Below are 57042 nucleotides of genomic sequence, written 5' to 3' on the forward strand. Positions count from 1 at the left end.
GGATCGAAGGTTTCCGATCCGGCGTCCCAGATGTCGCCAGCGTACTGAACGATCGAGGTAATCGCGAGCTGGCCGGCGGCGTTGAACAGCCGGTATTGCATCGGCGAATCATTGCCGATGAAGTGATCGTTGCTCGGCAAGACCATGGCGGCAAAGGTGAAAAAAGGGTTGCTCGTGGCGTCGACCATGAAAGTCGCACTGCTGCTCGCACCCGGCAGCAAGGCACCACCGATCGTGCCGCGGGTCGCATTCGGTTCGGCGGCAGCGAACGCCGCCTGCCATTCGCTGCCGCCACCGAGTTCGGCGACGGAAACAATCTCGGGGCCGGCCGCCTGGCCAATGTTGAAAGAATCGAAACTGCCGCTGCCGAAACCGACGTGCAAGGGTGCAAAACTGATGCCGGTCGCCGGAACGAGGTTTTCAATGGTCACCTGAATCTGTGCAGCGCCGGCGCTGGCGCAAAAAGCCAGCGCGGCAGCAGCGGCGGCAAGGCGGAAAGGTATGGCAAGACGTTCGTGCATCAGGGTTCTCCTCGAGGAAAGCGTCAGATGGGAAATCGAGCCGGAAAACCCGAGCCCGCACGAACGATGATAGGAAGCGACCCTCACCAAGTCCTCATGGAATGATCACGCAGCGGTGAACACTTGCTTTTCCTCCCTGCAGGCCGACGGAGGCATCGTCAGAGGGAAGTCAAGGAAAGCACAGAGCCCAGAGTATCCCCGCCACCGACAGCGGCAGTCAATCAGCGAATTCTGGCCGAGCACGCCGATGCCTTGCCGCTCCCGCTACCGGGCACAGGGCTCTTGGGGGCTACTTGCGCTACCTGACTGCGCTCCGCCCACGCGCCAGCAGTCGGCGCAGCAGCGGGCCTCCCGGGTGGGTCTTGCGTTCGCGCATGAACGCCAGGTAGAGCAGCGGCACGGCGAACAGCGTCAGCGCCGTCGAGAACAGCAGCCCCCAGACGATGCTCGAAGCGACCGGCCCCCACAACAAGCTCTTGCCGCCGATGCCGAAAGCCAGCGAGAACAGGCCACCGATGGTCGTCGTGGTGGTGATCAGGATCGGCACCACGCGCCGCCGACCGGCCTGCACCAGGGCGTGCATGCCGCCCATACGCCTTGTCCGCTCGTTGGCCGCATCGATCAGGACGATGGCCGAGTTGACGCCGATGCCGGTCAGCGCGATCACTCCGTAGAGCGTATACAGCGACAGCGGATTGCCCGACAGCGCCAGCCCGAAAGCAACGCCGGTGAAGGCCAGCGGCACGGTCACCAGGATCATCAGCGGTTGCCAGTAGCTGGCAAACTGTGCGGCGAGAATCAGGTAGATCAGGCCAATTCCGAGGAGGAAGAGCATCTTCATCGCATCGAGGCTCTCCTCGATGTCCTCCAGCTCGCCGGAAAAATCGAGGCTGACGCCGGGATGCGCGGCGCGGATCTGGTCCCACTCACTGGCGATGATGGCGTTGGCCGCGGCGGTATCGGTGAGCGTCTTGTCGAGGCTGGCTTCGACGGTGATCGTACGGCGCAGGTTGTAGTGGCGGATGAAGCCGCGACCCGGCGCGATTTCTTCTTCGACGAGCGCGCCGAGGCGGCTGATCTGGCCATCCGGCAGGGCGATCGGCTCGTTCAGGAAGGTCGCCGGGTCGAGGCGTTTGGTACGCTCGGAACGCACGCGCACCTCGATCTTGTCGCCCTCGTCACGCGTAAAAGCGACCACCTCGCCGTCGACGGCAATGCGTACCTGCCGGGCCAGTTGCGCGGCGTTCAGCCCGGCCTTGGGCAGGGCGTCGCGGTCGAGACGCAGGCTCAGCTGCGGGCGACCGGGGACATTGTCGTCCTGCACGTCGCGCGCGCCGGGGATTTTGGCGGTGATCTCCTTGAGCGCGTCGGCGGCGGCCTGCAGTTGCGCGAAATCATCGCCGCGCACCTTGACGCTGATCGCCTTGCCGGCGGGAGGACCGCCCGAGAGGACGGTAAAGCTCTTGCGCCCGAGACCCGATACCGCTTCGACGCTGGCGCGCATGGCCTCGACCGTCGCACCAACATCGCGCGCGCCCTTGCTCATTGGGTTGAGCGAAACGATCACCTGACCGTAGGGGTCACCATAGAGCGGCTCGGTGTCGGTGAACTTGACGCCGGCGTTGGCATAGACCGAGCGTGCCTCACCACCCGGCCCGACGCCATTGAGCTGGCTGCGTACCACCTGCTCGACGGCCCTGGTTTCGGCCAGCGTGTCTTCGAGCGTCGCCGTCGCCGGCATGTCGACGTTCACGTAAATGATCCGTATCGGATCAAAAGCGAAGAACTGCACGCGAATCACACCGCTGGCCACCAGCGCCGCGGCGGCCACCACCGCGGCCAGGGTCAGCGCCGCGAAGCGCTTCGGCCGGCGCAGGGTGTACGCCAGCGCCTGGCCGTAGCGCAGGCGAATGCGGCGATTGAAGCCGTTGCGCCAGACTTGCAGGCGTGACGGCCGGTCGAGATGCAGCCTGGTGACGACGATGTGCACCGGCATCATCCAGAAGGCTTCGAGCAGAGAGATCAGCAAGGCCAGGGTGACCACGAAGGGGATAATGAACATGAACTTGCCGACGATCCCCGGCAGCAGCATCAGCGGCAGGAAAGCGGCCATGGTCGTTGCCACCGACGCCAGCACCGGCGCCCAGACTTCGCCGATGGCGTCGAGGCTGGCTTGCAGCGCCTGCTGGCCGCGTTCGATGCGGTAGTAGGTCGCTTCGACGATGACCACGGCGTCATCGACCAGCAGGCCGAGCGCGATGACCACGCCGAGCAGCACCGAGACATTCACCGTGTGCCCCATCGCCGCCAGCAAGGCGAAAGTGCCGAGCAGCGAAAACGGAATGCCGAGCGAAACCAGCACGCCGATCTTGGCGCCGAGGAACAGCCAGCACACCGCGAGCACCATGATCACCCCGTACAAGGCGTTGGTCTGCATAACCTGGATCGCTTCGCGGGTGGGAATCGTCTGGTCGTCGGCGAGAGTCATTTTCAGGCCGCGGCCGGCAAGTACGGCGTTTTCCTCGGCAATGAAGCTGCGCAGACGGTCGACGAGTTCGAGGGTGTTGCTGCCGGCTTTCTTGTTGATGGCCAGCGAAATCGCGTCGCGGCCGTCAGTCGACGAGTACTGCGTCGCCGGCGCGCGCGCTCTTTCGATGCGCGCCACCTCGTCGAGCCGCGCCGAAACACCGGGTCGGGACGACGACATCACCGGCAGCGTCGCCAGCGACTCGGGGTCGGTGAGCACGCCCTTGATGCCAACCGACCAGGCGCTGCCCTGCCCTTTCAGCGTGCCGCCAGAAATATCGCGATACCAGTCGCGCACGCTGTCGGCGATGTCGGTGCTGGTCAGGCCGCGCGCCGCCAGGGCCTGTGGATTGGCACTGATCAGCAGCTCCGGGTCGCGCAGGCCGGAAGCGATGACCGAGTCGACGCCGCTCATGCGCTCGAGATCGCTCTTGATGCGCCGGGCGTTCAAACGCAGCGTCTCGTCGTCGGCCTGCCCGACAAGCAGAATCGATGCCGTCGGAAAACCGTTCGAGGTGGTGATCTCCATCACCAGCGGATCCTTGGCCTCGGGTGGCAGCTCGGACTTGGCCTTGTTCTGGATTTCGCGACGCAGGTCGTTCATCCGCTTGTCGAAATTGCGCTCGGAGATCTCCCGGAAGCGAACCAGAATCGTCGAAATGTTCTCGCGCGACGTCGACACCACGAAGCGCACGTCGGCAACACCTTTGATGCCATCTTCGAGGGGGTTGGTGACCAGCCGCTCGACTTCCTCGGCACTTGAACCGGGCAACGCGGTAACGATGCTCACCCAGTTGAAATTGATTTCCGGATCCTGCTCGCGCGGCATCGTCAGGTAGCTGAGCAGACCGAGCATCAGCACCACCACGAAGGCGACGTTGGCCAGGGGATGGTTCGAGATCAGCGCACGCAGCAGCTTCATGGTCAGCGGGACAGCCTACTCGATCGCCGTGCCGTCTTGCAGCGTCGCCTGGCCGCGCACGACGACGCGCGTCTGCGCCGGTAGCGCGACCGCCGTCGCACGCCCCTCCTGCGCGCCGGGCAAGGCGACGAAGCGGGCGACCTTGTCCTGCGCGACGAAGACGCCGATCGCCTCACCGCGGCGCACCAGCAGCGGCGCCGGCAGGTAGGGCTGCGGATCGGACCACAGCAAACGCCCGTCGCTGCCCACCGGAACGGGAGGCTTGGCCGCGGCGCCGGCCGCGAAACCGAGGCGGACTTCCTGCGTGCGCGCCGGCGCCGACACCGTACCACCAACGCGCAACAGGCGTAGCGGATAGCTCTGCCCGCGCGTCTCGAAAACCAGATCGCTCGCGCGGCGCAGTCCGGCGACATCGGCCGGCGCAATATTCGCGCTCACTTCGGCGGCACCGGTTTCGGCGATCACGTAAAGCACCGTTCCCGGCACCACTGCCTCACCGGTCTGCGCCAGCCGCTCCATGACGCTGCCGGCGAAAGGCGCGCGCAGCGTCGCCTTCGCCAGCTGACGTTGAGCGACCGCCAGCTGGGCCTGTTGCGATGCCCGTTCGCTGCGCATCAGCGCCACTTCGGTTTCGCGCTGATGCAGCGCTTCCTGCGAGAAAAACCCCTGCCTCACCAGCGCCTGCGAGCGCTTGAGCTGCTGTTCGGCCTGCTTGAGCCGCACCAGTGAAGCATCCACGGCCGCCTGCGCCTGCGCCACCGCCAGCCGGAAATCGACCGGGTCGATCACGACCAGCACTTCGCCCTTTTTTACGGTGCTGCCCGCTTCGGCCGTCCAGCGCAGCACGACTCCGCTGACTTCGGCCGACAGCTTCGACTCGTTGCGCGCCATCACGCTGGCCGCCAGTTCGCGCTGCGGGTGGATGACCACTTCACTGAGCGCTGCGGTCTCGATGATCACGGCAGCGGCTTTTGTGGTGGCGGGCGTGCTCTGCGCGTTCGCCCGCGGTGTGACGGCGAGAGGCAGGAGGAGGACAACCACCAGGGTGGCAATCAGCATCGCGGGCAACCGCGATGCTCCAGGGGGCCGCCCGCGCCGAACGAGCCAAGTAGTCTGTCGCTGCACGTCAATCAGTCTCATGTGCTGCCGCCATATCGGCTTCAATGAATGGCGGCATGAGCGCCAGCGCAAGGAGCGCTTGCCTGTCGCGAGTTGCCCCCGAACTGGCGCGTAGCCCTCCGCGCTACCCCGTGCCGGTGACCCTGATCGGCCGCCTGATACTGCCTGGTAGCGCCGACGCTCATGCAACATCGACCCGCCCTATGCCCAATAGATCAGCCGCCTCGCATAGCCGTCGGTCGATACTGGCCAGGCGGGCATTCAGGCGACGAGCAACGGCCAGGTGCAGCGCATCTCCGGCGCGCAAGGCGGCTGGCGTCGCGATAAGGACCGCCGCTGTGCGGAAATCGCCGGGTTCGATTTCCACCAGCCCGAGTTTGCCCGAGGCAAAACGCTGGAAATTGACCAGCGCCTGCTCCCCGGTCGCGACGTCGACGGCCCCGGTTCGCCGCTTGATGCCGCCGACGCTTGCCATCTCGGTCAAGGTCCAGGCGGAAATCATCAACTTCTGTTCGCGTACGCTCTCCATCCAGCCAACGAGCGCACCTGCATTGGCTTCGCGAAAGAAGATCGCCGTCAGCAGCGAAGAATCGAGATAGATCACAACAAATCCTGCTCGCGCATCTCGGCGACGCTCAAGCCCCCGCTCTCAGGAGCAGCAGCAACCCACTCGCGCAAGTCCGACCAGTCGAAAGGCATCGACCGCGGCTCGGCCACCAGGCGGGCCACAGGTTTGCCACGTCGAGTGATAAGGACCTCCCCGCCGGCCTCGACCTCGGCAATCAGTGCGGAAAGCTGCGATTTCGTATCGGCAATCGTCGCGGTCTTCATGGTTCAGTCGCTGTAAAGTGGTCAACTCGGTCCACATTTTTGCGCTTATTGGTCATCTTGTAAATGGCTGTCATGTGATGGTAGCGATTCAATACCGTGTTTGGCCCCGTAGCGCTCATGACGTCGCGTGACTACGATCCTGCCTGCCCGGCTCGACGCGCAACGCTCAAGCGCTGCCCAAGCTTGGCCGCAACGCGAACAATAGGGGTCTGACCCCTATTGTTCTCCGACAACACTCACGGGCTTCAATGGCTGGCGCCGATTGTTGGCGCCTCAGGGTTCGATACCCCTGCTGGCGTGAACTTTGAGTAGCCTGGCGGCAGCCAGCAGCCCTTCGTCCAAAGTGTAAAGCGTTGTTGCGCCATGGTTGCTGGCGATGGCCAAATGCAGCGCGTCGCCAGCTCTCAAGTTTGTCGCGAAGTGCTGGATGTACCCTTTGGCAAGCTCGTAGTCCGCCGCGCCGGGAACAAGCACCTGGCAGGAGCCAGCCACCATGTCATCAAACTGGCCGATTGCCTGCAACGCCTCCGCCTGCGCCATACCTCCCATCCTGAACTCCCGAGCGATGAGGCTCGCGAACTCGACGCGGGTCCACTGGCTGACCTGCAAGCTGCCAACCGGGAGCGTCACAAAGAACGCCTCGATCTTTTCACTGGTCGCTTCCTCGAGGATGAGCGGCGCCAGGAAGCTGGTGTCGAAATACAACATCAAAGACTCTCGTCGCGCATTTCCCGCAGAAGTTCTGCACTCGATTTTCGCCAGTGCGGCATGTGACTGCGAAACTCGGCGAGAGACTTGATCGGCTGTTTGGGCTTCTCGACGGAGGAGATACGAGCAACAGCCTGGCCCCGGCGGGTGATGATGACTTCCTCGCCAGCCTCGACCTGGTCGAGCAAGCGGCTCAAGTGGGTCTTTGCGTCAGCCAGTGTGACCGTAGTCATTGCATTGCTCCTGCTGGTCATGTAGTTGGTCACATAATAGCGCCAATCCACGTCGCGGCACGCAAACGTGGATCGCCGCGCCGCAGACCGTCGCAGTGGTTTCGTCCGCCTTCGTCCGCCGTCGTCAGCAAGCAGTCCTCACGCTGCACGGATCGTCGCCTGCAACGCGCGCGCACGTGCGCCAGACTGCCTATGTCGTCAAGACGCTGCGCAACCGGCCAGCGCTGCTGGATCGAGTGAGGGCGCTTGCCGCCGCTGTCCACTTGCCGATCAGTGCCGACCTGCAGGCGACGCCGGCGCTGCCGGCTGATCGGCTATAATCCCGCCCTTTCACTGCCTTGCCGTGAGCCGCCTGCGCAGTTCACCCCAATACAGAAATCAGAAATCGAGTCGCGAGTCGCATTCATTGTCCTTACCGCTTTCCCGCTCGCCGCTGCCCAAAGTCGGCGAAAAGCTTCAGTTTCCCTCCTTTGCCGGCTCGGCCGACGCACTGCTGATCGCCCAGGCGGCCACTGCCGCCGGCCCCGGGCAGCGCATGCTCGCGGTACTCACGGCCAGCGCCGCCGATGCGCAGCGCCTACTCGTGGAAATCCCGTGGTTCGCGCCTGATCTGCGCATCCGCTTGCTGCCGGACTGGGAAACGCTGCCTTACGACAGTTTCTCGCCGCATCACGATCTGGTTTCCGAGCGTCTGGCGACGCTCTATGCAGTCATGCGCGGCGAGTGCGACGTGCTGCTGGTTCCTGCCGGAACGGCGGTCTACCGCCTTACTCCGCCGGCCTATTTGGCCGCCTACACCTTCTTTTTCAAGCAGGGCGAGCAACTCGACGCCGAGCCATTCCGCGCGCAGCTGACGCTGGCCGGCTACGCGCACGTCACGCAGGTCGTGGCGCCGGGCGAATACTCGATCCGCGGCGGCATCGTCGATCTCTTCCCGATGGGCTCGCAACTGCCGTACCGGCTGGATCTCTTCGCCGACGAAATCGAAAGCATCAAGACTTTCGACGTCGACACGCAGCGCACGCTCTATCCGGTCCCCGAAATTCGCCTGCTGCCAGCGCGCGAGTTTCCCCTCGACGACAAGGGCCGCACGCGTTTCCGGCAGCGTTTCCGCGAGATGTTCGAAGGAGACCCCGGCAAGTCACGGATTTACAAGGATGTCTCGAACGGCGTTGCGGCGGCCGGCATCGAATACTGGCTGCCGCTGTTCTTTGAAGAAACGGCCAGCCTTTTCGACTACCTGCCCAGGGAGACGGTCCTCGTCCTGCACAAGGACGTGCCCGAGGCGATTCGTGCCTTCTGGCGCGAAGCGCAGTCACGCTACGACATGCTCTCCGGCGATCGCAGCCACCCGCTGCTCCGGCCGGCAGAGCTCTTCCTCGCCGAGGAACAATTCTTTGTCGCCGCCAAATCCTACGCCCGCGTGAACCTCGCCGCCGGCACGGACGGACCCGCACAACAACTGCCACCGCTGGCCGTCGACCGCCGCGCCGCGAACCCGCTGCACGTGCTGAAGAGCTTCATCGAGCACTTCCCGGGCCGCGTGCTGCTGCTCGCCGAAACCGCCGGACGCCGCGAAACGCTGAGCGAGCTGTTGGCAGACTACGCTCTGGCGCCGAGCGCGAGCAGCGACCTGGCCGCCTTCCTGGCCGCCGACAGCAAGCTCGCCCTGGCCGTGGCGCCACTGCACGACGGTTTCCAGCTCGCGCAGCTGGCGATCATCACCGAAGCCGAGCTCTACGCCGACAGTCCCTCGCGGCGCGCCCGCCACGCGGCACAGCGCAAGGCGACCGTCGATAACTGGCTGCGCGACCTCACCGAGCTGAAAGTCGGTTCGCCGGTGGTCCATGAGCAGCATGGCATCGCCCACTACCAGGGTCTGATTCACCTCGACCTCGGTGAAGGCGAGATGGAGTTCCTCGAACTCCACTACGCCGGCGACGCCAAGCTCTATGTGCCGGTGGCGCAACTGCACGTCATCTCGCGTTATTCGGGCGCCGACCCCGACGCGGCACCGCTGCACGCACTCGGCTCACCACAATGGGAAAAAGCGAAACGGCGCGCGGCGCTGCAGGCCCGCGACACGGCCGCCGAGTTGCTCGCGCTGTACGCCCTGCGCGCCGCACGCCAGGGGCACGCCTGCGAGTTCAAGACGCACGATCACGACGCTTTCGCCGACGGCTTCGGTTTTGAAGAGACCGCCGACCAGGCAACGGCGATCGCGGCGGTGATCGAAGACATGAAATCCGGCCGGCCGATGGATCGCCTGGTCTGCGGTGACGTCGGCTTCGGCAAGACCGAAGTCGCCCTGCGCGCCGTCTTCTGTGCCGTCGCCGGCGGTCGGCAGGCGGCCATTCTCTGCCCGACCACCCTGCTCTGCGAGCAGCACTTCCAGACTTTCAACGACCGCTTTGCCGACTGGCCGGTAAGAATCGCCGAGCTGTCCCGCTTCAAGACCAATGCCGAAGTGGCGCAGGCGCTGCGCGAACTGGCCGAGGGCAAGCTCGACATCGTCATCGGAACGCACCGCCTGTTGCAGAAGGACGTCAAGTTCAGCCGCCTCGGGCTGGTGGTCATCGACGAGGAGCACCGCTTCGGCGTCCGCCAGAAAGAGGCGCTGAAAGCGCTGCGCGCCGAAGTCGACGTGCTGACGCTGACCGCGACACCGATCCCGCGCACCCTGGCGATGTCGCTCGAAGGCCTGCGCGACTTCTCGGTCATCGCCACCGCACCACAGAAGCGCCTGGCGATCAAGACTTTCGTCACCCGCTTCTCGGACGGCATCATCCGCGAAGCGCTACTGCGCGAATTCAAACGCGGTGGGCAGGTGTATTTCCTGCACAACGAAGTGAACACCATCGAGAACATGCGCAGCAAGCTCGAAAAGCTGTTGCCCGAAGCACGCATCGTCGTTGGCCACGGCCAGATGAAAGAGCGCGAGCTGGAGCGCGTAATGCGCGACTTCACACAACAACGTGTCAACGTCCTGCTGTGCACGACGATTATCGAAACCGGCATCGACAACCCGCACGCCAACACCATCGTCATCAACCGCGCCGACAAGTTCGGCCTGGCGCAGTTGCATCAGCTGCGCGGTCGTGTCGGCCGCTCGCACCACCAGGCCTATGCCTACCTGCTGACGCACGACGATGCGGTGCTCAACAAGCAGGCCAGGCAGCGCCTGGAGGCGATCCAGATGATGGATGAACTGGGCGCCGGTTTCTACCTGGCGATGCACGACCTGGAAATCCGCGGCGCCGGAGAAGTTCTCGGCGACAACCAGTCGGGAGAAATGCAGGAAGTCGGCTTCAATATGTTCACCGAGATGCTCAACCGCGCCGTCGCGGCGCTCAAACAGGGCAAGGAGCCGGACCTCTTGCAGCCGCTGGCGATCGCTACCGAGATCAACCTGCACACCCCGGCGCTGCTGCCCAACGACTACGCGCCCGACGTCCAGCAGCGACTGGCGCTCTACAAGAGGCTGGCCAACTGCACGACCGGCGACGATATCGCCGATCTGCAGGAAGAACTGGTCGATCGTTTTGGCGAGCTACCAGCGCAGGCCCGTGCCCTGCTCGACAGCCACCGCCTACGCCTGCTCTGCAAGCCGCTCGGGGTGAGCAAGCTCGACGCCACTGGCGAACAGATCGTCGTGCAATTCGAAGCCGAACCGCCGATCGACCCGATGTGCATCATCAATCTGATTCAGAGGGACCGCAACTACCGTCTCGCCGGGCCCGACAAACTGCTTCTCAAGCGCCACTGCCCAACGCTCGCCGACCGCGTCGCCGCGGTCAAGGACATGATTCATCAACTTACCCGTCTGCCAAAACCATGACCCATTTCGACATTGACAACATCAACGTCAGCGCCTTTGACGCCATGCCTTCACCCGAGGAAATCCACGCCCGCCTGCCGCTTTCGCCGGCCGCCGCTGGCCTGGTGATGAACGGTCGCGAGGTCCTGCGCAATATCCTCGACCGCCGTGACCGCCGCCTGTTTGTCGTCCTCGGCCCCTGTTCCATCCATGACCCGATCGCCGGCCTCGACTATGCGCGCCGCCTTAAGGCCCTGGCCGACGAGGTCAGCGAGTCGCTGTACCTGGTGATGCGCGTCTACTTCGAAAAACCGCGCACCACGACCGGCTGGAAAGGCTATATCAATGACCCGGACATGGACGATTCCTTCCGCGTCGATCAGGGCATGCAGAAAGCCCGCGAGTTCCTGCTCGAGATCGCCGAAATCGGCCTGCCCGCCGGTACCGAGGCCCTCGACCCGATCTCGCCGCAGTACCTCGGCGATCTGATCGCCTGGACAGCCATCGGCGCGCGCACCACCGAGTCGCAGACGCACCGCGAGATCTCGTCCGGCCTGTCCACTCCGGTGGGCTTCAAGAACGGCACCAATGGCGACGTCGCCATTGCCATCAACGCCATCCTTTCCGCCTCGCGGCCGCACAGCTTCCTGGGTATCAACGGCCAGGGACGCACGTCGATCGTGCGCACGCGCGGCAATCGTTACGGGCACCTGGTCCTGCGCGGTGGCGACGGTCGCCCGAACTACGATACGGTCAGCGTGCAGATGGCCGAGCAGGCGCTGCTCAAGGCCGGCTTGCCGAGCAATATCGTCATCGACTGCTCACACGCCAACAGCTACAAGAAGCCCGAGTTGCAACCGCTGGTGATGGCCGATGTGGTCAACCAGGTGCGCCTGGGCAACCAGTCGCTGGTCGGCATGATGGTCGAGTCGAACCTCGTCGCCGGCAACCAGCAGATCCCCGAAAATCTGTCACAGCTGAAGTACGGCTGCTCGGTCACGGACGCCTGTGTCGACTGGGCAAGTACCGAAAAAATGATCCGCGACGCCGCCCGCTTGCTGCGCGAGGTTCTGCCGACGCGAGGCCACTGACCTCGCAGCCAACAAGCGGGCGTTCTCGTCTAAGCCGGCGGCACGATGCCGGATTCCTCGTTCGAGGCAGCCATCTGGCGCTCGAAGGCCTGGGTTGCCTGCTTGACGGAAACGTAGAAGTCGGCACCACCAATTTCATCGGCTAGACGGACCTTGACGAGTTCCTCCCGGAACGGCCGCGGCGCATCGGCGATCTTGACGTCAACGCCCCTGGCCACCAGTTCCCGATGCAATTCCACAAAGCGCTGCGCCGCCGTGACGTCCATGTCGTGGATCGCCTGCGCATCGATGACCAGCCACTTGACCGGCGGCTCCGCCTGGTCGACCAGCGTCCGCAGGCGGTTCACGACGTGCCTGGCGTTGGCAAAGATCAGCGGCGCGTAGAGGCGATAGACCAACAGGCCGGGAACGCTCTCCGCTTCCTCGTCATCGAGACAATCGTGGAACTTGCCGTCGCTGCGCAAGCGGCGAAGCACCGCGTCATCGGGACGCGACACCTCGACCAGCACCGTGGTCAGCGACAGCAGCAGACCGAGAATGATGCCCGGCACGACACCGGCCAGCAGTATCGCTGCAGTAACACCCACGGCGATGCCGCACTCGACACGATCGATCTTGTACAAACCCTTGAGCGACGCCACTTCCAGCATGCCGATGGCGGTGACGATCAGGATCGCACCCAGGGCCACTTTCGGCAGCAGCGCGATCAGACCGGTGAGGAAGAACAGGAACAGGAGCAGACCCCCGGCCAGAATCAGTTGCGCCAGCTGCGTCTTGCCGCCAGACGAATCGACGATCGAAGTCCGTGACTGACTGGCCGAAACGGGAAAGCCCTGCCACAGCCCGGCCAGTATGTTCGCCGAGCCGAGGGCAACCAGTTCGCGGTTCGGGCTCACTTCGTAGCCGTTTTTTTCGGCAAAGGTTTGCGCCAGAAGAATGCCGTCTGAAAATGCCAGGAAAGCAATCGCTACGGCAGCCGGGGCAAGTGCCGCGACATCGGACCAGTCCGGTACCGGAATCGCCAGATGCGGAAATCCCGAAGGCACCTCACCAACCAGGGCGATGCCGTGGCTGCCCAGATCAAGGACGAAGGTGGCAAGGATCGCCACCGCACAGACCGCCAGCGCGCCCGGCACGCGTGGCAGCCAGCGCGCCAGGGCCACCAGCATGGCAACCAGCAGCACCCCGAAAAAGAAAGTCGCCAGATGCGTCTGAGGCAATTTCTGGAACACCGTATACACAATCTGGAAGAATTCTTCACCCTCGGTCTTGATGCCGAACATCTTGCCGAGCTGCGTGGCGATGAGCACCAGCGAAGCACCGTTCAAGTAACCGATCAGTACTGGGCGGGACAGCAGATCGGCAATCACGCCCAGCTTCAGGCGCGCGGCGAGCAACAACACGATACCCGACAGGATGCTGAGCACCGCCGCCAGAACGACCAGGCGTGCCGGATCACCGCCCGACAGCGGCAGGATCGCCGACCCGGCGAGCAGGCCGATCGCCGCATCCGGTCCGGCGATGACGTGCCGTGAACTGGAAAAGAGCGCGTAGCCTATCGCCGCTGCCAGCGCCGCGTACAAGCCGGTAATCGCCGGCAGGTGTACCAGCTCGGCATAGGCAATCACCGACGGGATCGAAACGATACAAGCGGAAAGCCCGGCAATTGAATCCTTGCCCAGCCAGGCCAGTCGGTAGCCTCGCAGTGTCGCGATCAGGGGCAGGCCAGATCCCAGGAAGGAGAAGAGAGTGCCAACTTTCATGTCTGAGTCCCCTGAAAGGAAGAGATGTAACGACAATATACCGCGATTCGTCCGCGTTCCGGCAAGTGTTGCCCAGGGAAAAGCGGAGTTGTCGATGCATCGCACTACAAGGAAGGCTGCTGCTGGCTTGCGAGCCACGGTCGCGATGGACCGGATCAGGCGCGGCAAGCCTGTCGACCCGTGAAATGACGGTGGGGGCCGAAGCCCCCACCGATAGCCATTCTGTTTATTGGACGGCTACGTCCTCAGCAGGCCTTAAGCGGCCAGTGCGAAACGCTCATCATTGGCGTTTGTGGTTTTGCGCGGATTACGTCCGTCGCCTCTCGGGCCGCCTGCTCGCCATCTGTCACCCTGTCGAAACCGGTGCACCCCCGCAGTGGTGGAGGTGGCGGGAATCGAACCCGCGTCCAGAACGCTTCCGGTTTGCCGGAATTACGACCATGGAAGGCATTATGGGTGCAGCGCCGCGGGAATACAAGGTCGCAAGGTCGCAAGGTCGAAAATCCGCCAGCTCTCGACAAGGCCACGACAGCGGCGTCGCGGCGGATTGATCGAGCCGACTAGACCTGCATGTTCATGACGTCCTGGTAGGCGGAGACGAGTTTATTGCGCACCTGGATCATTTCCTGGAACGAAAGGCTGGCCGTTTGCAGCGCTATCATTACTTCGTGCAGGTTCTCGGTGCTGTTGCCGGCGGCAAAATTTGCCGCCATGGCTTCCGCCTGTTGCTGCGTCTGACTGACCTGGGCGATCGAATTCTGCAACACCTGCGCGAAGTCGGCCCCTGCTGCAGGGCTCTGCGCCTCGGCAACACGACCAGCCGCGGTCGCCGACGTTGCCTGCAACACGTTCAACATTTGCTCGATACCCTTGCTGTCCATTCTCTTCTCCAAGTACTGCCTGATTTAGTGAAGCAAGACTAATGCCTGCTTTCCACTCGGTTTGATCAAAGGATCAAGTCTTCAGAAAACCGTCGAGACGATACTGTCGCAACTTGTGGCGCAGGGTCCGCTCCGACATCCCCAGGCGCTGCCCGGCGAGAGTTCGCGAGCCGTCGACCGACGCCAAGGTTGCCAGTATATGCTCGCGCTCTACTTCGCTCATTTTGTTGGCTTTCCGAGGTGCTGCTGGAGACGCGGCGACGGTCATTGTCGGCGTGACCATTTCCGGCCGCAGCGCGGCGCGCGGAGCCAGCGGTGCAGCAGCCGCCAGATGCAGGGAATCGATTTCGACCCTGTCGCCGGGAGCCAGAATGACCGCCCGCTGCATGACGTTCTCCAACTCGCGAACGTTGCCCGGCCAGGCGTGCTGACGCAGCGCCGCTTCGGCAGCAGCCGACAGGCGCAGACCCGGACGACCGGCACGAAGGCCGTGTTCGGCAAGAAAATGGCGCGCCAGCGGTGCGATATCGTCGCCGCGCTGTCGCAGCGCCGGGATCAGCAGCGGAAAGACGTTCAGGCGATAGAACAGGTCTTCACGAAAATGGCCGGTCGCCACGGCATCGGCCATATCGCGATTGGAGGTGGCGATGACCCGAATATCGAGGATCACCGGCTGCTTGCCGCCGACCCGCTCCACTTCGCGCTCCTGCAGGACGCGCAGCAGCTTGGCCTGCAGGCCAAGCGGCATTTCGGTGATCTCGTCGAGCAACAGGCTGCCGTGCTGCGCCTGCTCGAACTTGCCGGCCTGCGCCTGCTGTGCGCCGCTGAAGGCGCCTTTCTCGTAACCGAAAAGAGTGGCCTCGAGCAGGCTGTCGGGAATCGCCGCGCAGTTGATGGCCACGAACGGGCCTTTACTGCGCGCCGAATGCTGGTGAATGAAGCGCGCCACCACCTCCTTGCCAACGCCGCTTTCACCGGTCAGCAGGACCGTGCTGTCACTCTGCGCGACCCGCCCGGCAAGCGCGAAGAGGTTGACGCTCACCGCATCGATGGCAATCGCTCGCTCATCAGCGTGAGCTTCGGGTAGACGATAGCGCTGCACGTGATCGAGCAGGGCCTTCGGCTCGAACGGTTTCAGCAGAAAATCGCAAGCACCCGCGCGCATGGCTTCGACAGCGCGATCCACGTCGGCGAACGCGGTCATCAGCACGACCGGCAGATAGGGATGGCGATGGCGTATTTCCTTGAGCAGGGTGACGCCGTCGATCGGCCGCATGCGCACATCGCTGACCACCAGCGAAACCGTCCGCTCGGCGAGCAGCTGCAGCGCCTCGTCGCCACCGCCCGCGGAGACGACGGCCAGGCCGGCAAGATCGAGGGTGTCGCACACCGCTTCGCGCAAGGCAGCGTCGTCTTCGACCACCAAAATCGGCAAAGCCGGCGTCATGGGCTTGCCTGATCCTTACGAGGCTTGCTCGATCGCCAACGCGACCGGCAGCGTGATTACGAATTCCGAGCCTTCGCCCGGCACCGAGTGTACCGTCATCGCCCCGCCATGGGCACGCACGACCCCCAGCGCGATGGCCAGACCAAGCCCGGTCCCCTGCCCGCTGGTCGTGAAGAAGGGCTCGAAGACGCGCGCCTGGATTTCGGGCGCGATCCCGGCGCCGGTATCGCACACGGTGATGCGCAGCTGGCCAGCGACCACATCGGCGCCAAGACTGACTTCGGCACGTTCTGTCGCGGCGATGCTCTCTTCGCCCGCCGTGAGGCAGGCCTGCAGGGCATTCTCGAGCAGATTCACCAGCGCGCCGACCAAGGCTTTGCGGCTACCGGTGACGACCGTCTCGACGGCGCCGCCGACGATCCGGAAAGCGATTCCCTTCTCCAGGAACAGGGGTTCGACGGTCTGCGCGGCTTCGGCGAGCAGTTGCCGGGCCGGCGTCGAATCGCGGCCGATGCTCTCGCCGCGGGCAAAAAGCAGCACTTCCTGGATCAGGCGCTCGAGACGTTTCAGCTGCGCGCTCGCCTTGTCGGCGAAACGCAGGCGCGCAGTCTCGGCAAGTCCCGGCTGCGCCAGGTTGGCACTGTAGAGCAAGGCGGTCGCCAGCGGGGTGCGCAGCTGATGTGCCAGCGAAGCGGCCATCTCACCCATGGCCACCAGGCGCTGGTTACGTTCCAGTTCCGCCTTCAGGGTGTGCGCTGCGGTCACATCGTGAATCAGGAGAATTCGCCCGCCGGCCGAATCCAGCGGACTCTCGGCAATCGCCAGGCGACGCGCGCCAAGCTGCCACTCGTCCGGCGCCTCGGCCGCGATCAGCGCGGCCTGTGCCAGCGCTGGCCAGGATTCGCCGATCATCGCCTGCGCGAACATCGCGCTAGCCGCCGGGTTGGCCTCGCTGACACGAGCCGCGCTGTCGAGCACCACGACGCCAGCCGGCAAGGCCTTGAGCAACAGCGACAGGCGCTCGGAAAGCGCTTCCTTTTCTTCGTATTGCCGGCGCAGCTCACCGTTGGCAACCGCCAGTTCAGCGGTCAATGATTCGACACGGCCCTGCAATCCCTGATACGACTGCGTCAGCGCCAGCGAAACCTGGTTGAAAGCGTCAAAAGCGCGTTGCAGTTCCTGCGCCTTGAGTTCATGGCCCGGCGCTTGTACGACTTGCTTCATCCGATGGGAAGTCCCTTGCATTTAACAGCTACAATAGCAGAGTAATTATCATCATTTTTTGCTTTTCGCTTGCGGCAACGCAGGCTTTTACCGTATCAGGCGCATGGCCGCAGCCGGAACCGAAACCACAGAGACAGCAGGCGCGGGCAAACCGCTGGATCGCGTTCGCGAGGCCTTGGCGCGTTTGACCGACAAGCAGAAAGTGGTGCTGATGGTCTCGATCGCCGCGGTTTTCGCCCTGCTCGTCGTCGCCAGCACCTGGCTCAGGCAAAACGAGTTCAGAGTGCTGTTCTCCAACATCTCCGAGCGCGATGGCGGTGCAATTATCGCTGCGCTCGAACAGATGAACATCCCCTACGAGTTCAGCAACACCGGCAGCGCCATCCTGGTTCCCGAGAGCCGCGTGCACGATGTCCGCCTGCGCCTCGCGTCGCAAGGCCTGCCGCGCGGCGGCGCCGTCGGCTTCGAGTTGATGGAAGGCCAGAAGTTCGGCATCAGCCAGTTTGCCGAACAGGTCAATTATCAGCGCGGCCTGGAAGGTGAGCTGTCGCGAACCATCCAGTCGATCGCCGCCGTGCGGGCAGCACGGGTGCACCTGGCGATTCCAAAGCCGAGTGTCTTCATGCGCGAGGACCAGAAGCCATCGGCGTCGGTACTGCTCAGTCTCTACCCGGGACGCGCGCTCGACCCGACCCAGGTCGCCGGTATCCAGAATCTGATCGCCGCCAGCGTCCCGCAGTTGCTGCCCGCCAGCGTCACCCTGCTCGACCAGAGCGGCGCCTTGCTGTCGAGAAAGAAAAACGCACTGCTGGAAGCCGGCCTCGATCCGACGCAGGCGAGCTATATTCATCAAGTTGAGGCGAGCATTATCAAGCGGGTCGAGGACATCCTGGCACCGATCGTCGGCCCCGACAATGCACGCGTCCAGATCGCCGCTGACATCGACTTTTCGCAAAGCGAGCAAACAGCCGAAACGCATCGACCGAACAGCACCCCTCCGGACATCAGCATTCGCAGCCAGCAGAGCAGCGAAAGCGCGAGCACCACCCCAAGCGCGCAAGGCGTTCCCGGTGCGCTCAGCAATCAACCACCGGTACCGGCGACGGCACCGCTGACCCAGCCTGCCGTGGCAGGCGCCGGAGGCGCCGCCGCGGGCCAGCCTCCCGTCCCCGGACAGATCAATGCGGCCGGAGTGCAGGCATTGATCGGCAGTGTCGGGCAACCACTGAACACCAGCAAGAACGCAACCATCAACTACGAGGTCGACAAGACCATCCGCCACGTCAAAAACGCCGTCGGAACCATCCGGCGCCTGTCCGGCGCAGTGGTGGTCAATCAGCGTCAGCAAATCGACAAGGACGGCAAGAGCGTCAGCAAGCCAATGTCAGACGCCGAAATCAAACAGATCAGCGATCTGGTCAAGGAGGCGATGGGCTTCAACAAGGATCGCGGCGACACCATTTCAGTGGCCAACGCGCCCTTTACGGCCATCGAGAAAGAGGACCAATTGCCGCTGTGGCGAGACCCGGAAATGCTTTCGCTGGTCAAGGAACTGCTCAAGTACGGCGCGCTTGCCGGCATCGTCGCCTATCTCTTGCTCGGCGTCGTTCGTCCCTTGTTGAAGACCATCCTGCAACCGGAGGCCACGAGCGAGGGCGGCGTCGGTGGCAACATCGACCTCCTGGCTGGTGAGGACGGCGAAGAAGGCGAAGGAAGCGAAGGAGAGGAGAAGCTACCGACAGCGGCCATGCTGCTCGAACAGCAACTCGCCAGGGCACGTGCGCTGGCGCAACAGGATCCACGCGCGGTAGCGAACATCATCAGGGAATGGACCGGCGCCAATGCCAGCTGAAGACGGCATCGAGAAAAGCGCCATTCTGCTGATCGCGCTTGGCGAAGACTACGCGGCTGAGGTACTCAAGCATCTGGGACCAAAGGATGTGCAGAAGCTGGGGCACGCCATGGCTGCACTGAAGTCGGTACCACGCACGCGTGTCGCCGAAGTGCTCGCCGAGTTCCAGACCACCGCCGAAGAGTCAGCCGCAGTGAATTTCGATACCGATTCCTATGTCCGCTCGGTACTCACCAAGGCCCTGGGCGACGACAAGGCCTCCAACCTGATCTCCCGCATCCTGCAGCCAGGCGACACCAATGGCATCGAAGGCTTGAAGTGGATGGATGCGGCAACCGTCGCCGACCTGATCAAGAACGAACATCCCCAGATCATCGCCACGATTCTCGTCCACCTCGCGCATGACCACTCCAGCGACATCCTGAACCAGCTTTCCGAGCGCCTGCGCAACGACGTGGTCTTGCGTATAGCGACTCTCGAAGGCATTCAGCCCGAAGCCTTGAAAGAGTTGAACGACGTCATGCTGCGCCTGCTTTCGGGTTCCGCGAGTGTCAAGCAATCGGCCATGGGCGGCGTACGGGCAGTCGCCGAGATCCTCAACTTCATGGGTGCCGCCAACGAAACTTCGGTGGTCGACTCGATCCGCGAATACGACCCTGACCTGGCGCAGAAGATCCTCGACGAGATGTTCGTCTTCGAAAACCTGATGGATCTCGACGACCGAGCGATCCAGTCGCTGCTGCGCGAAATTCAGTCCGAATCGCTGATCCTGGCCATGAAGGGAGCCACCGAATCGCTGCGCGAAAAGATCTTCAAGAACATGTCGCAACGCGCTGCGGAAATGCTTCGCGAAGACCTCGACTCGCGCGGACCGGTGCGCCTCTCCGAAGTCGAAAGCGAGCAGAAAGAGATCCTCAAGATCGTCCGCCGCCTCGCCGATGAAGGGCAGATCGTCCTTGGCGGTGCCGGCGGTGAGGAAATGGTCTGAGTAAGCACGGCCCATGAGCAACTGGATCCCCAAAGAGAAACTGACTGCCTACCAGCGCTGGGAGGTCGCTGCGTTCGACGAGCAGGCCAGCGAAGCCGATGCGCCACAACACAAGGCGCCACCTCCCCCAGTGCCACCGCCCGAAGCGTCGCCTGGCGACCGCACGCTGCACCGTGAGCCCGCTGGCGCGGACCTGCAGACGGTGGAGGAAGCCGCGATCGAGGCCGCAGAGAGCGTCGGCACGCAAGAGCCGGCAGAACCGCCCCTGGTCCTGCCGACAGCTGCCGACATCGAGCGCATGCATCACGACGCGCACGCGGAAGGCTATGCCGCCGGCTACCAGGAAGGCAGCGCAGCCGCGCAGGCCTCGGCGGAGGCCATGGCGACCTTGATGGACAACCTGCAGCAGGCGATGAGCGGCATCGACCAGGGCGTCGCCGATCAATTGCTGACCCTGGCCATGGAGGTCGCCAATCAGGTCTTGCGTCAAAGCCTGAGCGTGCAGCCGGAGTTACTGTTGGCGGTCGTCAAAGAAGCCGTCAGCACGCTGCACCCGCATCACGGACAGCCGCTGCTGTTCGTTCACCCCGACGATGCGACGCTGGTGCGCGCTCATCTGGGCGAGCAAATGCCGCACATCAACTGGCGAATCGTCGAGGACAGCACGCTGACCCGGGGGGGATGTCGAATCGAAGTCGGTGCCAGCGAAGTCGACGCGACACTGGAAACGCGCTGGCGGCGGGTCGTTGAAGGCATCGGCATCAGCGAGGACTGGCTCGCCGGCAAGGCGCCCGAAGCAAAGGCCAACGAACGATGAGCGAGCGGGTGGACAATCCGCAGCTCGCTGCCTGGCGCCGCTTTCTGGAGGGCTGCGGACAGGCGGCCGGCCAGGTCAGTTCGCTACTTCCCAGCGGCCACCTGACGCGCATCAATGGCCTGGTCATGGAGGCCTCGGGGCTGCGACTGCCGCTCGGCAGTTCCTGCCGGATCGTGCCGCCGGGCGGCTCGCCGATCGAAGCAGAAGTCGTCGGCTTCAACGGCGAACGCCTTTTTCTGATGCCGTCGGAAGACGTCTATGGCCTACCCCCGGGAGCCCGTGTCATGGCCCTCGAAGCGCCGAAGCAGCCACCCCGAATCGGTCAGCCACCACCGGCGCGGCGACGCTCGATTGACCGCGCAAAGTTGGTCCCGGTTGGCGAATCACTCCTCGGCCGCGTCCTCGATGGTGCTGGCCGCCCACTCGACAAGCTTGGCCCGCTGGAGGCCGGATCGCTACGGCCTCTGCAGAGCCGACCGGTCAACCCGATGTCGAGAGCAGCGATCGAGCAGCCGCTCGATGTCGGCGTCCGCGCCATCAACGCCCTGCTCTGCGTCGGCCGTGGCCAACGCATGGGCCTGTTCGCCGGCTCCGGTGTTGGCAAGAGCGTACTGCTTGGCATGATGGCCCGCTATACCGAAGCTGACGTCATCGTCGTCGGGCTGATCGGCGAGCGCGGTCGCGAAGTCAAGGAGTTCATCGAGCAGATTCTTGGTGAGGAAGGCTTGCGCCGCTCGGTGGTCATCGCCGCACCGGCCGACGTCAGCCCGCTGATGCGCCTGCAGGGAGCTGCCTACGCGACCTGCATCGCCGAGTACTTCCGTGATCGAGGCCGGCATGTGCTGCTGATCATGGACTCACTGACGCGCTACGCCATGGCCCAACGTGAGATTGCCCTGGCCATCGGCGAGCCGCCGGTCACCCGCGGCTACCCTCCGTCGGTTTTCGCTCGCCTGCCACAACTGGTCGAGCGCGCTGGCAACGGCGCCGACGGCGGCGGCTCGATCACCGGCTTCTACACCGTTCTCGCGGAAGGCGACGACCAGCAGGATCCGATCGCTGATTCGGCGCGCGCGATCCTGGACGGCCACATCGTCCTGTCAAGGACGCTGGCCGACGCCGGCCACTACCCGGCAATCGATATCGAACAATCGATCTCGCGCGCGATGGTCAATCTGGTCAGCCCGGCGCACCTCGACAACGTTCGCCGTTTCAAGGGACTCTTCTCACGCTACCAACGTTCCCGCGACCTGCTCAGCGTCGGCGCCTACGCGGCAGGTTCAGATCTGCAACTCGACCAGGCCATCGCCATCTATCCGAAATTCGAAGTATTGCTGCAACAGAATCTCGCCCAGCGTGCCGACTTCGACACCAGCATCGCGCAACTACAGGCGCTGTTTGCTGCCCACGCCTGATCCAGGCCAGGCGGCCCTGCTTCCAGCCTTCCAGGCCCCAACGCGGCGATGAATTAGTCAGCCAAGCCCGCCGACTTCACCGACGTCATCGAGTTCAACGTGCCGAAACCCTTCTCCCTGCAAACGGTCCTGGACCTCATGCAGAACCGTAGCGACGAAGCCACGCAACGTCTGGCACGCCTGATTGCCTCGGAACGTGACGCGCAGAGCAAACTTCGTATGCTCGAAGAGTATCGCGACGACTACAGCGAGCGCTTTCGCAAAGCCATGCAAGGCGGCCTGCGACAGCCTGAATGGCGCAACTATCAGGAATTCCTGCAGCGTCTCGACGAAGCCATCAACCAGCAGTTGCAGGCTGTCCGCCAACAGCAATCGCAGACGGCCAGCGGCCAGGCAGAATGGCGGCAGCAGCGCAAGCGGCTGCAAGCCTTTGATGCCCTCTATGAGCGCCATCGCAGCAGCGAAGCAAAGCTCGAAGGACGTCAGGAGCAAAAGGCACAGGACGAATTGGCCGCTCGCCGGAAACACGACAAAGACGACGACGAGTAGACTCGCGAACGCTGCATGGAACGATAGTTGCTTGGCTATCAACAGCACTTGCCAAAGAGGATCGTCCATGAGCATTACAATCGTTGCCAGCTTCGCCCAGAGAGCTGTCCCGGGAGCATCCGCCGCAGCTGCCGCCAGCGACCCGCTGGCGATTGATGATTTGAACATCGGGCTCGACTTTGCAAGCGTTCTGCTGGCTCAGCCAGTCAGCGCCACGCCGCCCCCTTCCGGAAGCGGCAGCGGAGCCGCAACTGACGACCTGACGGCCCTTCCCGAAGCAGCACCTGCTTTTGCAGGCGACGAGTTTCTGGCCACGTTCGGGCTGAATCAGCTGAACCAGCTGCCCCCGCCGCAGGCCATCAATCCTGCGGGCCGCGGTGATCGCGCCGAAATCGCTCCGCTGAGCATCTCCTTGCCGACGTCTGTCTCGCCGCTGCTCGCCTCGGCCGCAACAGCATCGGCAAGCAGTGAGAACGCGCGCGGGCCCGACCCCGGCAGCGACGAGAAAGGGGCGTGGGCGGCATCAACGGCGTCGATGGCCTTGATCGGTGAAGGCAAAGCGGCAAAATTTGCCGTTGCCGACTTGCTCGCATCGGCTTGGGGGCAAAGCGAAATGAAGCGCCCGGAGCAACAAGCGTTGCCGGCCAGCACGCTGGCCTCTCTCGCGCCAGCGAGTCAGGCGCCCAACGCCAGCGCAGGCATCGTCCCGGAAACGTCCCTGGGCCTGCAGACGGCACTCCGCGATCCCTCCTGGGCCACTGATTTCGGTCAAAAACTGCTGTGGTTCGCCGCCAGCGACAAGCAGCTCGCGCAACTGACGCTCAATCCGCCGCAATTGGGAGCCATCGAAATCACCCTCAAGATCGACAAGGACAGCGCCAACGCACACTTCGTCTCGGCAAACGCCGATGTTCGCGGGGCCATCGAAGCAGCATTGCCACGCCTGCGCGAAATGTTCGCCAATGCGGGAATCGACCTCGGACAGGTCAGCGTCGGCAGCGAGTCCTTCCGCCAATCCGCCGATAGCCAGGGACAAGCGTCGGGCCCACCCCGCGCGATGGCCGATACGGCTATACTTGCCGCTGATTCGGTCAACGCTCTGCTGGGCCAGAGCATCGTCACGCAGCGTGGCAGCACGCTGGTCGACATTTTCGCCTAGAGAAGCGACCACCCGCCCGGCGTGACGCAGGTCGCCACCGAAGACCACCGCCAGGCGAACCAACCAGGGAGAGAGTTGCTGAATGGCCAAGGATGCAAAAGCCGAAGCTGACGGCGCGGGTGCCGCGCCAGTGAAAAGCAAGAAGAAGCTGCTGATCATCATCATTTCCATACTGGTACTGGTGCTCGGCCTCGGCGGGGTCGGCGCCTACTTCCTCTTGAAGCCGGCGGCGGAATACGACGAGGAGTACGCCGATGCCCCGCGGGAAAGGGCCAGGCCGTCCAAGAGGAAGAAAGCAGACCACAACGCAGCGCCGGTCTATGTCGCCCTTGAAGCGTTCACGGTCAATCTCGTACCGGAAAGCGGCGACCAGTATCTGCAGTTGATTCTTTCGGTCGAGGTCGAGGATGCGCAGGTCGACGAACAACTCAAACAGTACATGCCAAAGCTGCGCAACGACCTGACTCTGCTGCTGTCGAGCAAGAAGGCCTCGGACTTGATCAGCAGCGAAGGCAAGACTCGGCTCGCCGCCGAAATCAAGGAGAAGATGAACGACATCCTTGATCCGGCCGGCAAAGGGAAAAAGAATGACTGGCCAGTCAAGGAAGTGCTGTTCACTTCATTCATCATCCAGTGAGCGGCAATGAGCGCGGATTTCCTCTCTCAGGATGAAGTCGACGCCCTGCTCAGGGGCGTCAGCGGCGAAGCCGACGAACCGGAGGAGGCAGACGACCTGGGCAGCGGTCCGCGCCCTTACAACCTCGGAACGCAGGAAAGAATCGTTCGCGGGCGGATGCCGACGCTCGAACTGGTCAATGAACGCTTTGCCCGTTACCTGCGCATCGGGCTCTTCAACTACATGCATCGCAGCGCCGAAATATCGGCGGGCTCGATACGGGTGCAGAAATACAGCGAGTTCACCCGCAATCTGGTGGTCCCGACCAACCTCAACCTGGTCGCTGCCAAGTCCTTGCGCGGCACGGCATTGTTCGTTTTCGACCCGAGCCTCGTCTTTCTGGTGGTTGACAACATGTTCGGCGGCGATGGCCGCTTTCATACGCGCGTTGAAGGCCGTGATTTCACAGCCACTGAACAACGCATCATCCAGGGATTGTTGGCGGTCGTATTTACCGAGTATTCGCGCTCCTGGAAGCCGGTCTACGACATGCAGTTTGAATACATTCGCTCGGAAATGAATTCGCAGTTCGCGAATATTGCCACTCCCTCGGAGGTCGTCATCTCGACCAGCTTTTCGCTGGAGTTCGGTGGCTCGAGTGCAGACATGCACATCTGCTTTCCCTACTCGATGCTTGAACCGATTCGCGATCTGCTTTACAGCACCATGCAGAGCGACCAGCTGTCAACCGACCGACGCTGGATCGTCATGTTGCGCAAGCAATTGAAGAATGCCGAGGTGGAGATCACTGCCAAGCTGGCCACGACAAGCGTCGCCCTGCGCCAGATTCTGGAGATGAAAGTCGGCGATGTCATTCCCATCGACATTCCCGACAGGATCATTGCCCTGGTCGACGATGTGCCGGTGATGGAGTGCCGCTACGGGCAGCAGGATGGCCAATACGCGCTCAAGGTCGAACGTTTCATGGCCGCCGATCACGAGGAAGCCCCTGCCGGAGAAAACAATGGATAAGGAAGAAACGAACGAATTCGACTTTCTGGCCACGGACGCTGGCACTGCTGACGACAGGGGCAGCGACGACGACTGGGCTGCAGCAATGGCCGAACAAGCGCAGGCGGATACCACGCCGGCGGCTGGCGCGCAGGCGGCGGCTGGCGCGCAGGCGGCCAACATTTTTCCGAGTTTCGATGAACCCGGGAACAAAGCCTCGCTGATGAACGAACTGGACATGATTCTGGACATCCCGGTCCAGATCGCGGTCGAACTCGGGCGTACCAAAATCACCATCAAGAACCTGCTGCAGCTGGCGCACGGCTCGGTCGTCGAACTCGACGCCATGGCCGGCGAACCGATGAGCGTTTTCGTCAATGGCACGCTGATCGCACAGGGCGAGGTGGTGGTGGTCAATGACAAGTTCGGGATTCGGCTGACAGATATCGTGACGCCTTCCGAACGGGCTCGCCATATCGGGCGCTGACCGTCTCCACGCCCACCCTTCACTGCCGGACAGGCAGCTCGGAACCAAGGCGATTGCCGGAAACGAAGCTACCAGATTGCGCCGGATTTGGGCCCCATTCCACCCCTTCCATACTCGCACTCGTCATAGCGGTAAGCTAGAATCGCGAATGCCCCTCATCGAACTCAGCCTGCTCCTTCTCCTGGCCATCGCCGTCGGTGGCGCGCTCGTCCATTGGACGCCGCTGCCCTTGCCGATTCTGCTGGTCGTCGTCGGCGTCGTCGCCTCGTTCCTCCCCGGGCTCGGCAGCGTCGAGGTCGACCCGGAGCTTTTCCTGCTCCTGTTCATCCCGCCGATTCTCTTTGCCGACGCCTGGGTTCTGCCGCGTCGCGACTTCGTTCATACGCTCAAGCCGGTGCTGCTGCTGGCGCTGGGCCTGGTCGTTCTGACCGTCGTCGTGGTCGGCTACGTGATGCATTGGCTGATCCCGGCAATGCCCCTGGCAGTGGCCTTCACACTCGGGGCGATCGTGTCACCCACCGACGCGGTGGCGACCGTGGCCACCACCCAGTTACTGCCCTTGCCGGCGCGAATCGTGCATATCGTCAACGCCGAAAGCCTGCTCAACGACGCCTCGGGACTGGTGGCCTTCAAACTCGCCGTCGCCGCGGCAGCGACCGGGCTGTTCTCGTCGACAGCCGTTGCCGGCAACTTCGTCCACCTGGCCGGCGGCGGCATCATCATCGGCGTGGCCGTCGAGTGGGTCGGGCGCGAATTACGGCAGCGCCTGATTCGTCTGCATGCTGGCGACCCGGTGTTGCAGACCTTGCTGACGGTATTGATTCCCTACGGAGCCTACCTCGCCGCCGAGGCGCTACACGTGTCCGGAATCCTGGCCGTGGTGGCTGCCGGGCTGTGGGCCAGCGGCCAGGAAGTGAAAGGGCTGACCGCCGATGCACGCCAGCACGCCCGCGAAGTCTGGCGAATGCTTTCGTATGTCCTGAATGGCACGGTTTTCGTTCTCCTCGGCCTGCAGTTGCGCCGCATGCTGAGCGGCGTCGAGGAATTCGCAGCACTCGATCTGGTGCTCTATGCCCTGCTTCTGTGGGTGCTGCTGATGGTGCTGCGCATCGCCTGGGTATGGGCATCGGCCCACCTGCGCTTTCGTCTGCGCTGGGGGTGGACCGGCGGCGAGGCGGGTCCCGACGCGAAGCGCTTGCTGCTAATCAGCTGGGCTGCTGTCCGCGGCTCGATCACCCTGGCGACCGCACTGTCGATTCCAACCGTGGTTGCCGCCGGAACGCCTTTCCCCGAACGCGACCTGGTGGTCTTTCTCGCCGCGGCAACCATTATCCTGACCCTGGCGTTCAACGGCGTACCCTTGCCCTGGCTGATCCGCAAGCTCGCCCTCGACAGCGACGCAGACAACCCCAATGAGGAACGCAAGGCACGCGCCGAAATCGCGCGCGCGGCGCTCGCCGCCGTCGCCGAGGTCGCCAGAGACCTCACCGACGGCGAGGATATTGCATTCGTCGAGCAGTTGCTCGGCCGCTACCGGGGCAAGCTCGAGCTGCACGAAGGCGATCCCGGGCACGCCTCGCTGCGGGCAACGCATATCGGTCTGCGCCGGCGACTGCGCCTGGCGGCGATCGCTGCCGAACGGCAGCGCCTGCGTGAGTTGCGCGCGGCCAACGTGATCAACGACGAAACCCAGCGCGTCATCGAAGAGGAACTGGACGAGCGCGAACTGGTATCGATGATCAGTGTCGACCGCGGTTAATGTGACAGTCGCGCAAGCGACTCACGAATCTCCTCCCCTCGCGGGAGAAAGGTCGGGGCAGAGGTGGACGGTGATGACCGCTAGCCGCGGCCAGCCTGGCAGCCCCCTGGACACCCCGGAACAGCCCTCAGACCGCGAACTGCAGCGCCGCGAGGCGCGCGTAGAGACCGCCGCGCGCGACCAGTTCCAGGTGCGTGCCGGCGTCGATCAGCTGTCCGTGATCGAGGACGATGATGCGGTCGGCGCGCTGCACGGTCGCCAGGCGGTGGGCGATGACGATTGTCGTGCGCCCGCTCATTGCCGTTTCCAGCGCCGCCTGCACGACGCGCTCGCTTTCCGCGTCGAGGCTGCTCGTCGCTTCGTCGAGCAAAAGCAGCGGCGCGTTCTTGAGGATCGCCCGGGCGATGGCGATTCTTTGCCGCTGTCCGCCCGACAGGCGAACGCCGCGCTCACCGACGAAAGTCGCGTAGCCCGCGGGTAGTCGTTGCACGAACTCGTCGACGAAAGCAGCGGCAGCGGCGGCCCTTGTTTCTTCGTCGCTGGCCTCGGGTCGCCCGTAGCGAATATTGTCAGCGATGCTGCCCGAGAAAATAACCGCTTCCTGCGGCACCACCGCGATGCGTCGCCGCAGTTCGGCCAGGCGCGGGCGGCGCAAGTCGATGCCGTCGATGCGAATGACGCCCTCGCTGACATCGTAAAAGCGCTGCAGCAACTGGAAAACCGTGGTCTTGCCGGCGCCCGAGGGACCGACCAGGGCCACCGTCTGGCCAGCCGCAATCGTCAGGTCGAGTCCCTGCAGCACGGGCTGCGCCGGCCGTGCGGGATAGGCGAAGCGCAGCTGCTCGAAAGTGACGCACAGACCGCCGGCTGGTGCGGGCAGCGCGATCGGCAGCGCCGGCTCGGCAATCGGCGAGCGCAGGCTGAGCAATTCCATCAACCGCTCGGTCGCCCCCGAGGCGCGCAGCAACTCGCCCCAGACCTCGGCGAGCACCGCCACGCTGCCGGCGACGAGCATCACGTAGAGCGCCGTCTGGCTCAGCTGACCGGCACTCATCTCGCCGGCGAGTACCGCCTGTACGCCGCCGTACAAGCCGTAGAGCAGCGAGCCGAAAACGCCGATGATGACAAAGGCAGTGAACGCCGAGCGCGTGCCGGTGCGCCGGATCGAGGTCGCGAAAGCCTTCTCGTTGGCGGTCGAGAAGCGCGCCGCTTCGGCGTCCTCCTGGGTATAGCTCTGGACAATGGAAATGGCGTTGAGAATCTCCCCGGCAATGCCGCTGGTATCGGCAATGCGGTCCTGACTGGCGCGCGACAGCTTGCGTACGCGTCGGCTGATGAGCACCGCTGGCAGCACGAACAGAACAATGATGCCGGCGACGCTGAGCATCAAGCGCGGCGTCGTGCTGACCAGCATCGTCAAGCCGCCGGCAAAGAGCACGATATTGCGCAGCCCCATGCTGATGCTCGACCCGACGGCACTGTGGATCACCGTGGTGTCAGTGGTCAGGCGCGACAATACTTCGCCCGACTTCAGCGTTTCGAAGAATTGCGGGCTCTGTCGCAGCACGTGCGCGTACACCGCCTGGCGCAGGTCGGTGGTCACTCGCTCGCCGATCCAGCTGACCATGTAGTAGCGAGCTGCGGTGGTGATGCCGAGCACCACGGCCACCGCGAACAAGCCCAGGAAGTGCTCACGAATGGCCAGCAGGCGTTCGCCAAGCTCGCTGCCGGGCGGCAGCGCCAGGCCGCCGTCGACCAGCAATTTCACGGCAAAAGGCAAGCTCAGCGTCGCCGCGGCCGCGAGCAGCAAAAGCAGCAAGGCGAGAGCGATCTGCCGGCCGTAGGGCGCCACAAAAGGCAGCAGAGCGCGCAACGGCCGCAGTCTGAGCGCCGCTGCGCGCTGCTGCGTGCCTCCGCCAGTCTCGGCGAGAGCGACGACCGCGGGCGGCTCGTGGGAAGCCTCCGGTTTCAGCCGAGTAGCCCGCGCAGAACTCCCCAGGCGCCGCCCAGCCCGAGCGCCGCGAAACAGAGCATCGACAGCCCGAAGCCCGCGCCGCGCGTCTTCGGATCGCGGGCGTAGGCCAGCGCATACCACACCCGGGCCAGCAGCCAGCCGCCACCGAGCAGCGTTGCCCAAAACGACGACAGGTTCAACGCGAAGACCCACAGCACCGGCAGGAAGGCGACGGTGTTCTCCAGGGTGTTCATCTGAATGCGATAGGCGATCTCGAACTGCGGGTGGCCACTGGTCGCGGGCGCCTCGATAGCGAACTTCATCCGGCAACGACCCACGTAGGCGGAGCAGGCGAAGAGCAGCAAGGAGCTGGCGAGAGTAAGCAGGCTGGGGCCGGGGTAGGCAGTCATGGTTTCGATCCGTGCGCAGTCAGGGAAAGAGGAATTCAAGGCTGCGCACACTATAACCCGTGAGCATCGTTCCCGGGCCACTCGCGCTGGCGCAGGCCGCTTGCCGGCATCGGCGGCCTGATTCTGCGAGCAAGGCTCGCCGCTTTCGCGTAGACTGCGGCAGGTGCGCGGGCCAGCAACTACCAGCAGCCCACCTTGGCCGGCCATCGCCGCACCGCATGTTCCCCCGTCTGGTCGAGCTTTCTGGCGAAAATCCGTCGCTCCCGGATGCGTTTATCACTGACCTCTTTTGTTTACTCCGACGACAGCACGCCCATTGCCCCCATGCGCATGAACAGTAAGCCTCTCCTTCGCCATGCCCTGACCACACTGCTCCTTGTATTGAGCTTTGCCGAACTGCGCGCAGCAGAGGAAGCGGCCGAGAACGATTGGCAGATCGACAATGCGACGCTGACCGTCGTTCCTTCTTTTCAACAACTGGCCGACGGAGCCTGGCGGGAGCGAAGGCCGCGCAGCGGCAATACTTTCCTCGAAGTGCGCGGTACCCTCAAGGTGGCGGGTGACGGCTCCTTCGGACCACACCGGCTGGCGACTGCCGGGCTGCTGGCGGGCGCGGGCGAGGTGCCGATCGCCGCTGAGCTGCTGGCGGTCGGCGTTAATGTCGGAACTTGCCGCTACCTGCGGGCGCCGATCGGGGCCGGCAACGAATTTAGCGCCAAGCTTGACGACGACAGGGAAATCGCCATTCTGCGCGAGCACAGCGATAACGGCCCCTTGCTTCTCAGAACGCACGCGCACAGTGTCGAGCTGTGCATGGTTTTCGAGCTGCCGGAGGCTCCGCCGCCATCCTTGCGCTGGAGCTTCGCGCAACGAACGATGCCGCTTTCGGTCAGCGCCGCGACATCGAGCAATGCAGCGACCCAGACCACAACGGCAGCAAGCGACAGCGGCCTGGAGGCTTCCAGCGCTGCGCCCGCAGCTTCCTTTTCCGTGCCTCCACCATGGCGACGGGCGATCTCTTCGCCGCTACTGTGGTCTGCGCTGGCCCTGGCCGCACTGGCTCTGCTCGGCAGCGTAGCCTTACAACGGTGGTGGCGCCGACGGCGCCTGGCAATCGCTGCCCGCAGCGATTGCCACTCGGAGTCCTCTTCGGCACTGGACATCCCGCGCGTCAGCGCCGCACACCAGCCAAAAAACTTTGCCAGCGTCGAACCCGAAGGGGGCGCCGGACAACTGCAGTTCCTTGGCGCCATGGCCGCGCTCAGGCTCGGCGACTGGGAGCAAGCGAACGCACTTTTCGGCGAAGCCATCGCGGTAGGACTGACACCCACTTTCGAAGCGGGCGCGTGGAGTCTGCGCGGCGAGACGATGCTCAATGACCACGACCTCGTTGGTGCAACGAATTGCTACCTGCGCGCGCTGAGCTGTCCCGGGGTGACAGCCGAGGCGGCCCTGCCTGCGGCCAGCCAGCTGGCGGCGATCTACCGCCAGCTCCGCCTGCGGCGGGACGCGCAGAAGATGGAAGCTCTGCGAGCGCTGATCAACCCCTTCGCCGATGACCTCGGCCCGCAACAACTAGCCTTGATCGCCCGCCTGGTCAAAGAGCTCAAACACAAGAGGCGCACCCGGATGCTCGCTCGTCTCATTCCCTGAGCGCAGCGCCTGGCCCGTGTTTATGGGTAAAATGAGCGGTTACCATTGCCAAGCCATCATTCAGGGGGGTTCGTGTTCGATCAGCCGCGTAGGCCGCTACGTTTCCTCCTGTTCGTCGGCATGCTGCTCTTCGGCAGCAGCGGTTGTGATTTGATCAAGGAGAAACTCGGCCTCGAAGAACCCGTCGCCAAGGCCGCCCGACTCACCGCCGAGGGACAGGCGGTTGGCGGTGGCTGTCGCCAATCCGGGCGTGCCATCGAGGATTGCTACTCGATCTATTCCTGGTTGCCGAAGGCCGCCATCTACGATGGCTGGCGTGACATGGACAGCTACATGCGCGAGAACAAGCTCGCCACGGTCGAGCCACAACTACCGCCGCCACAGCCTCCAGGCGCCAGGAAGAAGAGAAGGCCGCCGACTGACGAAGCCGGCGACACGGCGACAGCCGCAGATCGCGACAGGGCGGACGCCGACCCGGTGACCGCGAAGCCGGCGGGCAGCACGCATTAATGTGAAAGTCGCGTATGCGACTCACGAACCTCCCTTCTCCCCCTGCGAGAGAAGGGTCGGGGTAGAGGGGAAAACGGTCATGACTTTCATGATCTGGGGTGTCTCGATTGTCATGACCGTTAGTCCGCTCAGCCGCTGGCCCTTGAACCCCTGCTGCCGGCTCACGTTGATCTTCGTGCATACTCCACATGGCGATGCGTCAAGGACGGAGCACGCAAGCAAACCCCGCCGGCAGCAGACCTCCGCCATCCTCGTCTATAATCCCGTGATCAAGCTCGCGCCATCTACGGTCGGGGCGCGCTGGATACGATGCACGCAATCGCGACCGCCCACGGATATCAACATCAACCGGCCAGCCAGCAACAGATGCCAGATCATCAGCCGCCGTCAACGCCGGCAAACGACTATCGTGCGCAGGTGCTGCTCGCCAGCAGAAACCTTTTTCAGCAGCGACTCAGGAAAATGGTCAGCGCAGCGGGCGGCAACATCGCGGGATGTCTCGACGGGTTCAGCTACGCAGTCGCCAACGCTCACGACGTACTGGTAGCAGCCGAGCCGCTTGACGGCTTCGACCAGGTGGCGAGCCTGACCGCCTCGCGGCTGACGCTGATGGGCGACGACGATCTCGAAGTGGGCATTCGGCTACATGAAATCACCACCCACCTGCGCGACGCGGGTGGCCGCGCGCTATGGCGCAGCCGTTCGCTCTACCTGACCTTGCTACAGCGCTCGACGATGGGGCCCGACGACAATCCGGTCGGCCCGGAAGCGATTTGCGAGGGCCTCGCGGCGATCTGTGCGCAGTATGATGGCGACACCGAGCAGACCTTCACAGTCCTCGACCGAGTCGAAGATCTCCTGTGCCAGGGCTTGCCGGCACTGTATGACGAGATCAACGACCTGCTGACAAAACTGGGCGTCGAGCCCGCGCTGGCGCACTATCCCGGGGTCACTGTCGCAGCGTCCGCCAGGACCGCAGGCGAGCAGACAAGCCGCAGCGATCAGATCACCAGCAATGCGCTGTTGCTGCTGCAAGATGTTCTGCGTCACCGCAGCGACTTTCCGCAAGGGCCCGTTGGCGGCCATTTTGCGGCGGATGACCAGGCACCATCGGTAAATCACGAGCGCGACGGCACGGCAACGCTGATGCTGGAGAATTTGCTCGCCCGCCTGACGGCCCTTGAACTGCACTCGGCGTCGGCAGCCGCCGCGGCGGGCGAGAATCAATCGTCAGCGCCAGCACCGCGCCCGCTGAAGTCAAGCGATCTCGATCTGCCGCTGGGCAGGAGCGAAACCCTCACGCTCGACACCATGGCTCTCATCTTCGAGGCCATTTTTGAGTCTGCAGACCTCCCCGACACCGTCAAGGGCATCATCGGCCGCCTGCAGATTCCGCTCCTCAAGCTGGCCATCCTTGACCGCTCGCTGTTTTCCAACAGCGAGCATCCGGCGCGCTTGCTGATCAATCGCATGGCTCGCGCGGCCGTCGGGCTGCCCCGCAACGCGAGCCGGGATGAGCCGCTATGCCAGCGCATCGCAGGCGCAGTGGCCACACTCCACAACAGCCAGGAAAGCGGCGACGACGCACTCGGCAAGGCGCTCGCCAAACTCGAGGCACTGATCGGCGAACGTGACCAGGCGGTTCGCGAGGCAGCTGCCGGCCATATCCGTCTGGTCGTGGCGTATGAACAGGCGATCACCGCCGAAAAGGCGGCCGAAGACTGGCTGCGCGCCAGCCTGGCGCGAACAAGCTCGCCGGAAATCGCCACCTTTCTCGAACGCTACTGGCTGCGGGTGATGGCTGCCGCTGCTCAGGCCGGGGGGACCGATGGCACACGCTGGCAACAGGCCAGCGCCACCGGAGGAGAACTGATCTGGAGCGTACAGCCGAAGCAGACCAACGAAGAACGCAAACACCTGGCCAGCCTGGCCTCGCCACTGATCAAGCGAATCGGCAGCGGGCTTGATGAAATCGGAATTTCACGTGCCGAAAGACTGCCCTTCCTCAACCGCCTGTTTGATCTGCAGACGTCGGCGCTACGCGGCCAGACGCCGGATGGCAGCAGACCGACAGGTATGACGCGGCGCCAGAGCGGGCCGCGCAGCGACCCGGCGGCCAAAAGCGCAGTGCGCCTCCTCGAGAGCGAAGCGCTGCAGGTCCATTACCTGGCAATGCCCGACGAACAGGAACCTGCCGCTCGCGCACGCGCCGGCAGCGACTGGCAGGTCGGCGACTGGCTGCGCTTCTCCCTGCCCGAGCAGGAGCAAGAGCCACTGTGCGGTCTCTGCTGCTGGCAAAGCCCATCGTCGCCAACGGTCGTGCTGTTCAACCCGGACTGGGGCTACGCCGTTGCCCTGCCGAGCGCGCTACTCGACCAGCAGATGCGTGCCGGCCGTGCCCAGGTGGCATCCGGGATGGCGACCTTCGACAGCGCCACCGAGCGTGCCCTGCGTCTGCTCACCTGAGCAAGACTGACGGCGCGCCACGCCGTGCCAGCCCGCGCCTCGCGCGCCGGGAAGCAGCTGCAGCCCTTGCCCGCAGACGCGTTGCAAATCAATGTATAATCTCGTTTTTTCTGCGATCGAGCGTTGACTGTCTTGACTGATCCGAAAGCTGCGCCCATACGTTTCACCGACCTCGGCCTGGCCCCCGAGCTGCTGCGCGCCATTGCCGACCAGGGCTATACCGAGCCCACACCGATCCAGGCGCAAGCGATACCCGTCGTTCTCGCCGGACTTGACCTGATGGGCGGCGCACAGACCGGCACCGGCAAGACGGCCGCCTTCACCCTGCCACTCCTGCAGCGCATTCTCCCGTTCGCCAGCCCGAGCCCTTCGCCAGCCCGCCATCCGGTGCGCGTGCTGATGCTGGCGCCGACGCGCGAACTGGCGATCCAGGTACACGAATCGGTCAAAACCTACAGCAAACATGTTTCGATCAGGAGTTGCTGCGCTTACGGCGGCGTCGACATCAAGGCGCAAATCGCCGAAATTCGCTGCGGCGTCGAAGTGCTGGTCGCCACCCCTGGCCGCCTCCTCGATCTCGTCGAGCGGAAGTGCCTGCACTTCAACAGCGTCCAGGCGCTGGTCCTCGACGAAGCCGACCGCATGCTGGATATGGGTTTCATCCCCGATGTGACCCGAATCATCAACATGCTGCCGAAGCAACGCCAGAGCCTCCTCTTCTCGGCGACTTTTTCCGAAGAGATCAAGAAGCTGGCCGACAAGATGCTCAAGGCGCCGGAACTGATCGAAGTCGCCCAGCGCAACACCGTCTCCGCGACCATCACCCACCGCGTCCACCCGGTGGCCAGCGACGCCAAGCGTGCGCTGCTGGTCAAACTCCTGCGTTCGTCGGATTTCAATCAGGTCCTGGTCTTCACCCGCACCAAGCTGGAAACCAACCGTCTCGCCCGCGAACTGCAGCGCGCCGGAATTGCTGCCGATTCGATCCACGGCGACAAGAGCCAACTGGAACGTCTGAAGGCGCTGGAAGCTTTCAAGGATGGTTCGGTACTGGTCCTGGTGGCGACCGACGTCGCCGCCCGCGGCCTCGATATCGACGAGCTGCCGCACGTCATCAACTTTGAAATACCGCGCACGCCAGAAGACTACATCCACCGCATCGGCCGCACCGGCCGCGCCGGCAAGGCGGGCACGGCGATTTCTCTGGTCTCGGCCAGTGAGGTGCCGTACCTGGTCGACATTGAAAAGCTGATCAAGATCAAGGTCGAGCAAGTGGTCATCGCCGGCTTCGAGCCGGAATACGACTACACCTACCCGCCCGGCGACAAACATCGTCAGCGCCGCAGTCCGGCCGCGCCTGCACCGGCGCCAGTTTCGCCGGAGGCAGCGCGCAGCGAACGCTCCGCCGAGCGTAGTCCGCCCCGCAAGAGCGTGAGCAAGCACAGCGCTGGCCGCCGGCCGAGCCACATCGCTGCCGATGGCTTCGACTTCAGCAAGCCCTACGAAAGCGCCGAACCGCACCCGCTCTCGGCAGCCGTCGACGGCGACCCCACGAAAGCGCCGGGCCGCACCGAGCACCCGCACAAGCGGCCCCGTGCGGTAGCTGCCTTACTTGGCGGACTTGGCCGCGAGTGAACTGACTGAACCGGCGGCGCCAGAAATGGCCGGCGGCGCATCGATCAACTTGAGAATTGCCAGCGAGATATTGTCGCCATCGCCGTTGCCCATTGCGCGTGCGCGGTCAATCAGCAATTCGGAGGCTTCCCTCGCCGATGATGCGCCATCAATCACCCACGCCAGTTCCTGATCGGTGAAATAGCCCCACAGGCCATCCGAGCAGAGCAGAAAAGTATCGCCGGCCTGCAGATCCTCGGCCTCACCGAAAGCGATCTTGGGGGCCTCGACACCGCCCAGCGAAGTCAGCAGAATGTTCCGGTGCGGATGAACGAGGGCCTGCTCAGGCGTCACCCTGCCCTGCACCACCAACTGTGCGACGTAAGAGTGATCGGTGCTGCGAAAGATCAGGCTGTCGCCGCGAAAACGGTAGAAGCGACTATCTCCGCAGTGCGCCCAGCTCATCTTTCCAGGTTGCAACAGCAGCATCACGGCCGTGCTGTGCGGGTCTTTCTCATTGATGAAACGCGACGCCTTGATCAGCATGTGCGCTTCGTTGATGCTCGATTCCAGCAGCACCCGCGCTGATTCCGAACGCGCCGAAAAGCGCTCGAGGTTGTCGCGCGCCGTGTGCACCACCTGTTGCGCGGCAAGCAGGCCACCGGCATGGCCGCCCATGCCGTCGGCGACTACTGCCAGCGCGACGCCGCCACCGCGCGGATGCGGCAGGATCGCCACCCGGTCCTGCTGCTCGCGACGATCCCCCTGATGCTGGGCCACGCAGGCATCGATTGAAATTGGCATTGATAGACTTTCCGTGCCGCCACATCCCGCCGTCCTGGGCCGGGTTGCCTGCCGAGGGCGAGCAAACTGGCGGCGCAAGCGTAGGTCGGCGCTGTTGTTCTAGAAGATCACCCGTCGAAGTTCGCTCGGGCGCGGCAAGTGACTGCTGTGATCGGGATGGCGCTCGATATATAGGCGATGAGCGGCCACCACCAGGGTGTGCACCTCGTCACCGCTCAGCGCCGGGAAATTCTCGCGCAGCAGACGATAAGCCAGGAGTTCAAGCGACTGCCCGGCCCAGCCCTGCTGTGGATCGAAAAACGGCTCGATCATCACGAAGGCGACCTCGAAAGCCGCCCGTAGATCGAGCTCTCGCCGCCGCTCCGGCACTGCCGCCGCTGATCGTTCAAGCCCTTCGCTCAAGTCCTTACCCTTCCGGGCCTCCCCTGCCATCGGCTTCTCGCGCCCGCAGGACGCGCCGTTGTACCTTGCCGGTAGTGGTCATCGGCAAGGCTTCGACGAATTCTATCGCTTTCGGTGTCTCGTAGGGAGCCAGATGCTGGCGCACCTGCTGCTGCAATTGCTCGACCAGAGCCGGCGACCCGAGCACCCCTGGCTGCAAGACGACAAACGCCTTGACCAGCGTGCCGCGCAGCGCGTCCGGGATACCAATGACCGCGCAATTGGCGACCGCCGGATGTTTGAGCAGACAGTTCTCGATTTCCGCCGGGCCGATGCGGTAGCCGCCGCTATTGAAAACGTCGTCGGCGCGTCCCTGGTACCACAGGTCGCCGTCTGCGTCGATTTTCGCCAGGTCGCCGGTCAGCCCCCAACCGTCGCCGACGAACTTCTCGGCCGTCGCCTGCGCATTCTGCCAATAGCCGAGCATGATCACCGGGTCCGGTTCACCATTGCACAGGCGATGCACGGCCACTTCGCCGAGTTCGCCGGCCGGCAGGACCTTGCCTTGCGCATCGACGACGGCCACGCGGTGCCCCGGATACGCGCGCCCCATGGCGCCGGGTTTGGCCGGCCAGCGCGACGCGCAATTGCCGACGACGTAGTTCATTTCGGTCTGCCCAAACATCTCGTTGATGGTCACCCCCAGCTTTTCCTGCGCCCAGTGAAAAACCGCTTCGCCGACCGGTTCGCCAGCGCTCATGATGCTGCGCAGATCGAGATCGTACTGCGCTCGTGGCTCTGGCACGGCCTTCATCATCATCTTCAAGGCCGTTGGAAAGAGGAAGCTGTTGCGAATGGCGTATTTCTCGATCAGCGCGAACGCCTTACCGGCGTCGAAACGGCCCTTGTACGCGAGCAGGGGCATTCCGAAGTGCCAGGTTGGCAAGAGCACGTCCCAGAGACCGCCGGTCCACGCCCAATCCGCCGGCGACCAGAACATGTCGCCTGGCTGCGGGAAGAAGTCATGCGAGCAGACGTAGCCGCTGAGGTTGCCAAGCAGCGTCCGGTGCGCCATCAGCGCACCTTTCGGCTTGCCGGTGGTGCCGCTGGTGTAGATGATCATCGCCGCATCGTCGGCGGCGGTGCGCGCCGGCGTGTAGCGTGGCGAGGCGTGCTCGAGGACTTCCGCCCACGCCTTGACGCCCTTGCCGAGCACCGCGCCAACACCGATCACGTGCCGCAATTGCGGCAGGCGGTCGCGCAGTGCCAGCAACTTCGGCAGCGAACTGTCATCGACGATGGCGACGTGCGCAGCCGAGTCGCCGAGCCGGTATTCCAGCGCGTCCGGGCCAAACAGATGCGACAGCGGTACTGCCAGCGCGCCCATCTGATAAATGGCGACATGGGCAATCGCCGTTTCCGGACATTGCGGCAGGAGGATCGCGACGCGATCGCCGGCCAGCGTCCCGAGGGCGGCCAGGACATTGGCCAGCCGGTTGGCCTGGCGTTGAATGTCCCAGAAAGTATGCGCCGACGTGAAGCCGCTCTCGTCCTCGTAGTACAGCGCAAAGCGACTGCGATCCGGAGCCCAGCGGCCACAGACAGCGACCGCGATATTGAACTTCTCCGGCACCTGCCAGCGAAAATTCTCGGCAAGTGCCGCGTAGTCGCCGCGCAGACTATTGATTTCCATGGCTTCCCCGTTTCACCAGCGACGCCCGCCTGGCGGTCTGTTTCAGGTGCCGCCGCTCAAACGCTCGTCGATCAGCTCGATCCAGTGCCGCACCGGCATTTCGCTGCCGCTTTGCAGATGCGTCTGGCAACCGATATTGGCGGTCACCATGACCGCCGGCGAAGCGGCGCCCATGGCCGCCAGCTTGTTGTCACGCAACTGCCCGGCCAGCACCGGCTGACTGATCGAATAGGTTCCCGCCGAGCCGCAGCACAGGTGCGGATCGGCGACTGGCGAAAGCTGATATCCGGCAGCCGTGAGCAGCGCCTCGACGACGCCGCGAATCTTTTGCGCGTGTTGCAGCGTGCAGGGCGAGTGAAAAGCCACGCGCAAACCGCTGTCGGCGCTGTCGGCACCCGCCTGGCGCAGCAAGGCGGCCAGCGGCACCTGCTCGGCGGCCAGCACTTCCGAAGCGTCGCGGGTCATGGCGGCGATGCGCGCGGCCTTGTCGGCGTAGAGCGGATCGTCTTTCAGCAAGTGACCGTACTCCCGCACATGCTCGCCACAACCGGAAGCGGTCATTACGAAGCCCTCGACGCGGCCGCTCTCGACGTCCGGCCACCAGGCATCGATCACCTGCCGCATGTCGTCGAGCGCCTTCGCCTGCGCGTGCAGGTGGTAGCGCAGCGCACCGCAGCAGTTGGCCGCCGGCGCCTCGATCAACTCGATGCCCAGGCGGTCGAGAACCCGCGCCGTCGCGGCATTGGTATTCGGCGTCAGGATCGGCTGCACGCAACCGGCAAGGGCAATCATTCGTCGCCGGTGCCCGCTGCTCCGCGGCCAGGGCCTGGCAGCGCCGCCCGCCGCCATCGGCACTTTTTCGGCCAGCACCGCCGGCAACAGCGGACGCAGCAACTGGCCGATGGCCACTGCCGGCTTGAAGATCCAGCGCCGCGGCAGCGCTTCGCAGAGCAGAAAACGCAGCGCGCGTACCGCCAGCGGTCGCGGCACACGCTCTTCCACTACTTCACGGCCGATTTCGAGCAGGCGATGATAGCGCACGCCCGACGGACAGGTCGTCTCGCAGGAGCGACAACTCAGGCAGCGATCAAGGTGCAGCTGGGTCGTTTCCGTCACCGGCTGCCCTTCGAGCATCTGTTTGATCAGATAGATACGCCCGCGCGGCCCGTCGAGTTCGTCACCGAGCAACTGGAAAGTCGGGCAGGTCGCGGTACAGAAACCGCAGTGTACACAGCTGCGCAGAATCGCGTCGGCCTCGCGCCCGGCAGGCGTGTCCTTGATGAAATCGGCAAGATTGGTTTGCATGGTCAGCGAACTCTCATAGTCCCGGATACATCCGGCCGCGGTTGAAAACACCTTGCGGATCGAAGGCGTGTTTCAGATTGCGATGAATTCGCAACAGCGGTGGCGACAGTGGCTGGAAGACGCCCTGCTCGGTTTTCACGGCGTCGTCCGCGCGAAACAGGGTCGCATGCCCGCCGGCCCTGGCCGCCGCGGCGCGGATCGCTCCTCCATCACCTGCACGCAACCAGCGTTGGGCGCCACCCCACTCGATTAGCGTCGGGCCGGGCAGCGCCTGCGGCGGCGCGACGGACGGCAGCGACAAACGCCACAAGGGCGCATCACCGGCAAAGAAGGCGTGCGTCTGCTCGCGCAGCGACTGCCAGAACTCTGCCGCCAGGCCATCGGCCAGCTCCTCGCCACCGAGATGCCGCTGCGCGGCGGCCAGCGCAGCGGCGGCCCCGGAAAGGCGCAGCGTCAGCACTCCATCCTGCCAGGCCGAAGCCGAAATCGGCAGCGGCCGGCCACCCCACTCGTTGAGCTTGCGCAGCGCCGCACCCTCGTCGATGGCAAAACGCAGACTCTTCTCGGCCACCGGCAGCGGCAGCACTTTGAGCGATACTTCGAGCACGAGGCCGAGCGTGCCCAGGCTGCCGGCCAGCAAACGGGAAACGTCGTAGCCGGCGACATTCTTCATGACCTGTCCGCCAAAGGAGAGCACTTCGCCAGAACCGTTCAAAAGCTTGGCGCCGAGAACATAATCGCGCAGGGCACCGACGGCCTGCCGGCGCGGTCCCGAGAGGCCCGCGGCGAACATGCCGCCGACCGTCGCCGCCGGCCCGAAGAACGGCGGCTCGAAGGGCAGCCACTGGCCCTTCTCGGCAAGCGTCGCCGCCAGTTCGCGCAGTGGCGTGCCGGTGCGCGCGGTGACCACCAGTTCGGTCGGTTCGTAGGCGACGATGCCGCGGTAGCCGCCGACCTCAAGCATGCCTTCCTTCTCGCCCTGCTCCGGGCAACCATAAAAGAGCTTGCTGCCGCCGCCACGAATTGACAGGCTACGGCCGGCACTTGCCGCCTCGGCGATGCGAGTCATCCAGTCATCGATCAATTCTTCCATCACAGCCTCGGCGAAGTGTCGGCGCTGCCGGCGCTGCCGGCGCGGGCCAGGGTGTACTCACGGCAGCGGGCAAGCGTCGGAACGCCCTTGCCGGGGTTGAGCAATCCGTGCTCGTCGAAAGCCGCTTTCAGCCGGTGGAAAGCAGCGATTTCGGCCAGGCTGAACTGCTCGGCCATGATGTCGACTTTTTCGATACCGACACCGTGCTCGCCGGTGATGGTGCCACCGAACCTCACCGACAGTTCAAGAATCTCGGCGCCGAAAGCAACCGCTCGCTCGAGTTCTCCCGGCTGATTGGCGTCGTACATGATCAGCGGATGCAGATTGCCGTCGCCGGCATGAAAGACGTTGGCACAACGCAAGGCGTACTTTTCCGACAAACTGTTAATCGCTTCCAGCATCTCGGCCAGGCGCTTGCGCGGAATGGTCCCGTCCATGCACAGGTAGTCGGGAGTCATCCGCCCCACCGCCGGAAACGCCGCCTTGCGCCCGGCCCAGAACTTCAGTCGCTCGGCTTCATCCTGCGAAACGCGAATCCCCGCAGCGCCGCTTTTCTCGAGCACAGCCGTCATGCGACCGATCTCTTCGGCCACTTCTTCGGGCGTACCGTCGGACTCGCAGAGCAGGATCGCTTCGGCGTCCATGTCGTAACCGGCATTGACGTAAGGCTCGACGGCGTGGATCGCTTTCTTGTCCATCATTTCCAGCCCGGCCGGGATGATGCCGGCGGCGATGATGCTGGCCACCGCATCACCGGCCTGGCGCACATTGCCAAAAGAAGCGATCACCACCTGCGCCAGTTCGGGCTTCGGCGTCAGTTTGACGGTCACCTCGGTGATCATCGCCAGCAAGCCTTCCGAGCCGTTCATCAGCGCCAGCAGGTCATAGCCCGGCGCGTCCAGCGCCGCGTTGCCGAACTCGACGATCTCGCCCTCGATGCTCAGGCCGCGCACGCGCATGACGTTGTGGACCGTCAAGCCGTACTTCAGGCAATGCACGCCGCCGGCGTTCTCGGCGACGTTGCCACCGATGGTGCAGGCGATCTGCGAAGAAGGATCGGGGGCGTAGTAGAGCGCGTAGGGCGCCGCCGCTTCGGAGACCGACAGATTGCGCACTCCCGGCTGGACGACCGCGGTCCGCGACAGCGGATCGACACTGATGATTTTCTTGAGCTTGGCCAGCGAGACGAGAACCCCGTCACGGTGCGGCGTCGCCCCTCCCGAGAGACCGGTCGCCGCACCGCGTGCCACCACCGGCACTTTCAGCTCATAACAAATTTTGAGGATCGCCTGCGCCTGCGCTTCGTCCGCCGGCAGCGCCACGATCAAGGGCAATTGCCGATAGGCGGTGAGGCCATCACAATCGTAAGGGCGCATCTCTTCTTCCTCGACCAGCAGCGCCTGCGCTGGCAACACCGCACGCAGACGCTCGACCAAGGCCTGCCGGTCAACCGTGAACCGCTGTTCGGCAACGCTACTTTCGATGCTCATATCGAGTTCCTCGAATGTTCCTCAAATTCCTCAAATCAGGAAATGCCTGACTGCGTGCTGACCAGATCCGCGGCCAGCTCGAACCCGACGCGGCGGGCAGCGCAACGCACGTGCTCATGGGCATGGCGGCGTGCGCGCCCCGGATCACCAGCGGCAACGGCCGCGAAAATCAGGCGGTGCTCGGCCTGCGCCTCCTGCGGCAAGGCGCCGTTGCCGCCGGGCATGATCCACGCCAGGCGACGCGACTCGGAAAAATGCCGGCCAAGGAATTCCAGCAGGCGATGCGTGTAACTGTTATGGGTGGCGGCGGCAATTGCCAGATGAAAATCGTCGTCGGCTTCGGAGCCATCGCTGCCACTGGCCAGCGCGTCGTCCATGGCCTTCAGGAAACACTCGCTAGCGGCGATGTCGGCGGGCCGACGACGGCGCGCGGCCAGCTCGGCAATCGAGCTTTCGACCATCGCCCGCAGCTCGAAGATCTCGCGCAGCTCGAGCAGTGCCGGGCCATCTCCCTGCCAGAAGCGAAAATTCAGGCTTTTCGGGACCAGGGCAACGAAAGCGCCCGCCCCCTGCCGGGTCTCGACGCGACCATCCGCCTTGAGACGTGCCACCGCCTCCCGGACCACTGCACGACTGACGCCGAAAGTCTCGGCCAGTGCTTTCTCGACCGGCAACTGCGCACCCGGTTTGATCTCGCCGCGCGCGATCTGCCCTTCCAGGGCGATCGATACTTCCTCGCTCAAGCGCGGCCGACGAACAATTCTCTTCAGCTCATTGGTAAGCATAAGAACCCGGTTGTCTGACAACTTGGCTGCAGCATACTACAAGCGGCGTGCGATGCAATGCCAGCCCTTGCCGGCAGCTCTCGCAGCTTGTCAGCACGCCCCTGGTGAGTCTTGTCGAAGTCACCGAAGCAATGCCGTTCGCCTACTCGGGGAGCAAGCCCGGTCGATCATTGTTGCTTTGCTGTTACAATCAGCCGCTCGCTGCGCCGCTGCCCGATCCGTCTGCAAACCACAGCCGGCAGCGGCCGAACGAACCGTCGAGGGAACAGAATGTCTGCCATCATTAGCCATCTGAATCGCATCTTGCCCGGAGTCATGCCGCTGGTGAGATATCGCGCCGCCGACTGGCCGCACGATATCCGAGCCGGCCTGTCGGTGGCCGCGGTGGCCATCCCGATTGCCATCGCCTATGCGCAACTGGCCGGTTTCAGCCCTTCCACCGGCTTGTACGCCTCGATCCTGCCGATGGTCGTCTACGCCTTCGCCGGCACCTCGCGGCAATTGATCATAGGTCCAGATGCCGCGACCTGCGCCATGCTGGCGGCAGTGATTGCGCCTCTGGCGGCGAACAACAGTGGCCTCTACCTCTCCTACAGCATCGTGCTGACGCTGCTCACCGGCCTCTTCTGTCTGTCGGCGAGCTTTCTTCGCCTGGGCGGCCTGGCCGATTTTCTGGCCCGACCGATCATCATCGGCCTGCTCAACGGCGTCTCCCTGACGATCATGATCGGTCAGGTCGGCAAAGTGCTCGGCAGCACGCCGGAGGCCACCCGCTTCTTCAAACAGCTCATGGAAATCCCACACCTGGTGGTCACCGCCCACTGGCCAACAGTCGTTCTGTCGATTTGCAGCGCGGCGGTGATGTTCTTCCTGCCGCGGTACACGAAAGTGGTTCCGGCGTCGCTGGTGACCATGGCCCTGGCCGGTCTGGCGGCCTTCCTGCTCGGCCTGGGCGACATGGGAGTGGCGCTGATCGGTCCGGTGGCCGCCGGCCTGCCCGATCTGGTAATCCCTGAACTGCACCTCGATGTCGTCGGCGAACTGGCCGCTTCGGCGGCCGGCCTGGCCCTGGTCCTGTTTACCAGCGGCATGCTCACGGCGCGCAGCTTCGCCGAACGCAACGGCTACGACATCGATGTGGACCGCGAATTTGCCGCCTTCGGCCTGGCCAACATCGTCTCGGCGCTGTCACAGGGTTTTGCCGTCACCGGCGCCGATTCGCGGACCGCGGTCAGTGACGCCAACGGCGGCCGCACGCAGATGGTCAGCATCGTCGCCGCACTGGCGATTTCCCTGCTGCTGCTGGTCGGCACCGGCTCGCTGGCCTGGCTGCCGATCCCCGCGTTGGGCGTCGTGCTGCTTTTCGCCTCGTGGCACCTGCTCGATTTCCAGGTCTTCAAGCGCTACCAACTGATCGAGCGCTCGGCGGTGCTCCTCGGGGTGATCACCATGCTCGGAGTGCTCGCCTTCGGGGCGATCAAGGCCATCATGCTGGCCGTGACCCTGGCCCTGCTGATGTTCATCCGCAAGGTCGCACGCCCGGACTGCGAAGAACTGGTCAATGTTCGCGGACGGTCAGGGCTTTACAACCACAAGCTGTTTCCCGACGCGGCGACGATCGAGGGACTGCTGCTTTTGCGCTTCTGCGGTCCGCTGGTCTTCTTCAATGCCAATCATTTCCGCGCCGAAGTGCATCGGGCAATCGCCCGCCAGGCAGCGCCCGTCGAACGTGTGGTGCTGGACATGATCGCCATGACCGACGTCGATATCACCGGCATCGACACCCTCGGGCGGCTCGACAGCGAACTGGCGGCAAAAAACATCACCCTCGTTCTAGCCGGCCGACAGGTCGAGTTCGAGAAATGGCTGCAGACCACCAAACACCCCGACGCGGCACTTCGCCAACGCGCTTTCCCGACCATGCGCCAGGCGGTTCGTCATTGGCGTGGGCGAAACGGCGCACGCAGCAGCGTCGACGAGGCCGAGGACACCCGCGGATCGGCAGTCGCGCCAGCAGCGCCCGTGCCGGCGCAAGCTGTAGAGCCTGTGCTGGAGATGGAGGCAGCAGCGCAGCCCCCTGTCGAGCCAAAGGCACAATAGCCGGCCGGCCTTCACCACCACCGGCCGGCTGACCGACGTTCAGCCGGCCTTTTCGTTTTCCAGGGCCTTGGAAGTGATGTGTTCGTAGAGCCCGATCAGTTTGGCCGCCAGTTGGTGATATTCCGGATGCCGCGCGACCAGCGGCTTGAGGTCCTCGGTATCGGCAAACACGCGCTCGAGAAACGCGATGTCCATGTCGTCAAGCCTGGCGCCAGCATCGACCTTCTCTTTCAGCTCCAGGGCGCGCGGCAAGCGCTCATTTTCCAGACGCTCCAACACCACAGCCGCCAGTCCCTTATCATCCGCTTCCTGACTCATCGCTCGTTCCTTCTTCAATGGTGGCGCCGAGGTGGCCACTTCAGTCGGGGATGATGCCAGCTCTCTCGAACGGAAGGCAAGCGCCGGGATGAGCCCGAGCAAGCTTTCTTCGCCTCGCCAGAGCCTTTCATACACCTGCGCCTCGGCAACACGCGGCAAGCGTGATCATTCTCGCCGCTGCGCGCGCCAGCGGAGAAGGCAGGCGGCCATTTCGGGCGGACCCCACAACGCTTGTTCCTGGGGTGCCTGTTAAGTGCGAACTCTGTGCGATAGCGAGTAGTCCGCAAACCAGGCCTGGTAAATGAGCTTGTTGTATCGTCAGCGCCGTTTGTTGGCCGGCAGGTCTGTGGCAATCAACGCCTTCACCGGCAAGTGATCGGACGCATCGCGGGCGGCGGCGCTACTGTGTGTGGTGAAGGCAAGAAGCTTGTGGCGGGGCCTGACCCACACGCGGTCGAGCGCGAGCAGCGGTGCCCAGGCAGGAAAGGAGCGCTCTGCTGGCGCGCGACCGAACATGCCGTGCATCCAGCGCAGGGGCCGCCCGAGCGGCAGCCATTCATTGATGTCGCCAAGGACGACGATCAGCTGTCCAATCGGCGCGTCGTGCAGCAGCTTGAGCAGCCGGCTCACCTGGAAGCGACGTTCCGCGGGCCGCAAGCCGAGATGGGTGACGACGACGCGCACGGATGTGCCGCCGACATCGAGCTCGACATCGAGCGCGCCACGCGGCTCCCGTGTGCGATAGCTGAAATCGTGCTGCCGAACGCTGACGACCGGGTGGCGACTGAGCAAGCCGTTCCCGAAGTTGCCTTCGTGGCGGATCATGGTGTGACCGGCGATTGCTTCCATGCCGGTTTGCTCCGCCAGATAGTCGAGTTGCAGCGAGGCGTGACCGCCGTCGAACTGGTTGGCGACCTCCTGTAGGCCGATGACGTTGCAGGCGAGTTCCTTGATCACCTGCGCGACGCGCCCGGCGTCCTGTCTGCCATCACGCCCGATACAGCGATGCAGGTTATACGACGAAATGCGCAGGCAGTCGTCGCCGAGCGTCTGCTCGAGGCCGTGCCAGTTAGCGAGTCCGCTCGCCAGCCGTGGCATTCGTGGTTGCGCGCTGCTGCTTGGCCAGCCAGCGCCGTACGATGAGGGAAGTGAGAACGAGCAGAACGATCACAGCGGCTACGATGCCGTAGTTGATTCGTGCCGGGTCGTCGAGCAGGGCGGCGAGCTGATCGCCGAAAACCGTCGTGGCGAGCGTACCCGGCAGCATGCCGAACAAGGTGCCGAACAGGAAAGGCTGCACGCGGATGCCGATGGCGGCGGCGCACATGCCGACGACCACGAAAGGCGCAACCGGTACCAGGCGCAAGGCCGTCATCGCCGACAGACTGCGCCGGCGAAGGATTTCGGCAAGTTTGAACAGGCGCTTGCCGCCGAGCTTCTGCACTTCTCGTCGTGGCAGACCGAGGCCAGCGAGGTAGCTGGCCAGCGCCGCGTTTGCCATCTTCCAGCTCGACCTCGCGCGTCATCAAGCCTTCCGGACTCAGGTCGTCGATTAGATGTTCTACCAGCGGACGTGCCGGATCGCCGACACTGGCGAGTTCGATCACCGCTTCCGGCCAGTCCGGCAGTTGTTCGAGCTGCCTCAAGGTACGGCAGCGGCCGGCCAGTGCCTCGATCGCGCCGTGCAGGCTGCCGTGCTCTTCGACTGCCGTGTCCACCGTTTTCGGCCGCGCGTCGAGGTGTTCGCCGAGCAGTCGGTTGCGGAAATGACGAATGGCCGCAGCCGCCTGAGGATCACCGCGTGCCACGATGGTCGCATCGCACTCGCTGTCCATGCCCATCGAGCGGTTGCTCAGGTTGGCCGAGCCGATGCGCAGCAACTCGTCGTCAACGATCATCAGCTTCGAGTGCAGATCGATGCAGACGCCGGCAGCCAGCTTGTCGACATGCGGGTAATAGACGTGAAAGCGGCCATGCACATCGGCCCGGCGCAGCCGCTGCACGAGACGCGTGCGCAGGACGTGCATGGTGTGTTCCTCGAGCCAGCCGTGGCTGAACAGGCGGACGAGGACGACGATCTCCGGACCATCCGGCTCGGCCAGCCGGGCGGCCAGGGCATCGCCGATACGGTGCGCCGTAAAGTACTGGTTTTCGATGTAGATGTGACGGCGGGCGCTGGCGATCATGTCGAGATAGAGTGCTTCGACCTCGGTGATACCCGCCACGCGGGGCATTTCCGGCATGGTGCGCGACAAGGCGACCTTGACGTCGTGCACATCGACACGCACTGCGTCGGGCCAACGCCAGGGCTCTGGACTCGCTTTCCTGGTCGCCGGCATTTCGCGCCCGGTTGCCGCCCGCCAGCGCGCACGCACGATCTTGCCAAGCTCGCGCGCGGCTTCGCCGTCAACCGCCATCATCGTGTCGTGGAACGGCGGGTAAGCGACGTCGCCACAACGACGGCGATCATCTTCGGCAGCATGCGCGCAGCTGTCCCAGCGGCGGACGGTGAGGTCGAAGCCACCGATGAAGGCCATCGCATCATCGATGACGACGATCTTCTGATGGTGCGAGGCGGAAATCGGATGCGTGTTGTCCCGGGCAAAACGAACACGCCGCCGCGGCCGCCAGCCGAAGCCGTGGAAAAGTCGGAACTCGCGGTCGGCGCCGAACACCAGCGGGTAATCCCATTCCAGGATATTGATCCGCAGTCCGCGGCGGCGACGTACCAGCCAGTTGAGAAAATCGCCGAGCTGCGCTGGCGGTGCGCCCGGCCGGTCGTCGAAGGACAAGGGAGTCGCGCTGTTGAAGTCCCACGCCAGGATGGCGACCGATTGGCTCGCCCGCTCGGCAGCCAGCGCGAAAGCCCGAAAATACTCCTCGCCGTCGACCAGCAGGCCGACTCGTGACGCATGCGCCACGACCGTGCAGTTGCGGCCCGGTTCAAACAGCAAGGACGCGGCCGCTTCAGACGTCGACGGCGCAGATCGTCGCGTTGGCGCGTTCATCGCTCACTGTGGCCTTGCATCACGCACGCGAGCGGGTGGGGGAACGGGGAGGCGAGGCCGCGAGCAACTCTGCCACCGACTGGAACGACTCCACATGCTGAGCGACCACTTTCACGATCACGATGATCGGGATGCTCAGCAGCATCCCCCAGACACCCCAGAGCCACCCCCAGAACAGCAGCGAGACGAAGACCGCTGCCGTATTCATCCTGGCGATTTTCCCGGTCATCCAGGTGGTTACAAAAGTACCAACGAGCGTGGCGATGAGAAGCGACGCAGCGGCAGCCAGCAGCGCGGTCGATAGCGCATCGAACTGCAGCAAGACAGCCAGGCCGACGCCAGCCGCCGTCAGGGCCGGACCAAAGTACGGAATGAGGTGGAACAGGCCCGCGGCAACGGCCCAGGCGCCGGCGTTCTCCAGGCCGATCCAGCGCAAGGCCGCCCAGGTAAGCGCGGCGAGCAGCAGGTTGGTCGTTAGAAGCATGAACATGTAGCGCTGGATCGATTCGTTGATGCCATCAAGAACGTTGAGCGTGATCTTCTTGTTGGCCAGTGACGGACCCGCAAGCCGCACCAGCTTTCTCTTGTAGCTGTCGCCTGTGAGCAGGAAGAAAAAGGTCAGGAGAAGCACCATGCTTCCCCGGCCGATCATCCCTGCCGCACTGGTCCAACCCGCCCACAGGAAATCACCGAGTTTGAAGCGCGGCGGTTCGACGACCACGCCCGTCGCCGGCTGTTTGGCGGCTGAAGCCAGGTCGGCCGCCTGGTTGGTTACCTTCTCGATCTGGGTTGCCACCGTTTGTACCTTCTGCACGGTACTCTCCGAACCTTTACTCATTTTGGTGAGCCTGATCGACACCTTTTGTGCGGCGTCGGGCAAGTCATCGAGTATCGTCTGCACTTGCCCGCTTAACGAGTAGGCCCCGAGCGCAAGCGCGCACACCACGCCGATCATCACCGCGCTGACCGCGGCAACGCGCGGCACGCGCGTCCGCTCGAGCCACACCACGAGGGGGTTCAGGGTGTAGGCACAGAGGATTCCGAGGACAAGGGGGATCAGAAGATGTTGTGCCCAGTCCAGCGCAAATATGACAGCGATCGTGGCGAGAACGGTGAGGGCCACACTGCCGCCGCTTGCCGGCGCTCGAACGGCGACTGGCGAGGCGGGCGGATCGCTACCCGCCGGAGTTTGGCTGTCCGCCCGAGCGTCCACTTCAGGAGTCCTGCTTACTGCCAACGGGGTGGCAATGGTCGGGGCCGTGTTCAAACCAGCTGCACCTCCTGGCAGTTGGCCAGACAGCAAGGTCCGCTTTCCTTACGCACGCCAATCGCGTCCGTCGCGCCAGGATATTCCTCCGCCCGCAACGATTACTTCTTGTCCTTGTCGTCCTGGGCCGCAGCCTGCATTTTTTCGCCCGCTTTTTCGAGTTGCTGCCCGACCTGCTGGGTTGCCTTGTCGACCTGCTGCCCGACCTTGTCGGTAGCTTTGTCGACCTGCTGCGCGGCTTTCTCGGTCGCCTGGTCGATCTTCTTGCCAGCCCGTTCCGCTGGACCTTCTTCCTGTTTCTGGCAACCGGCCAAGGCAAGGAGCAGCGCCGCTGAGGCAATAATGGCCACGGATTTTTGTTCGAATTTCGTCATTTGTCGTACCTCCTGATGAGACATGGATGAGAGCATGGCATGCGCCAAGAAATGTGACTGGGCATCCCTGATTGGGCATCCCTGACCCGACCGACGGGAGGGCGCTGTGTCGGTTCGCACTGCGCGCCACTACGCCTGCAGATGCGGATCCCGTGCAGCGCGCCTGTCGGTCGTGCGCAATCAAATGTCAGGGCCGCTGGGACTTGCCCGAGGTAAGCCGGCCAAAGACCGCTCTCTCAGCGCCGGGCAGATAGCGCGCCGATGAGCATTCCCAAGGCGAGCGCACCGCCGACGACCGTCCAGGGGTTGTCGCTGGCGATCTTTTCAACTCCGTGTCTGAGCTGAGAGGCCTTGCTTCGCGCTTGCGCGCGCAGCTCCAGCGCCTTTTCGCTCGCCAGCGTGCCACGCGCCCGTAACGAGCGCTCGAGCGCTTCGCCCTTGTGCGCCGCGTTGCCGATGCGCTGCTGTAGCTCGTCCGCAACCTCGTGCACGATGCTGCTGCTGGCACTTTGCGGTTGCGCGCCGGTGGAAATCAATTTCGTCATGGTGTTTTCTCCTGTTTCAAGAGATTTCGGAGTCCAGGCATGGTGGATCTCACTGGGTCACATCTTTTTCTGCACGTCCTCGGCGCTCTTCTGCACCTTTTCGCCACCAGCCTCGATGTCCTGGCCGGCGCCTTTGACGGTGTTACAACCGGCGATCATGAACATCGCCGCAAGCAGCATTGCAATCGAAGCTTTCATTGTTCTGACTCCTGTTTATCATGCCGGCCCGGGCGGCGGGAGAGGTTAACACAACTGAGCACACCGGGCTGATTGCATCTTAGTTAGGCCGCCTGTTCCCGCCTGTCAGCGCCTGCGGATAGCCGCGTCGGACGACTCCTACGCGGGAAGCTGTCAGCTTGTTCGCCAGAAGCGGGCTATCAGCGGCTTGACGCTGATGCCATGGACGAGAATCGACATGGTGATGACGATCAGTGTCAAGTGGATAAGCTCCAGCGCCACGTCTTCCGGGAGGCCGTGTTGAATGGCGTACATGAGATAGTAGAGCGAGCCGATGCCACGCACCCCGAACCAGCCGACCATGCCGCGAACGCGCGCTGGCGTGCGCGAACCGAGCAGCCCGATCGCAACGCTGAGCGGGCGTGCGACGAGGAACAGGAACAGGGCGAGGCTCACCGCTCGCCAACTCCACGAATCGAGAAACAGCGAGCCCCCGACGAGCAGGATCAGCAGCAGTTCCGAGATTCTCTCAAGATGTTCCTTGAAGATCAGCGAGCCTTCGCTGACGGTCGGCACGGGATCGCCGCCACCTGACGTGGCGACCGGGTCGTGCTCGGCAAGCCCTTTTTTCAAATTGGCGGCCCTGGCACTGATCAGCCTGACTTCGGTCTGTCGAAGCGACACGGCGGCAAAGAACACCGCGAGAAAGCCCCATGCATTGACCAGTTCGCTGAGCCCATAAACGACGCCGATCAGTCCCAGGCCGAGGAAATCGTCCATCAACTGGTGGTCGAAACGTCTGCTGCGCAAGGTCCAGCCGAGCCGGCCGAGAGCGGAACCGAGGACAAATCCGATGGCGATCCCGGCAACGGTCGCCCACAGCACATCCACGAGCGCCCAGCGCAGGCCGAAATCGCCGAGGTCGTGCAAACCGAGCAGGCCCAGGCCGAGCATCACGAACGGGAAGGCACTACCGTCATTCATGCCGGCTTCGCAGGTGAGATCGAAGCGCAGGCGGTCGCGGTCGCCGGGATGGCGGATCTGGACGTCGGTGGCGAGGACCGGATCCGTCGGCGCCACGATGGCGCCGAGAAGCACCGCTGCGCCGAGGGGCAGCCCGAGCACGTAGTAAGCAAAGGCGGCAACCATGGCGACGGTGAGTACCATCGATGCCGAAGCCAGAAGCAGCGGTGTGCGCCAGCGATCGAGCCGCATCGGGGCAGGCATCTTGACCCCGGCTGCAAAGAGCGAAATCAGCACCGCCACTTCGGTCAGCACTTCCAGCAGTGCCGATTCCCTGAGCGGGTTGAAGTGAAAGACGTTGAGCAGCGTCGGCCCGACGAGCAGGCCGATCAACAGATAGATGATCGCCGAGGTCACCGGCAGCCGCTTGATGAATGAGGGCGTCAGGCCCATGACGAGCAACAGCCCGCCCACCAGCAGGAACCACAGTGTGACGGTCATCTCAGTTCCTCCGTTGAATGTCTCGGATGGAGCACAGCAGCCAAGGCCGCGTCCCAATTGGACGCCACTGTGCGTCACTTACCACCGTCACGCCTCGGGAATCTGCTGCGCTGACGCCATCGGCTACCCGTGCCGTTCTTTCGTCCCGAGCGATAAATCCTATGGACTACGATTTGAGAGAGCCGCTGCCGTTCAATGTCGCCGTTTGCGGAGGCCTGAAAGACGGCCGCTGAGGTCAAGGCGCGAGCAAGTCAAACGAGCGATCACGGAGGACATCGAAAAATCTCCTACAATCGAATTCGAAAGTGGGCATCTCGGTCATCCGCCGCATACCGCCTGCAACCGAAATCGAGGCCAAGCAGATTGCGGTACAAAGCGCTGAGCTCGACAACTTGCATCCGAGCGCCCGGGCCGACGGTCCTCGCCGAACAGGATTCATGATGACAGAACCGGATACCCTGCAACCGACCCCATCGCCCACCAAAGCGCAAGAACGGTCCATGGCGAGCGGTCGCTCTGACCTGTCACGGAAGTTGTCTTACGTACTGCTCGTCACCGGTTGTGCCATCGCGCTGACCTTGTTGATTGCCAGCCAGTATCAGTCGTCACTCGGCTTGCAGACGCTCAAGGAGCTTGGCACGCAAACCGAGAAGATCGGCCAGCTTGATCATCTGCAGATACTCCTGGTGGAGGCCGAGACCTCTGTGCGCGGCTATCTACTGACAAGCGAGCTGGTCTACCTCGAATCCTACCGACGCGCGGCACCGAAAATCGACGCCGCGATCGATCAACTACATATCGACTTCGCTCGCTATCGTTCGGTCGACATCGCCGCGCTCACGATGCTCGTGCGAGCGAAATGGAAAGTGATGTCAGAGGCAGTCGCCAGACGGGCCCTGGGAGAAGCCACCCCTGACGATATGGTGGGCAAGATACTGATGGACGAGGTTCGCGGGCAACTGGCCCGGCTGCGTGACGAGGTGGTGAGCGAAGGTCGGGCAATCGTTGCCAGTTCCAGCGAACGATTCCGCCTGGCACAACAGGTCGGTGCGGCCTTGGCTCTGATCGCCCTCATCCTGCTGCTCATCCTGTTCACCGTGGTTCAGCGCCAATTTGCCTTGCGCAAGCGCGTGGCGGAGATGCTCGCCAGCGAAAACGAACGGCTCGAAAGCCAAGTGCGCAAACGGACAATGGAACTACGCAATCTCGCACGCCACATTACCAACGCGCGCGAAGACGAGACGGCGCGACTGGCCCGGGAGCTTCACGACGAGCTCGGCGCCTTGCTCACGGCCGCCAAACTCGATGCGGACTGGATTGCCAGAAAATTGCCCGACAACACGCAGGAAACCCATCTCCCCCGAGTCAATCGTCTGCAGCGTACACTGGCCGAAGGCATTGCAATAAAACGTCGCATCATCGACGACTTGCGGCCGCCACTGCTCAAGGAGCTTGGCGTCATTGAAGCCCTGCGGGCGCTGGCCTCGGATGCTCCCCTGGAGCACGGCACTCAGGTCGAGACCGATCTGCCGGACAGTGCCGCCAGCATCGACAGTCAGCGAGCACTGACGCTGTTTCGTATCGCGCAGGAGGCGTTCACAAACGCCCACAAGTATGCGAACGCAAGTCATCTGAAGCTTTCCTTGAAAATCGATGGGACGGCCGCTCATTTGAGCGTAGCGGACAATGGCCGCGGCTTTGCACCAACAGAGCGGTCGCGCAAGCGGCACGGCATCGACGGCATGGAACATCGCGTGCAGGCGTATGGCGGGAGCTTTGTGGTCCGCTCGGCGCCCGGGGAAGGCACTACAGTCATTGCCAGCATCCCATTACACTGACCGTGCTGACTATCCCGCCTTGGGCACAAGCCGCTCGACATAGTCGATCAAGGCATCCGTCCCCACGGCCTTGTCGAAAAATGCCGCCACACCAAGCGCGGAACACCGCGCCCGAACGGACAAGTGGCCATAGCTGGAAAACACCACCGCGTGCAGGGTGCCGAAGCGCTCCGGCAAGCTGTGCAACTGGCGCAGCACCCCGAACCCGGTGCCTTCACTCAGTTCGAGATCGACAATGGCCAGATCGACCGGGTGCACTTCAAGCAGCTCGATCGCTTCCTGCTCACCCGTGGCCCTGGCACACACCTTCACGCCGGGGATCTCCTCGAGTTCCTCGGTCAGCATGTCCTGCAGCAGCAGGGAATCCTCTACCAGCAGAATGCGCAAGGTCTCTGCCGTCTTGTCTTGCATGGTACGATCCTCACTCCATCAACAAGCCATTCCGCAAAGCGTAGGCGGCCAACTCCGCGTTGCTGCCCAGTGCGAGTTTTTCGAGCAGACGTGTGCGGTAGGTGCTCACGGTCTTTACGCTCAAGTGCAAGCTGTCGGCAATCTCCGACACCGACGCGCCTTTGGCAAGCCGCAGGAAGACCTGCATCTCGCGCTCCGACAGCGCGGTATGCGGCGGTGCCGTTCCTTCTCCGAGCAGCTCTTCGGCCAGCAGTTCAGCCGTACGGGCCGACAGATAACGCCGCCCCTGGGCAACGGTACGTATCGCCTGGAGGAGATCCTCGCGCCCGCAGTCCTTCGAAAGATAGCCACTGGCGCCGTTGCGGACCATGGCCAACGCATAGCGTTCTTCGGGAAAGCCACTCAGGACCAGCACTGCGACGTCGGCGTGGCGTTGACGGACAGTGCGCAGGACATCAATGCCGCTTTGTCCAGGCAAAGACAAATCCAGTAGCACCACATCGCACGCGGTCTCACGCAAACGATTCAGCGCTTCTTCACCTGACGCGGATTCGAAGGCGATGCTTATCCCGATTTCTTCACCGAGCAACTCACGAAACCCGGCACGGACGATCTGGTGGTCATCAACAATGGCAACGCGCAGCATGATGTGTCCTTCGTAACCGTCGACCAAGCCATCGAACGCTGAACTGGAACGTAAACCGGATCCCCTACGGAACCCGGTCAGCCTGTCATCATCGCCCCCTTGTCATATTGAACAGGAAGCTCGCCACCGCCAAGATGAGGAAAATCACGAAAAGCACTTTGGCGATTCCTGCCGCGCTCGCCGCGATACCGCCGAAACCGAACACGCCCGCGATGATGGCGATAATGAAGAAGACTACTGCGTAATGAAGCATGATGCCCTCCTTTTCCACCGCACCCGCGTAAGGGTCGGAGGTGGATCAAAATATCGAGCCAAGGTAGTCCCAACTCTTCGCGCATATCGGCGTGGCCGTTGGCGTTCCTGCCATGGCAGCAAGGTAGTGCGATGTGCGATGTGCAGCGGCGATGTGCGATGTGCAGCGCGCTCATGAGCAAGGCTGCGCTGCTTGAGCCGTCGAGTTTCATCTCTGCAATCTCCTGCTGGTGTGCTTGCCCCGAAGCGTCAATGACCGTTAGGGTCGCGTTGACTGCAGGATCATGGTATTCGGTTACGCCACTTATGCCCGTCGGACAATGCCCAAGTTGTTGTCGGACGATTCCTGCAAACCGGCGAGTAGTGCAGGGCTGCGCGTGGACACATGGGCATGGCACACCGCTTCCGCTGCCGCCTTGCCCGTCATGAGAGTCGCGGCGACTTGCAGGATCAGGGCAAGGAGCCGACAAAGACAGCTGCCTGGGAGGCCAGGCCCATCGCTTCTTACCGACTTTGCTTCTTACCGACTTCGTGGCCGATCACGCCGCCGACAGGGGCGCCGCCGACCGTTCCCACACTGCTGCCGTCCGGAAGATTGGCTACACCGATGTCGTCGGCGCCGGCGTCGATGCTGGTACTCTTGTCCAGCGTCGACATCTCTGCACAAGCACCAAGGCCGAACAGAACAGCTGTGGCGAGTGCGCTGAAAATCACTCTTCGCATCGTTTTCATGGGCTTACCTTACCTC

51 protein-coding genes, 1 other RNA gene and 1 pseudogene (1 of these 53 only partly in view) are annotated in these 57042 nt (G+C 63.7%); 19 read left to right on the plus strand and 34 right to left on the minus strand.

The window, feature by feature from the left end; all coding sequences use genetic code 11:
• The 7 genes from V5B40_RS08385 to V5B40_RS08415 all read right to left on the minus strand — a co-directional run.
• Window positions 1-521, minus strand: the 5' portion of a protein-coding gene (locus V5B40_RS08385; RefSeq protein WP_332354072.1) for a spondin domain-containing protein. Its footprint begins 292 nt before the window's first position; only the first 521 of its 813 coding nucleotides appear in the window; it begins with the start codon at window positions 519-521; its stop codon lies beyond the left edge, outside the window.
• A 298-nt stretch (window positions 522-819) separates the two neighbouring features.
• Window positions 820-3969, minus strand: coding sequence for an efflux RND transporter permease subunit (locus V5B40_RS08390; RefSeq protein WP_332354074.1), 3150 nt, complete (start codon window positions 3967-3969; stop codon window positions 820-822).
• Window positions 3970-3984: 15 nt separating this feature from the next.
• Window positions 3985-5028, minus strand: a complete 1044-nt coding sequence (locus V5B40_RS08395) for an efflux RND transporter periplasmic adaptor subunit (RefSeq protein WP_332354174.1) — start codon at window positions 5026-5028, stop codon at window positions 3985-3987.
• Window positions 5029-5269: 241 nt separating this feature from the next.
• Window positions 5270-5692, minus strand: a complete 423-nt coding sequence (locus V5B40_RS08400) for a type II toxin-antitoxin system VapC family toxin (protein WP_332354076.1) — start codon at window positions 5690-5692, stop codon at window positions 5270-5272.
• Complete coding sequence (locus tag V5B40_RS08405) at window positions 5689-5919, minus strand: type II toxin-antitoxin system Phd/YefM family antitoxin (protein ID WP_332354078.1); 231 nt, start codon at window positions 5917-5919, stop codon at window positions 5689-5691. Before V5B40_RS08405 ends, V5B40_RS08400 begins: the two co-directional genes overlap by 4 nt.
• 273 nt (window positions 5920-6192) lie before the next feature.
• Entirely contained in the window at window positions 6193-6627 is a 435-nt protein-coding gene (locus V5B40_RS08410; RefSeq protein WP_332354080.1) for a type II toxin-antitoxin system VapC family toxin, read from the minus strand.
• On the minus strand, window positions 6627-6860 hold the full coding sequence (locus tag V5B40_RS08415) for a type II toxin-antitoxin system Phd/YefM family antitoxin (protein WP_332354082.1): 234 nt from the start codon (window positions 6858-6860) through the stop codon (window positions 6627-6629). Before V5B40_RS08415 ends, V5B40_RS08410 begins: the two co-directional genes overlap by 1 nt.
• A gap of 176 nt (window positions 6861-7036) precedes the next feature.
• Here V5B40_RS08415 and V5B40_RS08420 point away from each other — a divergent pair, with 176 nt between their 5' ends.
• Genes V5B40_RS08420 through V5B40_RS08430 form a run of 3 tightly spaced genes read left to right on the plus strand, consistent with a single transcriptional unit; the run spans window position 7037 to window position 11768 of the window.
• Window positions 7037-7180 (plus strand): hypothetical protein, encoded by a 144-nt coding sequence (locus V5B40_RS08420; protein WP_332354084.1) that lies wholly within the window; start codon window positions 7037-7039, stop codon window positions 7178-7180.
• A 32-nt stretch (window positions 7181-7212) separates the two neighbouring features.
• Window positions 7213-10698 (plus strand): transcription-repair coupling factor, encoded by a 3486-nt coding sequence (gene mfd / locus V5B40_RS08425; RefSeq protein ID WP_434735854.1) that lies wholly within the window; start codon window positions 7213-7215, stop codon window positions 10696-10698.
• Entirely contained in the window at window positions 10695-11768 is a 1074-nt protein-coding gene (locus tag V5B40_RS08430) for a 3-deoxy-7-phosphoheptulonate synthase (protein WP_332354088.1), read from the plus strand. Before mfd ends, V5B40_RS08430 begins: the two co-directional genes overlap by 4 nt.
• A 29-nt stretch (window positions 11769-11797) precedes the next feature.
• Here V5B40_RS08430 and V5B40_RS08435 read toward each other — a convergent pair whose 3' ends face one another.
• The 5 genes from V5B40_RS08435 to V5B40_RS08455 all read right to left on the minus strand — a co-directional run bounded on the left by V5B40_RS08435 (window position 11798) and on the right by V5B40_RS08455 (window position 17083).
• Entirely contained in the window at window positions 11798-13531 is a 1734-nt protein-coding gene (locus V5B40_RS08435) for a SulP family inorganic anion transporter (protein WP_332354090.1), read from the minus strand.
• A 186-nt stretch (window positions 13532-13717) separates the two neighbouring features.
• Window positions 13718-14022, minus strand: a transfer-messenger RNA (tmRNA) gene (ssrA, locus tag V5B40_RS08440).
• A 69-nt stretch (window positions 14023-14091) separates the two neighbouring features.
• Complete coding sequence (gene fliE, locus V5B40_RS08445; protein WP_332354092.1) at window positions 14092-14412, minus strand: flagellar hook-basal body complex protein FliE; 321 nt, start codon at window positions 14410-14412, stop codon at window positions 14092-14094.
• A gap of 73 nt (window positions 14413-14485) precedes the next feature.
• Entirely contained in the window at window positions 14486-15859 is a 1374-nt protein-coding gene (locus tag V5B40_RS08450) for a sigma-54-dependent transcriptional regulator (RefSeq protein WP_332354093.1), read from the minus strand.
• Window positions 15860-15874: 15 nt separating this feature from the next.
• On the minus strand, window positions 15875-17083 hold the full coding sequence (locus tag V5B40_RS08455) for a sensor histidine kinase (RefSeq protein ID WP_332354094.1): 1209 nt from the start codon (window positions 17081-17083) through the stop codon (window positions 15875-15877).
• Between the two features lie 103 nt (window positions 17084-17186).
• Between V5B40_RS08455 and fliF the strand changes: the two genes are divergently transcribed.
• The 10 genes from fliF (at window position 17187) to V5B40_RS08505 (ending at window position 27736) form a co-directional block, all read left to right on the plus strand.
• A complete protein-coding gene (gene fliF, locus V5B40_RS08460; protein ID WP_332354095.1) occupies window positions 17187-18935 on the plus strand; it encodes a flagellar basal-body MS-ring/collar protein FliF in 1749 nt (582 codons plus the stop codon).
• The gene (gene fliG, locus V5B40_RS08465; RefSeq protein WP_332354096.1) at window positions 18925-19923 is read left to right on the plus strand and encodes a flagellar motor switch protein FliG; all 999 of its coding nucleotides are present in this window, start codon (window positions 18925-18927) and stop codon (window positions 19921-19923) included. The genes fliF and fliG overlap by 11 nt, the downstream gene beginning before the upstream one ends.
• A gap of 13 nt (window positions 19924-19936) precedes the next feature.
• Window positions 19937-20740, plus strand: coding sequence for a flagellar assembly protein FliH (locus V5B40_RS08470; RefSeq protein ID WP_332354097.1), 804 nt, complete (start codon window positions 19937-19939; stop codon window positions 20738-20740).
• Entirely contained in the window at window positions 20737-22155 is a 1419-nt protein-coding gene (gene fliI / locus V5B40_RS08475; protein ID WP_332354098.1) for a flagellar protein export ATPase FliI, read from the plus strand. Before V5B40_RS08470 ends, fliI begins: the two co-directional genes overlap by 4 nt.
• A gap of 138 nt (window positions 22156-22293) precedes the next feature.
• Window positions 22294-22704, plus strand: a complete 411-nt coding sequence (fliJ, locus tag V5B40_RS08480; protein ID WP_332354175.1) for a flagellar export protein FliJ — start codon at window positions 22294-22296, stop codon at window positions 22702-22704.
• Between the two features lie 67 nt (window positions 22705-22771).
• Window positions 22772-23863, plus strand: a complete 1092-nt coding sequence (locus tag V5B40_RS08485; protein ID WP_332354099.1) for a flagellar hook-length control protein FliK — start codon at window positions 22772-22774, stop codon at window positions 23861-23863.
• Between the two features lie 82 nt (window positions 23864-23945).
• On the plus strand, window positions 23946-24500 hold the full coding sequence (locus V5B40_RS08490; protein ID WP_332354100.1) for a flagellar basal body-associated FliL family protein: 555 nt from the start codon (window positions 23946-23948) through the stop codon (window positions 24498-24500).
• 6 nt (window positions 24501-24506) lie between these two features.
• The gene (gene fliM, locus V5B40_RS08495; RefSeq protein ID WP_332354101.1) at window positions 24507-25511 is read left to right on the plus strand and encodes a flagellar motor switch protein FliM; all 1005 of its coding nucleotides are present in this window, start codon (window positions 24507-24509) and stop codon (window positions 25509-25511) included.
• Window positions 25504-25977 (plus strand): flagellar motor switch protein FliN, encoded by a 474-nt coding sequence (fliN, locus tag V5B40_RS08500; RefSeq protein WP_332354102.1) that lies wholly within the window; start codon window positions 25504-25506, stop codon window positions 25975-25977. Before fliM ends, fliN begins: the two co-directional genes overlap by 8 nt.
• 148 nt (window positions 25978-26125) lie before the next feature.
• The gene (locus V5B40_RS08505; protein WP_332354103.1) at window positions 26126-27736 is read left to right on the plus strand and encodes a Na+/H+ antiporter; all 1611 of its coding nucleotides are present in this window, start codon (window positions 26126-26128) and stop codon (window positions 27734-27736) included.
• 127 nt (window positions 27737-27863) lie between these two features.
• Here V5B40_RS08505 and V5B40_RS08510 read toward each other — a convergent pair whose 3' ends face one another.
• Complete coding sequence (locus tag V5B40_RS08510) at window positions 27864-29618, minus strand: ABC transporter transmembrane domain-containing protein (RefSeq protein ID WP_434735855.1); 1755 nt, start codon at window positions 29616-29618, stop codon at window positions 27864-27866.
• Window positions 29619-29704: 86 nt separating this feature from the next.
• A complete protein-coding gene (locus tag V5B40_RS08515; protein ID WP_332354105.1) occupies window positions 29705-30100 on the minus strand; it encodes an MAPEG family protein in 396 nt (131 codons plus the stop codon).
• A 324-nt stretch (window positions 30101-30424) separates the two neighbouring features.
• Here V5B40_RS08515 and V5B40_RS08520 point away from each other — a divergent pair, with 324 nt between their 5' ends.
• The 4 genes from V5B40_RS08520 to V5B40_RS08535 all read left to right on the plus strand — a co-directional run bounded on the left by V5B40_RS08520 (window position 30425) and on the right by V5B40_RS08535 (window position 36364).
• Window positions 30425-31753: a hypothetical protein gene (locus tag V5B40_RS08520; RefSeq protein WP_332354106.1), complete on the plus strand. Its 1329-nt coding sequence runs from the start codon at window positions 30425-30427 to the stop codon at window positions 31751-31753.
• Window positions 31754-31825: 72 nt separating this feature from the next.
• Complete coding sequence (locus V5B40_RS08525; protein WP_332354107.1) at window positions 31826-32263, plus strand: hypothetical protein; 438 nt, start codon at window positions 31826-31828, stop codon at window positions 32261-32263.
• A gap of 309 nt (window positions 32264-32572) precedes the next feature.
• Window positions 32573-34729, plus strand: coding sequence for a DUF1631 family protein (locus V5B40_RS08530; protein ID WP_332354108.1), 2157 nt, complete (start codon window positions 32573-32575; stop codon window positions 34727-34729).
• 156 nt (window positions 34730-34885) lie between these two features.
• Window positions 34886-36364 carry a DEAD/DEAH box helicase gene (locus V5B40_RS08535; RefSeq protein ID WP_332354176.1) on the plus strand — a complete coding sequence of 493 codons (1479 nt, stop codon included), beginning with the start codon at window positions 34886-34888 and terminating at the stop codon, window positions 36362-36364.
• On the opposite strand, the gene V5B40_RS08540 is transcribed toward V5B40_RS08535, so the two are convergent.
• From V5B40_RS08540 to V5B40_RS08570, 7 genes are all read right to left on the minus strand, one after another.
• Complete coding sequence (locus V5B40_RS08540) at window positions 36338-37147, minus strand: PP2C family protein-serine/threonine phosphatase (RefSeq protein ID WP_332354109.1); 810 nt, start codon at window positions 37145-37147, stop codon at window positions 36338-36340. The genes V5B40_RS08535 and V5B40_RS08540 overlap by 27 nt on opposite strands.
• A 99-nt stretch (window positions 37148-37246) precedes the next feature.
• Entirely contained in the window at window positions 37247-37549 is a 303-nt protein-coding gene (locus V5B40_RS08545; RefSeq protein ID WP_332354110.1) for a hypothetical protein, read from the minus strand.
• Window positions 37550-37553: 4 nt separating this feature from the next.
• A complete protein-coding gene (locus tag V5B40_RS08550) occupies window positions 37554-39221 on the minus strand; it encodes an acyl-CoA synthetase (RefSeq protein ID WP_332354111.1) in 1668 nt (555 codons plus the stop codon).
• A gap of 42 nt (window positions 39222-39263) precedes the next feature.
• A complete protein-coding gene (glcF, locus tag V5B40_RS08555) occupies window positions 39264-40526 on the minus strand; it encodes a glycolate oxidase subunit GlcF (RefSeq protein ID WP_332354112.1) in 1263 nt (420 codons plus the stop codon).
• A gap of 13 nt (window positions 40527-40539) precedes the next feature.
• Window positions 40540-41619: a glycolate oxidase subunit GlcE gene (gene glcE / locus V5B40_RS08560; protein ID WP_332354113.1), complete on the minus strand. Its 1080-nt coding sequence runs from the start codon at window positions 41617-41619 to the stop codon at window positions 40540-40542.
• Complete coding sequence (locus V5B40_RS08565) at window positions 41619-43109, minus strand: FAD-linked oxidase C-terminal domain-containing protein (protein WP_332354114.1); 1491 nt, start codon at window positions 43107-43109, stop codon at window positions 41619-41621. Before V5B40_RS08565 ends, glcE begins: the two co-directional genes overlap by 1 nt.
• A gap of 35 nt (window positions 43110-43144) precedes the next feature.
• Window positions 43145-43894 carry a FadR/GntR family transcriptional regulator gene (locus V5B40_RS08570; protein WP_332354115.1) on the minus strand — a complete coding sequence of 250 codons (750 nt, stop codon included), beginning with the start codon at window positions 43892-43894 and terminating at the stop codon, window positions 43145-43147.
• Window positions 43895-44164: 270 nt separating this feature from the next.
• Between V5B40_RS08570 and V5B40_RS08575 the strand changes: the two genes are divergently transcribed.
• Complete coding sequence (locus tag V5B40_RS08575) at window positions 44165-45994, plus strand: SulP family inorganic anion transporter (RefSeq protein ID WP_332354116.1); 1830 nt, start codon at window positions 44165-44167, stop codon at window positions 45992-45994.
• Window positions 45995-46033: 39 nt separating this feature from the next.
• Here the strand turns inward: V5B40_RS08575 and V5B40_RS08580 are convergent, their stop codons facing one another.
• The 9 genes and pseudogenes from V5B40_RS08580 to V5B40_RS08620 all read right to left on the minus strand — a co-directional run bounded on the left by V5B40_RS08580 (window position 46034) and on the right by V5B40_RS08620 (window position 53147).
• A complete protein-coding gene (locus V5B40_RS08580; RefSeq protein WP_332354117.1) occupies window positions 46034-46312 on the minus strand; it encodes a hypothetical protein in 279 nt (92 codons plus the stop codon).
• Between the two features lie 318 nt (window positions 46313-46630).
• Window positions 46631-47410, minus strand: coding sequence for an endonuclease/exonuclease/phosphatase family protein (locus V5B40_RS08585; RefSeq protein WP_332354118.1), 780 nt, complete (start codon window positions 47408-47410; stop codon window positions 46631-46633).
• Complete coding sequence (locus V5B40_RS08590; RefSeq protein WP_332354119.1) at window positions 47382-47813, minus strand: TVP38/TMEM64 family protein; 432 nt, start codon at window positions 47811-47813, stop codon at window positions 47382-47384. The genes V5B40_RS08585 and V5B40_RS08590 overlap by 29 nt, the downstream gene beginning before the upstream one ends.
• 319 nt (window positions 47814-48132) lie before the next feature.
• Window positions 48133-49320 (minus strand): annotated as a pseudogene (locus V5B40_RS08595) (phospholipase D-like domain-containing protein); the annotation flags it as partial.
• A 19-nt stretch (window positions 49321-49339) separates the two neighbouring features.
• Complete coding sequence (locus tag V5B40_RS08600) at window positions 49340-50443, minus strand: AI-2E family transporter (RefSeq protein WP_332354120.1); 1104 nt, start codon at window positions 50441-50443, stop codon at window positions 49340-49342.
• Window positions 50444-50688: 245 nt separating this feature from the next.
• The gene (locus tag V5B40_RS08605; protein WP_332354121.1) at window positions 50689-51009 is read right to left on the minus strand and encodes an Rv0909 family putative TA system antitoxin; all 321 of its coding nucleotides are present in this window, start codon (window positions 51007-51009) and stop codon (window positions 50689-50691) included.
• A gap of 188 nt (window positions 51010-51197) precedes the next feature.
• Entirely contained in the window at window positions 51198-51506 is a 309-nt protein-coding gene (locus tag V5B40_RS08610; RefSeq protein ID WP_332354122.1) for a glycine zipper domain-containing protein, read from the minus strand.
• Window positions 51507-51563: 57 nt separating this feature from the next.
• Entirely contained in the window at window positions 51564-51704 is a 141-nt protein-coding gene (locus V5B40_RS08615) for an entericidin A/B family lipoprotein (protein ID WP_332354123.1), read from the minus strand.
• A gap of 153 nt (window positions 51705-51857) precedes the next feature.
• Window positions 51858-53147, minus strand: a complete 1290-nt coding sequence (locus V5B40_RS08620) for a cation:proton antiporter (RefSeq protein ID WP_332354124.1) — start codon at window positions 53145-53147, stop codon at window positions 51858-51860.
• A gap of 500 nt (window positions 53148-53647) precedes the next feature.
• Between V5B40_RS08620 and V5B40_RS08625 the strand changes: the two genes are divergently transcribed.
• Window positions 53648-54985 carry a CHASE3 domain-containing protein gene (locus V5B40_RS08625; protein WP_332354125.1) on the plus strand — a complete coding sequence of 446 codons (1338 nt, stop codon included), beginning with the start codon at window positions 53648-53650 and terminating at the stop codon, window positions 54983-54985.
• Window positions 54986-54994: 9 nt separating this feature from the next.
• Here V5B40_RS08625 and V5B40_RS08630 read toward each other — a convergent pair whose 3' ends face one another.
• The 4 genes from V5B40_RS08630 to V5B40_RS08645 all read right to left on the minus strand — a co-directional run bounded on the left by V5B40_RS08630 (window position 54995) and on the right by V5B40_RS08645 (window position 57026).
• Window positions 54995-55396: a response regulator gene (locus V5B40_RS08630; protein WP_332354126.1), complete on the minus strand. Its 402-nt coding sequence runs from the start codon at window positions 55394-55396 to the stop codon at window positions 54995-54997.
• A 10-nt stretch (window positions 55397-55406) separates the two neighbouring features.
• Entirely contained in the window at window positions 55407-56042 is a 636-nt protein-coding gene (locus tag V5B40_RS08635) for a response regulator transcription factor (protein WP_332354127.1), read from the minus strand.
• An 88-nt stretch (window positions 56043-56130) separates the two neighbouring features.
• Complete coding sequence (locus V5B40_RS08640; RefSeq protein WP_332354128.1) at window positions 56131-56295, minus strand: DUF1328 domain-containing protein; 165 nt, start codon at window positions 56293-56295, stop codon at window positions 56131-56133.
• A 503-nt stretch (window positions 56296-56798) separates the two neighbouring features.
• Window positions 56799-57026: an osmotically-inducible lipoprotein OsmB gene (locus tag V5B40_RS08645; RefSeq protein WP_332354129.1), complete on the minus strand. Its 228-nt coding sequence runs from the start codon at window positions 57024-57026 to the stop codon at window positions 56799-56801.
• Between the last annotated feature and the right edge of the window lie 16 nt (window positions 57027-57042).

It is taken from the genome of Candidatus Accumulibacter meliphilus (assembly GCF_036625345.1).
GTDB classification, from domain to species: domain Bacteria; phylum Pseudomonadota; class Gammaproteobacteria; order Burkholderiales; family Rhodocyclaceae; genus Accumulibacter; species Accumulibacter meliphilus.

Coding starts and splice junctions, on each gene's coding strand:
- glcF (WP_332354112.1), bottom strand. CDS start 40,526: ATGCAAACCAATCTTGCCGATTTCATCAAGGACACGCCTGCCGGGCGC.
- V5B40_RS08590 (WP_332354119.1), bottom strand. CDS start 47,813: ATGGCAAACGCGGCGCTGGCCAGCTACCTCGCTGGCCTCGGTCTGCCA.
- fliI (WP_332354098.1), top strand. CDS start 20,737: ATGAGCGAGCGGGTGGACAATCCGCAGCTCGCTGCCTGGCGCCGCTTT.
- V5B40_RS08515 (WP_332354105.1), bottom strand. CDS start 30,100: ATGACTGCCTACCCCGGCCCCAGCCTGCTTACTCTCGCCAGCTCCTTG.
- V5B40_RS08565 (WP_332354114.1), bottom strand. CDS start 43,109: ATGAGCATCGAAAGTAGCGTTGCCGAACAGCGGTTCACGGTTGACCGG.
- V5B40_RS08470 (WP_332354097.1), top strand. CDS start 19,937: ATGAGCAACTGGATCCCCAAAGAGAAACTGACTGCCTACCAGCGCTGG.
- V5B40_RS08455 (WP_332354094.1), bottom strand. CDS start 17,083: ATGAAGCAAGTCGTACAAGCGCCGGGCCATGAACTCAAGGCGCAGGAA.
- V5B40_RS08575 (WP_332354116.1), top strand. CDS start 44,165: ATGTCTGCCATCATTAGCCATCTGAATCGCATCTTGCCCGGAGTCATG.
- fliG (WP_332354096.1), top strand. CDS start 18,925: ATGCCAGCTGAAGACGGCATCGAGAAAAGCGCCATTCTGCTGATCGCG.
- V5B40_RS08530 (WP_332354108.1), top strand. CDS start 32,573: ATGCACGCAATCGCGACCGCCCACGGATATCAACATCAACCGGCCAGC.
- V5B40_RS08645 (WP_332354129.1), bottom strand. CDS start 57,026: ATGAAAACGATGCGAAGAGTGATTTTCAGCGCACTCGCCACAGCTGTT.
- glcE (WP_332354113.1), bottom strand. CDS start 41,619: ATGGAAGAATTGATCGATGACTGGATGACTCGCATCGCCGAGGCGGCA.
- V5B40_RS08395 (WP_332354174.1), bottom strand. CDS start 5,028: ATGCTGATTGCCACCCTGGTGGTTGTCCTCCTCCTGCCTCTCGCCGTC.
- V5B40_RS08410 (WP_332354080.1), bottom strand. CDS start 6,627: ATGTTGTATTTCGACACCAGCTTCCTGGCGCCGCTCATCCTCGAGGAA.
- V5B40_RS08550 (WP_332354111.1), bottom strand. CDS start 39,221: ATGGAAATCAATAGTCTGCGCGGCGACTACGCGGCACTTGCCGAGAAT.
- V5B40_RS08570 (WP_332354115.1), bottom strand. CDS start 43,894: ATGCTTACCAATGAGCTGAAGAGAATTGTTCGTCGGCCGCGCTTGAGC.
- V5B40_RS08540 (WP_332354109.1), bottom strand. CDS start 37,147: ATGCCAATTTCAATCGATGCCTGCGTGGCCCAGCATCAGGGGGATCGT.
- V5B40_RS08405 (WP_332354078.1), bottom strand. CDS start 5,919: ATGAAGACCGCGACGATTGCCGATACGAAATCGCAGCTTTCCGCACTG.
- V5B40_RS08520 (WP_332354106.1), top strand. CDS start 30,425: ATGCGCATGAACAGTAAGCCTCTCCTTCGCCATGCCCTGACCACACTG.
- V5B40_RS08415 (WP_332354082.1), bottom strand. CDS start 6,860: ATGACTACGGTCACACTGGCTGACGCAAAGACCCACTTGAGCCGCTTG.
- fliE (WP_332354092.1), bottom strand. CDS start 14,412: ATGGACAGCAAGGGTATCGAGCAAATGTTGAACGTGTTGCAGGCAACG.
- V5B40_RS08435 (WP_332354090.1), bottom strand. CDS start 13,531: ATGAAAGTTGGCACTCTCTTCTCCTTCCTGGGATCTGGCCTGCCCCTG.
- V5B40_RS08430 (WP_332354088.1), top strand. CDS start 10,695: ATGACCCATTTCGACATTGACAACATCAACGTCAGCGCCTTTGACGCC.
- V5B40_RS08450 (WP_332354093.1), bottom strand. CDS start 15,859: ATGACGCCGGCTTTGCCGATTTTGGTGGTCGAAGACGACGCTGCCTTG.
- V5B40_RS08505 (WP_332354103.1), top strand. CDS start 26,126: ATGCCCCTCATCGAACTCAGCCTGCTCCTTCTCCTGGCCATCGCCGTC.
- V5B40_RS08615 (WP_332354123.1), bottom strand. CDS start 51,704: ATGAAAGCTTCGATTGCAATGCTGCTTGCGGCGATGTTCATGATCGCC.
- V5B40_RS08635 (WP_332354127.1), bottom strand. CDS start 56,042: ATGCTGCGCGTTGCCATTGTTGATGACCACCAGATCGTCCGTGCCGGG.
- V5B40_RS08490 (WP_332354100.1), top strand. CDS start 23,946: ATGGCCAAGGATGCAAAAGCCGAAGCTGACGGCGCGGGTGCCGCGCCA.
- V5B40_RS08585 (WP_332354118.1), bottom strand. CDS start 47,410: ATGCCACGGCTGGCGAGCGGACTCGCTAACTGGCACGGCCTCGAGCAG.
- fliN (WP_332354102.1), top strand. CDS start 25,504: ATGGATAAGGAAGAAACGAACGAATTCGACTTTCTGGCCACGGACGCT.
- V5B40_RS08625 (WP_332354125.1), top strand. CDS start 53,648: ATGGCGAGCGGTCGCTCTGACCTGTCACGGAAGTTGTCTTACGTACTG.
- V5B40_RS08640 (WP_332354128.1), bottom strand. CDS start 56,295: ATGCTTCATTACGCAGTAGTCTTCTTCATTATCGCCATCATCGCGGGC.
- V5B40_RS08620 (WP_332354124.1), bottom strand. CDS start 53,147: ATGACCGTCACACTGTGGTTCCTGCTGGTGGGCGGGCTGTTGCTCGTC.
- V5B40_RS08485 (WP_332354099.1), top strand. CDS start 22,772: ATGAGCATTACAATCGTTGCCAGCTTCGCCCAGAGAGCTGTCCCGGGA.
- V5B40_RS08580 (WP_332354117.1), bottom strand. CDS start 46,312: ATGAGTCAGGAAGCGGATGATAAGGGACTGGCGGCTGTGGTGTTGGAG.
- fliF (WP_332354095.1), top strand. CDS start 17,187: ATGGCCGCAGCCGGAACCGAAACCACAGAGACAGCAGGCGCGGGCAAA.
- V5B40_RS08390 (WP_332354074.1), bottom strand. CDS start 3,969: ATGAAGCTGCTGCGTGCGCTGATCTCGAACCATCCCCTGGCCAACGTC.
- fliJ (WP_332354175.1), top strand. CDS start 22,294: ATGCAGAACCGTAGCGACGAAGCCACGCAACGTCTGGCACGCCTGATT.
- fliM (WP_332354101.1), top strand. CDS start 24,507: ATGAGCGCGGATTTCCTCTCTCAGGATGAAGTCGACGCCCTGCTCAGG.
- V5B40_RS08610 (WP_332354122.1), bottom strand. CDS start 51,506: ATGACGAAATTGATTTCCACCGGCGCGCAACCGCAAAGTGCCAGCAGC.
- V5B40_RS08630 (WP_332354126.1), bottom strand. CDS start 55,396: ATGCAAGACAAGACGGCAGAGACCTTGCGCATTCTGCTGGTAGAGGAT.